The organism is Thioalkalivibrio sp. ALE25, from assembly GCF_000377285.1.
Lineage (GTDB): Bacteria > Pseudomonadota > Gammaproteobacteria > Ectothiorhodospirales > Ectothiorhodospiraceae > Thioalkalivibrio.
The window spans coordinates 31,142-88,335 of the sequence record NZ_KB897931.1; the positions used below are offsets into that span (position 1 = coordinate 31,142).

Below are 57,194 nucleotides of genomic sequence, written 5' to 3' on the forward strand. Positions count from 1 at the left end.
GGGGCTGCGCTCCTACAGGGACATGCCACCGCCATACGAGCAGCCAGCGCGCGGGCCGCCACGGCGTGATCCATTCCATCCCGTCATCCGTCGTCGTCTCGCCTTCTGTAGGAGGCCAGCCCCCTGGCCGATTGGGCATCACCAGAACCCCATCGCTCAGAGGGCTCAGCGCCTACAGGGGAGATTTTTCATGGTCCTGGAGCTCGGCGCGGAGTTGTTCGATTTCGGCCATCAGGGTTTCGTGTTCGACGCGCTTGCGCTGGAGCAGGCGGTAGGCCAAGCGGGCCTTTTCGTGAAGCCCGCTCGGGGTGAGTTTGTACAGATAGGCCGAGCGATTGTCGGAGCGGCGGAAGTTCTGTGCCTTGACCCACCCTCGATCCAGCACGGCCTTGAGGGCGTAGTGCGTCTTGCCGACCGACAGGCCCAGCGCTCGCGCAAGCTGGCGCTGGCTCATGTCCGGTTCGCGCTCCAGCAAGCGGAGCACTGCCAGATGAAGATCCTCGTCAATCAATGAATCATCCTGCCAGCCGGTAGCGTGTGGGAACGGTACGAGACAGCGCGACGCGACCGGGCTTTCGCATGCCCGGCCCGTCACCACTTGGGTTGGGCCTGGCGTTCACGGGGTGAACAATTTCCGGATTCGATCACATCCGGGCGTCACATCGCAACGAGGCGCGGGCGCAAACCGTGAGCGCGCGCCTACCCTTCAAGCTCTGGGATGACGAATCCGCGCACCCGGCGGATCAGTTCGGCTCCGGCCGGCGGCTGCGAGCGTTGCTGACGAACTCCCAGAAAAACGCCGCGAAGAGCCCGAGCATTCCCCCAAGCACCACAGACAGCGCGACGATTAGCGAGCGGCCAGGGCCCACTGGACTGTCAGACTCCCTGGCAACGAAGGTTTCTTCCATCTCGCGGCTCATCGCCTGGATCGTCTCGGCCTTCGATCGTGCATCCACTCGTTGTTTGCGCAACTCGGCAAGCTCCCTCCGGATATCGCTAACGCGCTGCGCCATAATCAGACCGGCTACGTCTTCCCTTTCGTCAAGACGCTCACGCAATTCATCGAGGTCGTCCTGCAAGATGGCAATCTGTTCATCAAGTAGTTCCATGCGGCTGTAATGGGGCCTCAGACTCGCTGCCAGGCTTTCGTCAAAGCGCACACCCAGCCACTCACTCAAGGCCGCAACCACCTGACGATGCAGGTCTGCCACTTGGTTCGCGCGATCGCGCGTACTCTTCGAGGTCAGCGTCAGGCTGTACTCGGAGCCCTCTGCAGTAACACGAACCGCTGGGGCACCTTGCTGCCCGTGATCGAGCGCTGCGCGTTGCTGCGGGATCAATACATCCTCAAGCCTTTCAATCACCTTCCCCCTCGAGACCACATCAACGGTCCCGGGAGAAGCCTCATTGGCCAACTCCGAGTAGACCCCCGGAAGATCGACACCGGACCTGTATTCGTACTCAACCGGCTGCATAAATGCGTACACCGCACCCAAAACAACCGTGAGTACAGCCACACCCAGGATCAACAGCAAACGACGCATCACCACGTCGTACAGGTCATAAAGGCTGATTTCGTCGTCGTAGGGGCGGGCTTGTGGCCCTGCGGAATCCGTCATGAGTACGTTCCTGTGTAGTCAATCATCCAGTAGCAAGCCGCTTACGCGTCTTAGGGGGCCACCCGGAATTCGGCCGCCCCAGGCTTCAGTGCATGGGGGCTCATGCGGCCAGGCGTTCCCGTATCGCCGGAATCGCCACCCTGACAACAACCACCTGCAAGCAACGAGCGCCGGGATTGGACCACGCACCATCCCTACCCGCAAGCCAAACCCGGCAGGCGAACGCTCCTGCCCGCGTAGGGGCGGGCAGGGCTGCGTGGCAAGGGCTGGCTTTGGGGGGCTTCGCGCCGCATCGCGCAGGGGCTACGCTCCTACAGGATGTCCAGGACCCATTGTAGGAGGCCAGCCCCCTGGCCGATGGGCCTGTCCAACACCCAATCGGCCAGAGGGCTGGCCTCCTACAAGGGCGGGGGGCGTGGAAACCGATCAGTCGCTGTTGAAGAGGTCGCGGGTGTAGATTTTGTCGGTCTGGTCGCGGATGTCATCGGTGATGCGGTTGGCGACGATGACGTCGCTGATGCGCTTGAACTCGTCGAGGTCGCGGATGACGCGGGAGCGGTAGAAGTCGTCGTCCGGGAGTTCCGGCTCGTAGACGACGACCTCGATACCCTTGGCCTTGATGCGCTTCATCACGCCCTGGACGGCGGAGGCACGGAAGTTGTCGGAGCCGCTCTTCATCACCAGCCGGTAGACCCCGACCACCCTGGGCTGGCGCTTGATGATCGCATCCGCGATGAAGTCCTTGCGCGTCCGGTTGGCGTCCACAATGGCCTTGATGATGTTGTTGGGCACCTCGTCGTAGTTCGCCAGGAGCTGCTTGGTATCCTTCGGCAGGCAGTAGCCGCCAAAGCCGAACGACGGGTTGTTGTAGTGGCTTCCGATACGCGGGTCCAGACAGACGCCATCGATGATCTGGCGGGTGTCCAGACCGTTGGCCTCGGCGTAGCTGTCCAGCTCGTTGAAATACGCCACACGCATGGCCAAGTAGGTGTTGGCAAACAGCTTGATCGCCTCGGCCTCGGTGGAGTTGGTGAAGAGGATCGGGATGTCCGCGTCCACCGCGCCTTCCGCCAACAGACCCGCGAAGGTCTCGGCGCGGTCGGACTGCTCGCCCACGATGATCCGCGACGGGTGCAGGTTGTCGTACAGCGCCCGGCCCTCCCGCAGGAACTCGGGAGAGAACAGGATGTTGTCGGTCTCCATCTGCGCGCGGATCTCGCGCGTGTAGCCCACCGGCACGGTAGACTTGATGACCATAGTGGCGTGCAGGTTGATCGCCAGCACGTCGCGGATGACGGATTCGACGGTGCTGGTATTGAAGTAGTTGGTCTGCGGGTCGTAGTCCGTAGGCGTGGCGATGATGATGAAATCCGCGCCTTCGTAGGCCGCCTGCTTGTCCAGCGTCGCCTTGAGGTTCAGCTCGCGGTTCTCGAGGAAATCCTGAATCTCCGCATCGATGATCGGGGACTGCCGGCGGTTGATCTGCTCGACCTTCTCCGGCACCACATCCAGCGCGACCACCTCGTGGTGCTGCGCGAGCAGGACGGCGTTGGAAAGCCCGACATAGCCGGTTCCGGCGACTGCGATTTTCATCCCTTGCTTCCTTTCTGTCTGGATCTTTGTGTCTGCGTTTGCGGTTGCCCCGGAACCCGCTGGCGCCGCCTTGGCGGCGAAGCCCCTGCCAGGGTCCGGCTTTGGCAGGGGCTTCGCCTGCGAGCAGGCTCCTACGGGGGGCTGACCCACCGACCGCGATTATTCAGGGCCCGAGGATACTGGGGCGGCGTTAACCATGATGCGATCGGAGGCACGAAAGGCTAACGGCCTGCTTACCCCGCGAACCGTTCTTGCGGCGGGTGGTCGGCTGGGGCGTATTCGTGCACCACTGCGCGGATCGTGTGGCAGGCGCGCTCGGTATCCATCTCGCGGTCGGCCTGGTCCAGCTGGGTCAGGGCCGCCTGCAGGTCCTGTGGCGCGACGCAGTCCTCGCGGGCGCGCATGATCCGGGCATGCGCGGTGGGCTCGACATTGTCGCCGATCAGCAGTTCCTCGTAGAGCTTCTCGCCCGGGCGCAGGCCGGTGAAGACGATCTCGACCCCGTCCTCGGGCATGCCGCCTTCCTTTACCTGGCGCCCGTGCAGGCGGATCATGCGCCGGGCGAGGTCGATGATCCTGACCGGCTCGCCCATGTCCAGTACATAGACCTCGCCACCCTCGGCCATGGCACCGGCCTGGATGACCAGCTCGGCCGCCTCGGGGATGGACATGAAGTAGCGCGTAATCTCCGGGTGGGTCACCGTGACCGGCCCGCCATCGCGGATCTGCTGGTGGAACAGCGGCACCACGGAGCCGGAGGACCCGAGCACGTTGCCGAAGCGCACCATGCTGAAGATCGTACCGCGCCGCTCGCGGGCCCGATCCTGCAGGACCATCTCGGCCAGACGCTTGGTGGCCCCCATCACGTTGGTGGGCCGCACGGCCTTGTCGGTGGAGATCAGGATGAAGCGTTCCACTCCCGCGTTCAGCGCGGCTTCCGCCAGAACGGCGGTGCCAAAGACGTTGTTGCGCACGCCCTCGATCAGGTTCGACTCCACGATCGGCACGTGCTTGTAGGCCGCCGCGTGATAGAGCGTCTGCACGCCGTGTTCTTCCAGCACCGCGGCCACGCGCCGCGCATTGGCCACGGAGCCGAGGACCGCGTGGATCGCCGGGCACCGCTTCAGCTGTGCCGCAAGCTCCTGCATCTCGCGCTCGATGCTGTAGAGCGCGAACTCGTTGCGCTCGAACAGGATCAGCGCGGCCGGCTCCAGGCGGATAATGCGCCGGCAAAGTTCCGACCCGATGGAACCACCCGCCCCGGTCACCATCACCACCCGGCCGCGCACACTGCGGGTGAGCAGCTCCGGGTCCGGGGGAACGGGATCCCGTCCCAGCAGATCGCCGATGTCGACGTCCTCCAGCTGCTCGAGGCTGGCATGCCCGGAGACCACTGCCTCCATCGACGGCACGGTCTGCACGTACACCGGCAGCGGTTCCAGCTGCTCGAGGATGCGGCGGCGCTCCTGGCGCGTCGCGGACGGGATCGCCAGCAGCACGCGGCCGACCCGGAAGCGATTGACCAGACGCGCGAGGTGGGCCGGCTTGTGAACCGGAATTCCGTCGATCGAGCTGCCCTGCAGGCTGCGGTCCTCGTCCACAAACGCGACCACACGGAAGCGGCCTCCGGCCTTGAGCCCGGACAGCAACTGCACACCGGCCTCGCCGGCCCCGAACACGATCACCGGCTCGGCACCCGCCGATGCCTCGATGATGGAGCGATACCAGGTGCGCACAAGGAACCGGCTGCCACCGACGTAGAGGAAGGCCACGATCGCGAAGTTGATCGGCACCGAACGCGGGAAGCCTTCCACCTGCGCCAGGGTTGCCGCGGCCCACAACACCAGCGCCAGGATCACCACACCGGATCCCACGGACCAGATCGTGCGCGACCCCATGAAGCGCACCACCGCCCGGTAAAGCCCCAGCTTCACAAAGAGCGGGATACCCAACAAGACCACCAGCGGGAACAGCCACCAGGTGTCCAGCATGATCGGCGGGAACGGCTCGGCCAGGCGGATCGCGAAGCCGGACCACAGCGCCAGCGGCAGCATCACGACATCCGCCAGCACCATCAGCCAGCGCTTCTGCGAGCGCGGCAGGTTGAGCAACCTTTCCAGGCTCCTGCTCAGCATGAGCTGCAACACCCTTTACGCATTGGCCGCCCGACTCCGATGTCCACAAAGCCACCCGAATACACTACATCAAGCACACAATCCAGAGGCCGCCGCGATCCGTCACGGCCCGCGGAGCATAAGCAACCCCTGATAAAAATGCACCCCGACTGCGTGATACACACTGTGGGAGCCTGCTTGCAGGCGAAGCCCCCGCCCGCGCTGGGAAACCTACCTCGCGCAGGAGCCTCGCCGCCAAGGCGGCCCATACGGGGCTGCCCCAACGCGCGACCATCTCCCTGCTCTGGCAGGGGCTTCGCGGGCAAGCCCGCTCCCACAACGGGACCCTGGGTTCTGTCCACCGTGGGAGCGGCCTTGGCCGCGAAGCCCCTGCCACAGTCGGTTCAGCCCCTCACTCCAACCAGATCGCATCCCACAGCGGATATTGGCCCAGATTACTCACCAGCCCAGCCCGTAGAGGATTAGCCACCACGTAACGCGCGACGGCCTGCAGGTCCTCTTCCCGCCGTAAGGCGCGGTCATGGAAACTCGGCTGCCAAACCCGGCAAGGTCGTCCACTCAACTGCCCGATTCGACGAGTCGCGGAACCCTTCACCTTCTGTACGGTGCGGGACAATTCCCCATCGTCAAGTTGCATCAGCCAATGGACATGGTCGGGCATGACCACGAAGCAGAGTGTAGTCGCCGTCCCTTCCACCTCACGCAACGCCTGAACCACGCAGCGACCGTGATCGAGCGCGCGAAACCAGGCATGCCGATCGGCACATACCGCCGTGACCAGGTAAATCCTTCCGTGCTCGCTGACCCGCCCACGCCGCAACCGGTGGGATCGTGCCTTCCGTGGCATTCGAGCCTCCCGAGATTGTTACCACTCCATAGTTCTGTGGGAGCGGGCTTGCCCGCGAAGCCCCTGCCCGGGTCCGACTTTGGCAGGGGCTTCGCGGCCAAGGCCGCTCCCACGGTGCACACCCACCAAACAAACCGTCTCGCCAGAGTTCGAGCTAGGTGCGTTGTTCAGCCCAATGAGCGAACTGGGTGTACACCTGAAGGGCTGGCGTGACAGCGCCGATGACCCGCTCCAGATCGATCGTGTCGTACGGGTGTGTAAGGACGTTGCGCATCGCGCAGGCGTCCATCAACTGCTCGGCCAGTGTCTCCTCGAGATCAAGACGATCGCGAAGGGTCTCGAACACGTCGCGGCGAGGCGATAGCCATCGCGGCGCAACATCGACAACTTGCGCTGCATCACCTCGGAAGTATCAGGCGGCATCCGAATCCTCTGTCATGTGGCGCTGGAACAGGACGGAATCCGCGTGCAGGAAAAACGCACGGTCCTGCTCCGCATGGAATCGCCCTTCACGCTCCTCGAACAGACATTCGCCATCGCGGAACACCTCGAAGCGGGTGACGGGCGACACACGATCCGAAAGGAGCAGAAGATCGACCGGGTCGGGCTCGAAGATTTCTTCCAGTTCCCGTTGCCACCGTCCCTGCGTCATCAGGTCCGGCATCGCCTGCGGTTCGACGGCCAGATCCACATCCCGCCCGTGCCCTTCCCGGGCTACGGACCCGAACAGGATCACCAGTCGCCAGTGGTGCCGGGCGGCGAGTTCATTGATGCGGCTGATCCGTTCCGGCTGAAGCATGGGAATCACGATTCGAGGCTAAGTCGTATCGTCAGAGTAGCAAAGGCGCGGTCGCTTATCCTCGGCGTTGCCGTGATGAGCCTTGTGGGGGCAGTTTTTTCAGACCAGATCTGTGGCATCTATCCCGTGGGAGCGGCCTTGGCCGCGAAGCTCCTGCCCGGGTCCGACTTTGGCAGGGGCTTCGCGGCCAAGGCCGCTCCCACAAAACAACCCCCACAAATCCACTCCGACCAGACTACTTCCTCCAGCCCAATCCTACAGGTGGGCTCATCAAGCGAGGAGCTGGGCGAGGTCGGCGGGGCCGAGGATGGGGATGTCGAGGGATTCGGCCTTGGTGACCTTGGAGCCGGGGTCGGCGCCGGCGATGACGGCGGTGGTCTTTTTGGAGACGGAGCCGGTGACCTTGGCGCCGCGGGCCTCGAGGGCGGCCTTGGCTTCGTCGCGGGTCATGGTGTCGAAGCTGCCGGTGAGGACGTAGGTGTTGCCGGCCAGCGGGGCCGAGTCGCCCGACTCTGCCGTTTGTGGCCGGGGCGGATCGGGCCAGTGGACGCCGGCGTCGCGCAGGGCCTGGATCACGTCGCGGTTGTGCGGCTCGGCGAAGAAGTTGGCGATGTGCTCGGCGACGATGGGGCCGACGTCCGGGACCTCCTGCAGGGCCTCGGCATCGGCCTGCATGAGGGCGTCGAGATTGCCGTAGTACGTGGCCAGGTTGCGGGCGGTGACCTCGCCCACCTCGCGGATGCCGAGGGCGAAGATGAAGCGCGCAAGCGTCGTCTCGCGCGCCTGTTCCAGGGCGTGGACGAGGTTGGCCGCGAGTTTGGGCCCTACCCGCTCCAGCGCCTCCAGGCGCTCGGCGTCCAGCGCGAACAGGTCGGCCGGGCTTTGCACGATGCCGCCGTCGGCCAGTTGCTCGATGATCTTCTCGCCGAAGCCCTCGATGTCCATCGCGCGGCGCGAGACGAAGTGCTTGAGCGCCTCGCGCCGCTGTGCGGGGCAGACCAGCCCGCCGGTGCAGCGGGCCACGGCCTCGCCCTCCGGGCGTTCGATGTGCGAGTCGCACTCGGGGCAGCTCACGGGCATCTCGATCGCGCGGGTGTCCGCGGGGCGTTCGCCGCCGGCACGGCCGACCACCTCGGGGATCACGTCGCCGGCGCGGCGCACGATCACGCGGTCGCCGATGCGCACATCCTTGCGCGCGATCTCGTCCATGTTGTGCAGGGTGGCGTTGCTGACCATCACGCCGCCCACCAGCACCGGCTCCAGGCGCGCCACCGGCGTCAGCGCGCCGGTGCGGCCGACACGGAACTCGACATTGCGCAGCGTGGTGGTGCGTTCCTCCGCCGGGAACTTGTGGGCGATGGCCCAGCGCGGCGCGCGCGAGACGAAGCCCAGCGCCTGCTGGTCGGCCAGGGCATCCACCTTGTACACGATGCCGTCAATCTCGTAGTCCAGCCCCGCGCGCCGGGCGGCGAGCCGTTCGTAGTAGTCGAGGCAGGCCTCTACACCCTCCAGCACCTCCCGCTCCGGGCAGGCCGGGAAGCCGAGCTCCCGCAACCAGTCCAGCGTGCCGGACTGGGTGTCCGGCAGGGTGCCGCCTTCCACGAAGCCCACGGAGTAGGCGAAAAAGCTGAGCGGCCGGCGCGCGGTCACCTGCGGGTCCAGCTGGCGCAGGCTGCCGGCGGCGGCGTTACGCGGGTTCATGAATCCGCGCTGACCGTCGGCCTCCAGGCCGGCGTTCAGGCGCTCGAAGTCGGCGCGGCGCATGAACACCTCGCCGCGCACCTCCAGCACCTGCGGGGCGTCGTCGGTGAAGCGGTCGCCCAGGTGCAGCGGGATCGGACGCACGGTGCGCACGTTGGCGGTCACGTCCTCGCCGGTCTCGCCGTCTCCGCGGGTGGCGGCCTGGACCAGACGCCCATTCTCGTAGATCAGGCTGATGGCGAGCCCGTCCAGCTTGGGCTCGGCCATATAGGTGACGGCGGCCTGGAGGCGTGCCGGGTCGCCGGTCTGCTTCGCCAGGCGTTCGCGCACGCGGCGGTCGAAGTCGCGGATCTCTTCCGCCTCGAAGCCATTGGCCAGCGACAGCATCGGCAGACGGTGCCGCACCGTGGCGAAGCCCTCGGCCGGCGCGGCCCCGACGCGCTGGGTGGGCGAGTCGGGGGTGACGAGCTCGGGGTGCTCCGCCTCGAGCTGCTCGAGTTCGCGCATCAGCGTGTCGAACTCGGCGTCCGAGACTTCGGGATCGTCGAGTACGTAGTAGCGGTAGTTGTGGTGCTCGATCTGCCGGCGCAGCGCGTCCACGCGCGCCGCGGCAGCCGCCGAATTCTGCCCGGCCCGCGTACCCGACGGGCTCATCGCGTGCTGCGCCGGCGCAGCACGTCCGGGCGGTGGCGGCGCAGCCAGTCGTTCAGGTCCTCGCGCATGTAGGCCAGGGTCTGGTTCGTCGCGGTGGACTGCTGCGCGTCTAGGATGCTGCCGCCCAGGTCGCGCGCCAGCACGTGGGCATGCTCCAGCAGCGCCTCGAAGGCCCGCTGCGGCTCGGCACTGCGGTGCACCTGGGTGAACAGCGTGACGCCGGGGGTCATCATGTCCGCCAGGTCCTCCTCGCGCAGGGTGCCGGGCGGCACCATGTTGGCGGCGGAGAACAGCGGCACACGGTTGTCCGTCTCCGGTTCCTGGAAGTGGTAGATGTCCATCTCGCCGGGGGTCATGCCGGCGCGCTGCATGGCCGCGCCCAGGGCCACGCCGGTGAACGGCTTGTTGCGCGGGGCCACCACGTGCAGCAGCAGGATCTTCTCGTCGGTCGCGCGGCGCTCGGCCTTCGGATTGCGCCCGACCACGCGCGGCTCGGAGACATACTCGCCCAGGGTCTCCATATCCGGTGCCGGCTTCTCGATCAGGTCCGGGTCCACCTCGTGGTCCGGGTGCAGGTGCTCGCCCAGGGTGTCTTCGGCGCGTGCGGGCTTGAGCCGTTCCGGACGCACACGCTCCATGCCGGCGCGCAGGCGGGCGCCCATGCCACCGAGCGCCGCCCGCACACGCTCCACCGGCGCGCTCGCCCGGCCCTTGCGCCGGGTGTGTACCGGGCGGTCCTCCGGCGACGGCTCGAAGGCACCGTGCGGCGGGGGCGGCGTGGGCTCCTCGTCGCTGTCCAGCACCCCGTAGATATCCTGGGCGCGGTCGCCCCGGCGTCCGTAGTCGGGCTCCAGGTCCGGTTCGTCGTTGGCGGTTACGCCCAGATGAGGCTCGTGGCGCTGCTCGCGATTCGCACCGGGGAGGTGCGGCTCCTCGAATGCGGGCTCGCGCGCCCCGCCGGTGCGAACGCTGCCGGTATCCAGCGGATCCCCCCAGCCCGCCTCCGGCTCGGAAACGCTGCCGGGCTCGGCCGGCTCGAACCAGCGCTTCTGCCCCGGCTGCTCACTGGCGCGGATATGCACCGCCTCATCGCCCCAGTCCGCGGCATCGTCCTCCTCGTCGCGCGTTGCCGCGCGCGTGCGCAGGCGATGGCCAAGCCAGATCCCCGCGATCAGGGCAATCCCCAGTATGACCAGACTGATGCGCATCCAATCCACGCAGTACCTCGTTTGATTGCAGTAATGTGCTGCGGTTTTTACCGGGCGCCGGGGGTCCGATGGAACCCGTCGTACTATCCCCCGAAGATTGCCGCGGCCCCTTTGGGGCCTCGCAATGACGGGGCGGTTCGTTCAGGCCTCCGCCAGCTCCACGGCCTCGTCGATATCCACGCTGACCAGCCGCGACACGCCCGGCTCGTGCATGGTAACGCCAATCAGCTGCTCGGCCATGGCCATGGTCGCCTTGTTGTGCGTGATGAAGATGAACTGGATCTGCTCCGACATCTCGCGCAGCAGATCACAGAACCGACCGACGTTGGCCTCGTCCAGCGGGGCGTCCACCTCGTCCAGCATGCAGAAGGGCGCCGGATTCAGCTCGAAAATCGCGAACACCAATGCCGAAGCCGTGAGCGCCTTCTCACCTCCGGACATCAGATGGATGGTGGACAGCCGCTTGCCGGGCGGGCGCGCCATGATGGTGACGCCGGTATCCAGCAAGTCGTCCCCGGTCATCTCCAGGCGCGCCTCGCCACCCCCGAACAGGCGCTGGAACTTGTGCCCCAGCCCGGCATTCACCTGGTCGAAGGTCTGCTTGAACAGCGCGCGCGTCTCGCGGTCGATGCGGTGCATCGCCGCCTCCAGGGTCTCCAGTGCCTCGATCAGGTCGGCGTGCTGTTCTTCCAGGTAGCGCGAGCGTTCCTCCAGGCTACGCGCCTCGTCGATGGCTGCCAGGTTGATCGGCCCCAGCTTTTCGATCTTGCGGTCCAGTTCGCCGATCGCCTGCTCCCAGGCCGGGACGGTGGCGTCCTCCGGTAGCTCGGGCGCAAGGGCCTCGGCGGCAAAGCCGGATTCCTGGAACTGGGTCTTCAGTTGCTCGATCTGCACCGAGCGCTCGCGCAGGTCCAGGCGCAGTTCCTCGCAGGTCGAGCGCTGCGCCTCCACGCGATTGCCGAGCTCGGTGCTGGCACCGGCCAGTTCGCGCAGCCGCGCGTCGCAGGCCTCCAGGTCGGCGCGCGCCCGGGTCAGGCGTGCCTCGGCCTCCTGGCGCTGCTCCGCGGCGGTCTGCAGGTCCGCGCGCCACTGCTCCAGCGGGCCCTGTCGCTCGTGCAGCCCCTGTGCGAGGCGCTCGCGGCGCTGGGCATCGTCCTCGCGCTGGCGCTCCAGGCGTTCGCGCTCGTTGTGTTCGCGCTCCAGGCGGTGGCGCGCCTCCTGTTCGGACATGCGCGCCTGGTTGGCCGCGTCGCGTGCCGCGCGCAGCGCATCCCGGGCCTCGGACTGCGCGGCGCGGGCCGCCTCGACGCGTGCCTCCAGCGCCGCGCGGTCGGCCTCCAGGGTCTCGATGCGCGCCAGCGCCTCGTTGCGCTCGGCCTCCGCGGTCGCGAACTGCTCGCGGGCACGCGCGGCCTCCTCGTCCAGCTCGCCCGCCTCGCGGTCGATGCGTTCCTGCTGCTGCTCGAGCTGCCGGGCCTGGTCGCGCAGGCGCTGCACGCGGCGCTCGCGGTCGTCGATCTGGGCCTGCTGCTCGCGGATCTGCCCGTCCAGCGCCTCGCGCCGGGCGCGGGTGGCCGCGAGGGTCTCGTTGCGCTCTTCCAGCGCGGCTTGCAGGCGGTTCATATCTGTCGCGAGCTCCTCCTGACGCTCCTGCAGCTCGCGCGCCAGACGCACCCGCGCGACCGCGCCGCTGGCCCCGCCCTCCAGCGTGCGATGCGCGACCCAGCCCGGCCCCAGCCAGGTGCCATCCGGGGTGATCACGCTCTCGCCCGGACCCAGCGTCGCCACCCGGGCACGGGCGGTTGCGAGATCGTCCGCGCACTGCACCGTGGCGAGCCAGGCGGTGACCACCGGCGAGCCCTGCACGCGAGCGGCCAGGCTGCCGGCCGGCGCCTGCGCGCCCTGCGGCACCTCGCTATCGACCAGGCGCAGCATGGCGTCGGGCAGATCCGGCGCGGCTTCCGGAGTGGCGGTCACGGCGGCCTCCAGCCAGGCCCCCAGGACCATCTCCACGGCGGTGTCCCAGCCCTCGGCGACCTCCAGCTGCCGCACCAGCGGGCGCGACAGATCCAGCCCGTGTTCGCGCGCCCAGGCGTCGCGCCGGGCGCGGGTCTCCTGCGGGTCGTCCTCGCCGGCGAAGTGCTCGAGGCCTGCCAGACGCCCGGCGACCTCGCGCGCCTCGCGTTCGGTGGCGTGCAGGCGGTCCTGCTCCTCGCGCTGAGCCTGTTCCAGTTCGGCCAGCGCGTTCTGCTGCTGTTCGCGATCGCCCTGCAGGGCCTGCAGCCGCTCGCGCAGGCCGGCCAGTTCCGTATCCAGGCGGTCCGCCTCGGTACCCGGGTGGGTCTGCGGCAGGGCCGAACGCTCCGCCTCGAGGCGCTCGCCGCGCTGGGCGACGCGCTTGAGCAGGTGCTCGGCGTTGTCCATGCGCGAACGCGCGAGCTGCGCGTTCTGGCGCGGCTCCGCCAGCGAGCGTTCCCATTCGGTGAGGGCCTCGCGCGCGGCCTGGTATTCGGTCTCGGCCTCTTCCGCGGCCGCCTCCAGACGCTCGCGCTCGGCCTCGGCGCTGGCGGTAGCCGCCTGGCGTTGCGCGCTCTCCTGCTCGGCCTGCGCGATGCGCGCCTCCACCGCCTGATGCTCGCCGGCGGCGGCCTCGATGCGGCTGTCCAGCTGGCGCAGCTCGGCCTGTTCGCGCGCTAGTTCGTCCTCGGCATGGCGAATGGACTGCTCCAGCCGCGAGACCTCGGCGGCGCGATCGTAGTAGGCACTCTGCGCCTGGGTGGTGGCGGCCTCCAGCTCGAGGCGCTCCTGGCGCGCCTGTTCGGTGCCGGTCTGCGCCTTCTGAGCCTCGGCCTGGGCCTGGGCCAGTGCGGTCTCGGCATCGTTGAGCCGGGTGCGGCTGGCCTCCATCTCGCGTTCCTGCGCCTGCAGGCGCAGGAGGATGGCCTCGGCGCGCTTTTGCCGGCGTTCGGCCGCCAGGGCCTGGTAGCGCTCGGCGGTGGCGGCCTGGCGATTCAGGCGCTCGGCCTGCTTGGCCACCTCGTCGCGCACGTCGTCCAGGCGCTCGAGGTTCTCGCGGGTGTGGCGTACGCGGTTCTCGGTCTCGCGCCGGCGCTCCTTGTATTTGGAGATGCCGGCCGCCTCCTCCAGGTACACGCGCAGCTCCTCCGGCCGCGCCTCGATCAGGCGCGCGATCATGCCCTGCTCGATGATGGCGTAGCTGCGCGGCCCCAGGCCCGTGCCGAGGAACAGGTCTACCACGTCGCGCTTGCGCGCACGCTGGCCGTTGAGGAAGTACTTGGACTGGCCGTCGCGGGTCAGCGCGCGTTTGACGGCGATCTCGCCATAGCCGCTGTACTCGCCGCCCAGGCGGCCGTCGGAGTTGTCGAAGACGAGCTCGATGGAGGCCTGCCCCACCGGCTTGCGGCTGGAGGAGCCGTTGAAGATCACGTCCTCGCTGGAGTCCCCGCGCAGGTGCTTGGCCGAGGACTCGCCCATCACCCAGCGCACGGCGTCGATGGTGTTGGACTTGCCACAGCCGTTCGGCCCGACCACGCCCACCCGATTACCGGGCAGGACGAGGGTGGTCGGGTCCACGAACGACTTGAAGCCGGCCAGCTTGATTCGGGCGAGTCGCACGTTCGGCGCTATCCGCGGTCAGGGAACTCGGGGTTAGAATGGTACACGCTTACACCCTCAGAGTGACCCGCCCCCGAGCACCTGGCACCTGTCCCGCTGTAGGAGCCTGCTAGCAGGCTCCCACAGGGGGCTGTCACACGCAGGGGCCACCCATTCAACGACGAGAGACGTAGATGCCCAGCCAGCCGAGCAAGACCCTGGAGACCTTCGACAATCCGGCGCCGGAGAACGACTTCGCGATCTATATCCGCGTACCGGAATTCACCTGCCTGTGCCCCGCGACCGGACAACCGGACTTCGCCGAGCTGCACATCCAGTATGTGGCGGACAAGAAATGTGTGGAGCTGAAGTCGCTGAAGAACTACATGTGGTCCTACCGGGATGAGGGGGCCTTCCACGAGGCCGTGACCAACCGCATCCTGGCCGATCTGGTGGCGGCGACCGACCCGCGCTACATGCGCCTGACCTCGTACTTCAACGTGCGCGGTGGCGTCTATACCACCGTGGTGGCGGAACACCGCAAGCCCGGCTGGACCCCGCCGGAGCCGGTGCAACTGCCCTCGCCCACGCGCAGCCCGCTCGACATGAACGGCTGAGCTCGCGCGCGATGCACGCCATCGGCATCGACCTCGGCACCTCCGGGATCCGGCTCGTGCTGCTGGACCCGGCGGGCGAGCGCATCCATGCCGCGCAGCGGGCGCTGCCGGCCTCGGTCGGTGGCGATGAGCAGCGCGCGGAGCAGAACCCGGCCCTTTGGTGGTCCCATGTACGCGAGCTCCTGCGCGAGGCCGCTACGCATCTGGACGGCGAGCCGGCGGCAATCGCGGTGGACGGGACCTCGGCCACCCTGCTGCGCCTGGACGCCGATGGACGCCCGACCCACCCGGCATTGATGTACAACGATGCCCGGGCCACCGACATGCTGCCCGTGCTGGCCGGGGTGGCCCCGGCCGCTTCCGCCGTGCACAGCCCCAGTTCCTCGGCCGCGAAGCTGCTGTGGTTGCGTCGCCACGAGGGGCTCTCGGGCGTGCGCCGCGTCCTGCATCAGGCCGACTGGATCGCCGGGCGCCTGCGCGGGCGCTTCGACCACATGGACGAAAACAACGCCCTGAAACTGGGCTACGACGCCCTGTGGGGGGGATGGCCGAACTGGCTGCAGGAGACCCTCGGGACCGACGCCGCCCTGCTGCCGGAGGTGGTCCCCGCCGGCACCGTGCTGGGCCCCCTGGACCCACAGATGGCGGAGGCACTGCACCTGAACCCGGCCTGCCGGGTGGTGGCCGGCACCACCGACAGCATCGCCGGATTTCTCGCCTCCGGTGTCGCCGATGACACCACCGGGGTCACCAGCCTGGGCTCTACGCTGGTGCTCAAGCAGTTGGCGCCGGAGCCGATCTACGCCCCGGAACTGGGCATCTACAGCCACCACTTGCTGGGACGCTGGCTGGTCGGCGGCGCCTCTAACAGCGGCGGCGCCGTACTGCGCCAGTACTTCGACGACGCGGCGCTGGAGCGACTTAGCGACACCATCGACCCGGAGAACGACAGCGGGCTGGACTACCGGCCCCTGCCCCGACCCGGCGAGCGCTTCCCGGTCAACGATCCCGATCTGGAGCCGCGTCTCGCCCCCCGCCCCGATGACGACGCGCGCTTCTTGCAGGGACTGTTCGAGGGGATCGCCCGCATCGAGCGCGACGGCTACCGCCGTCTGACCGAACTGGGCGCCCCGCGCGTGGAACGCGTGGTCTCCCTCGGCGGCGGCGCCCGGAACCCCGTATGGACCCGCATCCGCAGCCGCATCCTCGAATGCCCGGTCACCCCGGCCACGGATGACGACGCGGCGCGCGGAGCCGCCCGCCTCGCGCGCATCGGCGTGGGTCTGGAGCCCGGCTTCACGGACTGACCGTCTCCTGTGCCGACAAGACCCATGTAGGAGGCCAGCCCTCTGGCCGATGGGGGGCATCACCAGCATCCCATCGGCCAGAGGGCTGGCCTCCTACAGGAAATCCGGGGGCAGGGCCTAATGGTGGTGATCGATGCTACATTCCGAAGGGAACACCACAACGAAGGGATACGACATGCACTGGACGCGAGTTCTCGGAATTGCCCTGCTGGTGGGCGGCATCATCCTGCTGGTGATGGGCTACAACGCGACCGAAAGCCTGGGGGAAGAGCTGCACCAGGAATTCATGGGTCGCTACACGGACGAGACGCGCTGGTACCTGATCGCGGGCGGCGTGATGTCCGTCGTCGGACTGGTGCTGACGATCTTCGGGGTGCGCCGCTGACGCTATCGTGCCGGCCCCTTCGCTTCGCCTGACGCCGCTGTTCGCGTTCCTGGCGCCCTTTCGCGGGCTTTCGCGCGTATTCGAACCGGGCCTGCGGGGACTGGTGATCGGCCCGCTGATCATCAATGTCGTGGTGGTGATCGGGCTGGCCACGGCGGCCGGATTCGGCTTCGAGGCGCTGCTGACCGCCTGGCTCCCGGGTGGCTGGGACTGGCTGGCCTGGCTGCTATGGCCGCTGTTCGCCCTGGCGCTGCTGGTGGCCTTCGGGGTTTCGGCGGTGGCCCTGGCCGCGATCATCGCCAGCCCGTTCTCCGGCCCGCTGGCCTACCGCACCGCCCGCGGCCTGGGCCACGAACCGCGCCAGCCGGCGCGCTCGTTTCTCGGCGAGATGGGTCACGCGAGCATCACCGCGCTGCGCAAGACCGGGTACTACGCCCTGCTGTTCATCCCGGTTCTGGTGATCACGGTGATCCCCGGGCTGAACCTGCTGGCCGGACTGGCGTGGTTCCTGTTCGGCAGCTGGGTACTGGCGGTCGAATTCATGGAGGCGCCGCTGGCGAACGACGGACTGGAGTTTGCGGCGGTCCGCCAGACCCTGCGCGCCCACCGGCTGGAGACGCTCAGCTTCGGGGCCGGCACCACGCTGCTGGCGATGGTGCCGGTGGTGAACCTGCTGCTGGTCCCGGCCGCCGTAATCGGCGCAACCCACCTGCGCGTGCGCCTGCCCGACCCCCGGGGCAACGCCTAAGGCATTTTTCACCACAGAGAGCGCGGAGGGCACAGAGAACTGCAAAAGCCGGGTTACAGGAAGTAGGGAAGGACGCTGGAATGAATAACGATGGCCGGGTCCATTCCTCCGGAATCATCGATCTCGGATGCAGACCTTCCGGGGCAAAGCGACTCACCGAAACCCTGCGAGCCCCAGGCCCTCCAGCCCATCATCCCTTCCAACCTTCAAACCTTCCTGTAAACCGCCCTTGCCCTTCTTCGTGCCTTCGTGCGCTTCGTGGTGCCAAACGCCCTTGACCTCGTGAGAGGCGGGATCCGAATCAGCCCAGTAGCGCATCCAGCGGGTTGTCGGTCGGCAGCGGGCGCATGCGGCCCTCGCGGAGTTCCTGGGCGACGCCCTGCAGGGAATGGCGGCGACTGGCGCCCTGGTCGAGCGACAGGAAGAGGTAGCCGCGCGTGGCCTCGCCGCGCCACACGAGACCCATGCGGGATAGCTGCCCGCTGGCCTTGTCCACCAGCTCGAACCATTCGCCGGTCCGCATCCGGCTCGCATCGAAGACCCAGGGGTCGTCGAGATCGGTCAGCAGGTCCGGGTCGTCGTCCTCCAGGCGCGTGGCGCGACGCGCCTGGATGCGTGCCTGCGGGTCGAAGCGCGGCTCATCGGCCGCGGCACGGATACGCTGCAGGTGCGCCTGCCCGAGGTGCTGGACCACCGCCTTGATGCGCGCCTCGTCGGCACCGTGCTCGCGGGCGGTGGCGACGATCTTCTGCACCAGCGGATTGACCTCCTGCGGGGTGACCCCGTTGCAGATCGCCCGCACCACCTCCTGGACCTCGGCGTCCAGGACCTGCACGGCCGCCTCGTCCACGGCCAGCAGGTCTTCCCAGGCCTCGGCGATCTGCTCGGCGGCGCGCTCCGGCAGCTCGGCACCGGTCTCCAGCACGCATACGGTCAGGGTGCGTCGGGCCCGGGCGGCGCGTTCCTTCTCGCACATCGGCTCGGCGAGCGCGCGCGCCCGCGTCTGCCAGTGTGCGTCCTGCTCCGCCAGGGCCGTGTCCCATGCCTCGCGCAGGGCCTGTGCGCCGGCGCGATCAAGGACATCGACCTCCTTCTCCAGGCGTTCGACGCTCTGGCGCATCGCGTCGAGATAGCCTTTGACCAGCGCGGCATCCTCCGCGCCGTTGTCGGGGCTGATGCGCACGCCGCTGTTGATCAGGCTGCCCACCCATTCGCGCAGCGGGTGGGCGGGGTCGTGGAAGAATTCGAGATCGCGGCTGACCACGCGCGCGAGCAGCGGTTGCAGCTTCAGCATGACCGCGCGGAACTCGGGATGGCACTCAAGCTGGCGCGACACCTCGGAGAACACGCCGGCCAGCACACCCGTGATGACCTCCTCCAGGGAGGCCTCGACCGCCGAGCCACCGGCGCTCGCCGCCGGGCCCATGCCCGCCCCGCCGGCGGCCGGCAGCCAGCCGGAGGACGCCGCCCATCGCTGCCAGGCCTCCGGGGCCGCATCCGCCGCGGGCATCGGCGCGCGGGCCGCCACACCCACTCCACCGCCGGCTCCCGCCGGGCCCGCCGCGTCTGCCTCGGTCCCGGGCTGCGGCGTGCCGTCGGGGGCCGGTTCGGCGCTAGCGGCGCCCCAGCTCGCGCGGGCCGCCGGCCGGTCCAGATCGCCATCCGGCTCCTCGGAAACCGGCTCGCGGACCAGGCCGCAGGACTCGACGGTCTCGACCACGAAGGCGAGGGTCGTCGCGGCGGTGCTGCCCAGGCAGCGCACATACCCGCGCATCAGATCCAGGGTCATGTCGGTACGGCCGAACTGGGCCTCGGCGGTCTCGATCAGGCGCTCGTACCAGTTCAGCGGCGACCACGGCGCCCAGCCGGGGTGCTCGAAGCGATCCTCCTCGCGCGCCGCCTGCAGGAAGACGAACCAGGAATAGCGATTGTGCTCGCGGACCAGTCCTTCCAGCTTGTGCCGCAGGGAGCGGCGGGTGGACTGGTAGTCGTCCAGGATCTGCAACCCGGAGTTGTCGCCCGCGTAGCTGGAACCGGAAAATTCGTACTTCGGGGGATAGGTCGTGGCCAGGAAGTCCCGTTCCAGGGCCTCCTCGAACTGGCGGCGCAGCACGAACTGATAGCCCTGAAGCTGGTTGGCCCACTCGCTGCTTTCGGAATCCTTGCCGCCGGCGGTCCAGTCCCGGGCGATCGCCTCCAGGCAGCGGTCCAGGTGGTCCGCCACGCGCGGGACGATCCCGCGCGCCAGTTGCTGGCGCTGCGCATCCGACAAACCGGCCAGTCCCGACCAAAGCTTCGCCGGATCGGCCCCCGGGCCTTCCCGGCCTGTCTGCTCCGTGCCTGCCATTGCTTGGGTGCCCTCGTCTAGCCGCGCGATTGCCCCCGTAAGTTCAACGTGAGGCGCCCCATAGTGTACAGGCGCGGCAAAAGCAGAGCATCCGGGGCAGCTTCCGGCTCAACCCGAGGGAAACACTGATCAACGTGCACGTTCGCGCTCGAGTCGCTTTTGCGTGCGTTTAAAGCGCGGTGACTGCCGTGCAGTCACTCTGCACAAGGGAACCGCAACGCCGCGCCTTGTCTCGGAAAACCTGGGGTACCAACGCGAGTGTGTACCTTGATCAGTGTTCCCCTAGCGCGGTTCAGTCGTCCAGTGGCTGTGCGCCCACCTGCACCATGTCGCCTTCGATGCGCACGGGGAACCGGGTCAGCGGCTCTTCTGCCGGCGGCTCCATGACCTCGCCGGTGCGCAGGCAGAACTGGGCATCGTGCATCGGACAGGTAATGCAGTCGTCGGGGTCGATCTCGCCGTCGGCGATGGGCACATCCTCGTGGGTACAGAGGTTCTCCACCGCGAAGTACTCGCCCCCGAGGTTGAAGATCGCGACCTCGGTATCCGCCGTCTCCACCAGACGATGATCTCCATCCTCGATCGTCCCGACCGGGGCCACGTCAATCCACTGTGTCATTGCGTCTCCATTGAACAATCCGGCTTCCCGGAGCCAGGTATACAGATTCGTTCAGCGGGCGGATGCGCTCAGGGCTGCAGTCGCGGCCGGATCGATCTCGATGCGCCGGCCCTCTTCCGGGTGGTAGGAAAAGCGCCCGACTACGCGCAGGTTCTCGCCCAGGTGGTCGCGGACCGCCGAACCGGGGGTGACCGCCACCCGGTTGATGGCGTCGTCCTCGAGCCAGTAGTGCTCGGGATCGTCGAAGCGGTTCACCACCCCCTCGGTTTCCACCAGCTCGCCGTCGAACGCCGGCGCCGACGCCGCCAGCTGCTCCAGTGTTACCGGCGCCACGCGCTCGCCACCGCAGGCTACCAACAAGGCTGACGCTACCAACCCCAGAATCAGGGCCTTCATCCCCTTCCACACGATCGTTTCTCCCGGCTCCGCTCGCAGCGCGTATTGCGTCCCGACCCGCACAGCCTAACCAAAGGGGCATCCTCCGTGCCGATTCACCCGCGAATAACAGGCTCAAGCGAGACGGTTGGCTGCCGTTACCAACGAATGACGACCCACACACGCACCCGACAGGGACGCTCAAACGCATGAATCCGGCATATCAGAACCGCTCCCGCTCGCCCTCGCGAATGGCCCGGTCCCGGCCGAGCGCCGGCCCTGAGACCACAGGGGCACTGGACTCGCGCGAACGGCGACACCTCGCTCCACGGGAAGACTGGGTGGAGCTGGCGGAGGAGACCCTCAGACTGATCCGGCAACTGCGGGTTTAGGCCCTGCGGCGCGCCGTGCGTTAGCGGGCGTGCTGGGCGAGCCAGCGGTCCAGGGCGTTGCCGAAGGCCTGGCGGTCGCGCGGGCCCAGGGCCGCGGGACCGCCGGTATCCACGCCGCTCCCGCGCAGGGTGTCCATGAAATCGCGCATGCTGAGGCGCTCGCGGATGTTGTCGCGGGTATAGAGCTCGCCGCGCGGATTGAGCGCCTGGCCGCCCTTCTCGATCACCTCCGCGGCCAGCGGGATATCGGCCGTGATGACCAGGTCGCCCGCCGCGAGGCGCCGGACAATCTCGTTGTCGGCCACGTCGAACCCGGCACCCACCTGGATGGAGTCGATCAGCTTGGACGGCGGCGTGCGCATCGGCTGGTTGGCCACCAGGGTCATCGGCGTCCCGGTCCGCTTCGCCGCGCGGAACAGGATTTCCTTGATCACAGCGGGACAGGCGTCCGCATCCACCCAGATCTTCATGGGCCTCCTTCCGGGGCGTTCAATGACGGTTGCGGCACAGGGTATCGGTTCGCGGCGCCTGGCACATTTTTCGCCGCCCGGATTGGCACCCGCACAAGCCACGTGCTATCAGGGACCTGAACAGGAGATACCTGCTCCTGCCTTCAAACAGGGCGTGCGTTCCGGTCGAGCCACGCATCCAACCCGCAAGGAGCATCCCATGGGCATCGAAGTTACCGGCATTCTGGGCCTCGTCTGGCTGCTGATCGTAATTTAGGGAAACACTGATCAATGCACACACTCGCGCTCGAGTCGCTTTTGCGTGGGAACAAGGCGCGGTGACTGCCGTGCAGTCATTCTGCACAAGGGAACCGCAACGCCGTTCGCGCGCAAAAGCGGCCGAGCCCCTGCTGTCAATGGCTTGTGGGGTTGGCACCCCAGGTTCCCCGATCCTGCGTTGCGCCACTTGCGGGTAGAACCACTACCCGCTGCGCACCGCGCCTTGTCTCGGAAAACCTGGGGTGCCAACGCGAGCGTGTGCATTGATCAGTGTTTCCCTAAGCCATCGTGCGCACCGCGCAAAGCCCCGCCGGCCCGGTCGTCAAGTTGCTGTGGATCCTGATCCTGCTGTTCCTGCCGCTTCTGGGACTGATCGCCTGGCTGCTGTTGGGCCCCCGATAGGCGCCCGTCGCGCCCTTCACAGACGGCGCAGAAACTCCGCCAGGTCTACGTCCCGACCCTCCAGTTCGCGTAGCCGCGCAAGCAGCGCTTCCTGGGATCCGAACCGCTCGTGATCAAAGCCCGGGGCATGGGATGTCCGGTGCGGCCCCGGGATACCCGGGTCCGGGTCCGCAGCACGCCAGCCGAAGTCCGGTGGCGGGTCGGACGTCCGCGTATCGGCAGCCGGAACGGCATCCCGCCCCGCAGGGGCCCCCGGGCTCGGCGGATCGGCGGGGCCCAGCGCCTCACCCAACGCGACATCCTCCGCAACCTCGGGGCTGGCCGCCTCTTCCGACGGCGCATCGACCGAAGGCTCAACCCCCTTGATGGCCGGTCGCCCCGTGCGCGCCCGGTACTGCTCGTGCAGGGTGTTCAGGACCTCGGCCAGGGCTTCCGGGTCCGCCACCTCCAGCGCGTTCTCGAAGGCCCGGCGCAACGGGTCCAGGCCCTGGTCGGCATCCACCTCCGGCGGGGGCGTCTCGCCGGCCGGGGAATCCACAGCTTCCTGGACCGCCGTTGTCGGCGGGGCCGTGGCTTGGGATCCGCCATCCCCGGCGGAACCGACAGCGGATCGGGGAGCGGGTGGAGACCCCTCGAGCCGCCCGCGCCAGAAGCGGCTGAAGGCCGCGTCGGGCCCCTGCGGCGGGTCGTCGTCCAGCGCGTTGGCCAGGCGCTGATACGGGCGGACCGACGGATCGCCCTCGGCAAACAGCGCGACCGGATGCTGCAGGGTGACCGCCGTGCGCAGGCTCTCGTCGCGCTGGACGAACCCCAGGAAATCGACCCGCGTATGCAGGTATTTTTCCACCGCGTTGCCGAAGCGCTGGAACACGCTGCGCGCCTCGGCGACGTCCGCGACCATGTTGACGACCACCCGTACATCCAGCGCCTGCCGGCGCAAGGCGAGTTTCAGCAGGGAGAAGGCGTCCGTCAGGGAGGTCGGCTCCGGGGTGAGCACCAGCAGGACCTGATGGCTGGCCGCGAGGAAGTCCAGCGTGGTGTCGCCGATGCCGGCGGCGGTGTCCAGCAACAGGTCGTCGAAATCCGATTCGATGCGCGCCAGCTCCGTGACCAGGCGCTGCTGGTGGGCCTCGGAGAGCTCGGCATATTCGCGGATACCACTGGCGCCCGGGATGATCCGCAGGCCATGGGGCCCTTCCAGGAGGATCTCCTCGATGCCGCATTCCCCGGCCAGCACCTCGGGCAGCCCCCGTTGCGGACGCAGCCCCAGCAGGATGTTGATGTTGGCCAGCCCGGTGTCGCCGTCGAGGATGCACACCCGCCGCCCCCGGCGCGCCAGGGTAATCCCGAGGTTCACCGCGAGGCTGGACTTGCCCACGCCACCCTTGCCACTGGCCACGGCCAGGACCCGTGGCCGCGCCACCGCTGCGGATCGGGGATCCGCCGAGGCACTGCGATCGGACATTGCGGCTCCCTGCATGGCACTCATCGGCATGGATTGAGGAAACCCTGATCGGTAAAGGATGACGGCGAACTCACGGCCGGTCTACCCCGTCCGGTAGCGCGTCCGAATACCGCACAGTATAGTCGGTTATCAAGAGCGGCCCGGCGCGCAGGCGCCACACGGTGCCACCACCGGGTTCGCGGTTCGGGCAACTGAGACGGCGGGTCGGCTACAGCGTCTCCGGGGAACAGCATGGCGAGGGTCAACACGGCAACGGACGCATTACCCAGCCTGCCCCAGGCGCTGATCCCCGTTCTCGATGCCACCCAGGCAGATGAAGCCGATTTCCAGTCCCTCGCCCGCGCCATCCTGCAGGATGCCGGGATGTCCGGCCGCCTGCTGCAGGCCGCCAACTCCCCCTTCTACTACCGCGGCTCGCCCTGCCGCACCATCGACCGCGCCCTGTTCAGCCTGGGCCTGGACACGGTGCGCAGCCTGGCCCTCACCGCGGCGATCCAGCAGCTGTTCGGCGAGTTCGCACCCCGGCATCGCAGCTACCTGCGTGTGATCTGGCGCCGCGCCCTGACCACCGCCAGCCTCGCCCAGGTCCTCGCGACCCTGACCCGCTACCCCCGCCCGGAAGAGGCCTACCTGGCCGGGTTGCTGATCGACATCGGCCGCCTGATCCGGCTTGCCGGAGACGAGGGCCACTACTGGCCCCTGCTGCAGGCGGCGGAGGATGACCCGCACCTGGTGGCCCTGGAACGCGACAGCTTCGGGTGCCACTACGGCGAGCTGGGCGGTGATTGCCTGGAGACCTGGGGCCTCGGCCCTTTCGTGGCCGATGCCGTGCGCTACCACCTGGAGCCGGCCGAACGCGTGCGCGATGCCCACCACCTGGTGAAGCTGGTGAACCTGGCACATGCCATGGCGTGCCTTCCGGCCACCCTCGCGGCCAGCACCGAGGCCACCTGCAACGAAACAGCGCTGGCCGCCGCCGACACGCTGTTCGGCCTGAACGAGGGTCTGGCACGGGCCCTGCGCGAACGGGTGGCCGAAGATGTCCGGCGCATCGCCGGCTCGCTGGAGATCGATCTCGACGCCCCCGCGCCGGGTCCAGAGACGCAGGACGGGCCGGAATCGAACGACCGGGCAGCCGAACGCGCCCTTGGGGCACGGGTACGGGACCTCACCGAACTGGAACGGATCAACGCGGAGATGGCCCGCGCGACCCGCCTGCAGGACCGCTGCCTGGCCGCGCGGCGCACCCTGTTTTTGACCCTGGGCGTGAGCCAGAGCCTGCTGTTTCTGGTCGACGACGACCAGCAGTCGGTCTCCGCCTGGGTAGAGGATGACGAGACACCCGATTTCACCCTGCCGCTGCTGCCCGGGCGCAGCCTGGTCACCGACACCCTGCTGGACCGCGAAATCCTGCGTCACGAGGAGGAAAACGCCGCCGGCCTCCCGGTGATCGACCAGCAGCTGTTCCGCCTGTGCGAGGCGGAACGCCTGTGGAGCTTTCCGCTGCTGGCCGAGGGTCAGCAGCCCGCCGGCGTGCTGATCCTCGGGCTGACGCACGGCCAGGCGGAGGGCCTGGAACCCCGCAGCGACTTCATCCGCTCCCTGACCCGCGAGATCGCACGCGCCCTGACGCAGCCCCGCCCCGAGCCCCGAGACACGGACGCTACCGAACAGCGCATCCGCGAGACCGTGCACGAGGCCGGCAACCCGCTCAGCATCATCCAGAACTACCTGGGCGTGCTGCACCACAAGCTGGGCGCGGAGCACGAGGCCCGCCACGAGCTGGGCCTCATCAAGGACGAGATCGACCGGGTCGGGCGCATCCTGCTGCGCCTGCGCGATCCGGAGGCCGCCGCGACCGGAGAGACCGGACCGGGCTCGCTGAACGCACTGGTGCGCCAGGTCGCGGACATCGTCGACGGATCCCTGTGCCGGACCCGGGGCATCCAGCTCCACCTGGACCTCAGCCCGTCGGACCCGCCGCTGTCCGTGTCGGCGGATCACCTGCGCCAGATCCTGACCAACCTGCTGAAGAACGCCGCGGAGGCGCAGGAGAACGGTGGCGAGATCAGTATCGCCACCCGCGCCCCGACCACGGTCAACGGCCGCCGCGTAGTGCCCTTGTCGGTCACCGACAAGGGACCCGGCCTGCCACCGGCGGTCCAGGCCGCCGCGTTTGCGCCGGTGGCGTCCAGCAAGGGGCCGGGCCATGCCGGCCTCGGGCTCAGCATCGTCAAGCGCCTGACCGAGGAGATCGGTGCGGGCTTCACCTTCACCAGCACAAGCGCCGGGACGCGCTTCGAAATCACCCTGCCCTTGGTCACACAGGGGACAGCGGACGCATCAGGGATGACGCAATCATGACGCCCTGAGGCCTTGATGACCGACCGCGACACGCCGATCGACCCGCAGTCCGTCCGCATCCTGATCGCCGATGACGATCCCGGCCTGCTCGAAAGCCTGCGGGGCCTGCTGAGTCTGGAAGGCTATCCCGTACGCACCGCCCCGGGTGGCGGCGCCGCCATCGAGGCCCTGCGCGAAAAGCACTATGACCTGCTGCTGCTCGATCTCGCCATGCCGGAACTCGACGGTCTCGATGTCCTGCGCTTCATGCAGGCCGCCGGCCTGGAAACCCTGACCGTGGTGGTGAGCGGCAACAGCACCGTGGAGGACGTCGCCGGAGCCCTGCGCGAGGGCGCGCACGACTATCTGAAAAAACCCTACGAACCGGCCGAACTTCTGGCGACCGTACGCAACGCGCTGCAGCACAAGGCGCTGGAAGACGCCAACCGCGCCATGCGCGCGCGTCTGGAGAAATCCGAGCGCCTGCACCGCATGATCGTGAACAACTCGCCCGACATCGTGTTCGTGCTGGATGCGGAACACCGCTTCCGTTTCGTGAACTCGCGCGTCCACGAACTGCTGGGCTATGCCCGTCAGGACCTGCTCGAGTCCTCCATCCTGGACCTGGTCGAACCCGAGGACCGCGACAAGGCCGCGTATTTTTTCGAACAGGCCACCCGCCGCCAGCCCCATATCCGCTCCGTCGAACTCGCCCTGAAACCGGCGCGCCCGTCCCACACCCGGCACTTCTTCGAGGTCGCGGTGTGGCCCAACGGGGCCGGGGACGAAAACGCCGAGGGCCGGCATGAGGCGCTGACCTACGGCACCGCCCGCGACATCACCGAGCGCAAGGAATCCGAGGCCTTCATCAACTTCCAGGCCTACCACGACCTGCTCACTCGCCTGCCCAACCGCGCCCTGTTCCGCGACCGCGTGGATGTGGCTATTTCCCACGCCCATCGCTCCGGCACGCAACTAGCCGTGCTGTTTATCGACCTGAACCGCTTCAAGGTGATCAACGACTCGCTCGGGCACACGGTCGGCGACCGCCTGCTGCAGGGCGTGGCGCAGCGCCTGCAGGGCTGCATCCGCAAGGGGGACACGCTGTCGCGCTTCGGCGGCGACGAGTTCACCCTGCTGATACCGGGTCTGGCCAGCAGCGAGTCCGCCATCCAGGTGGCCGAGAAGATCCTGGAGAGCCTGCAGGCCCCGTTCCAGATCGGCGACCACGAACTGTTCGTCGGCGCCAGCATCGGCATCGCAATCTACCCGGATGCCGGCGACAACCTCGAGGCCCTGATCAAGAACGCGGACATCGCGATGTACCGCGAAAAGAGCACCGGCAAGACCGGGGTGCGCGTGTACAGCCCGGACATGGGCGGCCACCCCCCGCGCCGGCTGCAGCTGGAACAGGACATGCGCCGCGCCCTGGAGCGCGACGAGTTCCATATCCTCTATCAGCCTCAGGTCGACACGGAAACCGGGCAAATGGTCGGCGTCGAGGCGCTGATTCGCTGGGACCACCCGCAACTGGGGCTGCTGGGCCCGGCCGAGTTCATCCCGGTCGCCGAGGACACCCGCCTGATCGTGGATCTCGACCGCCTGACCCTGCGCACCGCCATTCGCGAGGTGCAGCAGCACATGCAGTCGGGCTATCCGGAACTACATTTGGCCGTGAACCTCTCCCCCGTACTGGTGGAGCGCGACGATTTCGTCGAGGACTTCCTGGGCATCCTGGGCGAGGCCGGCTTCCCGCCCGATCTGCTGGAGGTGGAGATCACCGAGAACCTGCTGATGAGCGACACCCCGGACACGGTGCACAAACTGAACCGGCTGGGGGCCGCCGGCGTGCAGATCGCGGTGGACGACTTCGGCACCGGCTACTCGTCCCTCAGCTACCTGCAGAAGCTGCCGATCCATACCCTCAAGATCGATCGCAGCTTCACGCAGACCATCTGCCGCGAGGACGAGGCCTGCATCGTCAACGCGATCATCTCCATGGCGCGCGGCCTGAACATGAATATCGTGGCCGAGGGGGTGGAGACCGACGCCCACCGCGATTACCTGCGCAAGCTGGAGTGTCCGATGATGCAGGGCTTCCTGTTCGGTCAGCCCGCCCCGCTGCACCGCCTGCTGGAGAACGACGCGATCGCGCCCCGGCCCGTAGCCTGTCAGTAGGCCGCGACCACGACCGCCTGCTCGACCTACTCGACCGCGGCCACCTGCGACTCGGTATCCGCCAGGAAGCGGTGCCCCTGGCGCAGGCAGTAGCGCAGCCACTTGTACAGGAACCGGTTGTGCCGCCAGCGACAGACCAGGCCCGGGTGGCCGCTCAGCATCTCCGGGACGGCACCGTCCCCGATGGTCCGGCAGTGCAGCTCCAGCACCTCGGCCTGGCGCGCGTCATGGAACAGGCGCACGCGCATGTCTGGCTGCTCGCGGCGTTCACCCTGATGATCGAACCGGTAGGTGAGGTGCAGCGTGGTGGTATAGCGGGTGCGCTCCAGCACCTCCAGGTACAGATCCAGCGCGCCCGCCACCCGCGAGACCGAACGCACCGGCTGCCGCTCGAGTTCGGGACACAGACGGCGCAGCGCGAGGTAGTTCTCCTCGTACATCTCCATCAGTGCCGCGAAGCTCTCGGGCCTGGGTTCCAGGTGGGACGGGGTCTGACGCTCCAGCAACATGTCGCGCAGTCTAACAGGCCAGGGCGGCTTCGCCGCGAGCGCCAGTAGTGCCAGGCGGGACACCCCCCGGGGTTTTTGGTACCTTCGAATCGACCAACAAGGATCCGCGACCCCATGGACATAAGCGTCGTCACCACCCGGCCCTTTTCCGACCAGAAGCCCGGCACCTCCGGCCTGCGCAAGCGCGTCCGCCAGTTCCGCCAGCCGCACTACCTCGAGAACTACATCCAGAGCATCTTCGACGCCTGTCCCGACCTGAAGGACGGCGAACTGCTCCTGGGTGGCGACGGGCGCTTCCACAACCGCGAGGCGATCCAGCTGATCCTGCGCATGGCCCTGGCCAACGGTGTGAAGAAGGTCGCCGTGGGGCACGCCGGCCTCCTGTCGACCCCGGCCGCATCGCACCTCATCCGCTCGCGCGGGGCGACGGGCGCCCTGATCCTGTCTGCCTCGCACAACCCGGGAGGCCCGGAGGGCGATTTCGGGGTCAAGCTCAACACCGCCAACGGCGGCCCCGCTCCGCCCTCGGTGACCGACGCCATCTTCGAGCAGAGCACCCGCATCCAGCACTACCGCATCGCAAATGGCACCGAGCACGTGGACATCGATCACCTGCACGCCGGACAGCTGGGCGACATGGCCGTCGAGGTGGTCGATCCGGTCGGGACCTATGCCGATTACATGGCCACCCTGTTCGACTTCGAGCGCATCGGCGAACTCCTGCGCTCCGATCACTTCCGCATGCGCTTCGATGCCATGCATGCCGTGACCGGCCCGTATGCCGAGGAGATCCTGGTCAACCGCCTGGGGGCCCCGGCCGAGACCATCCTGCGCGCCGAGCCGCTGGCCGACTTTGGGGGCCGCCACCCGGACCCGAACCTGTCGCACGCGCGGGAGCTGCGCGAGGCCCTGTACGGCCGCGATGCCCCGGATTTTGGCGCCGCCTCGGACGGTGACGGCGACCGCAATATGATCCTCGGCCGGCATTTCTTCGTCACGCCCTCGGACAGCCTCGCGATCATGGCGGCCAACGCCCACCACATCCCGGCATTTGCCGACGGCCTGAAGGGCGTGGCGCGCAGCATGCCTACCAGTCAGGCCGTAGACGTGGTCGCCACAAAGCTGGACCTCCCCTGCTTCGAGACCCCGACCGGCTGGAAATTCTTCGGCAACCTGCTGGACGACGGACGCATCCGGCTGTGCGGCGAGGAAAGTTTCGGCACCAGTTCCGACCACGTGCGCGAAAAGGACGGCCTGTGGGCCGTGCTGTTCTGGCTCAACCTGCTGGCGGCCCGGCGCCAGTCGGTGGAGGAGATCGTGCGCGATCACTGGCGCCAGTACGGACGCCATTACTACACCCGGCACGACTACGAGGCCGTGGAGAGCGACCGCGCCGAACAGGTGATGGCACGCATCCGCGAACAGCTCTCGGTGCTGCCGGGGCAATCCCTGGCCGGCATGCGCGTGGCGCGCGCGGACGACTTCGCCTACCGCGACCCGGTGGACAACAGCCTGACCGAGCACCAGGGCCTGCGCGTGCTGTTCGAGAGCGGTGCCCGCATCGTCTTCCGGCTGTCCGGCACCGGCACCGAGGGCGCCACGCTGCGCCTGTACATCGAGCAGCACGAGACCCATCCGGAACACCTCGATGCCGACCCGCAGGAACTGCTGCGTCCGCTGATCGAGGCCGCCTCCCGGCTCGGCGACATCCCCGGCCTGACCCGCCGCGAGAAACCCGACGTCATCACCTGACCGGGCCCGCGCGGCATGGATATCACCGCCACCCGCATCCGCTGGCGGCACGCCTATGCCTTCGTGCTGGCCGCCACTGCCTCGGCCGTCGGCCTGGGCAACATCTGGAAGTTCCCCTATATCCTGGGCGAGAACGGCGGGGGTGCGTTCCTGCTGGTCTACCTCGCGGCGATTGCCGTAATCGGTATCCCGGTCATGATGGCCGAGGTCATGATCGGCCGGCGCGGGCGCCGGTCACCGGGCTATGCGGCGCTGGCCGTAGCCCGCGAGAGTCGGGCGCACGATGGCTGGCAGATGGTGGGCTGGATCGGGATCCTAGCGTCATTCGTGATCATGGGCTTTTATGTGGTGGTGGCGGGGTGGGTGTTTTCCTACATCCCGCAGGCGGCGGCCGGGGCCTTTTCCCAGGCCGATGGCGAACAGGTACGGGCGGTCTTCGTGGCCACCACCACCTCGGCCAGCGGAATGCTGTCGTGGACGGCCTTCGGGATCGGTGCCACCTTTCTGATCCTCGGCCTGGGGCTGCGCGGCGGCCTGGAACGCGGCGTCAGCGTCCTGATGCCCCTTCTGTTCGCGCTGTTGTTGCTGGCAATGGCCAGCGGCCTGTGGATCGGCGACGTCCGCAGCGCGGCCGCCTTCATGTTTTGGCCCGATTTCGCGGCACTGGAGCCGCGCAGCCTGCTGATCGCCGTCGGTCATGCCTTCTTTACCATGACCCTCGCGGCCGGCGTGCTGATGATGTTCGGGGCCTACCTGCCACAGGAGATCTCGATCGGCGGCACCGCCGCCGGCATCGCAATCGCGGACACCCTGATTGCCCTGACCGCGGGGCTCGCGATCTTTCCCGTTGTATTCGCCTTCGATCTCGATCCCACGGCCGGCCCCGCTCTGATGTTCGAAGCCCTGCCCCTGGCGCTCAGCGCGATCCCGGCCGGCGCGCTCCTGACCGTGCTGTTCTTCGTCATGCTGGGCCTTGCCGCCTTCGGCACGATGATCACCGGCGTTCAGGTCTTCGTGCACCTGCTCCACGAACGTTTCGGGCTTGGGCACTGGTGGGCGTCCCTTACGGCCACGCTGAGCATCGGGGCGTGCAGCCTGATCACCATTTTTTCCTTCAGCGGGGCGGAATGGGCGCAAATCGATATCACGCTACTTGGGCGCGAACTGCCAACGCTTTACCACCTGCTGGAACACACCTCGATCAATATCCTGCTGCCCCTTTCCGGGCTGATGATCGCGGTGTTCGCAGGCTGGGTGGTCCCGGCGCACATCGCGGCGCAGGAGCTGCCGCACCGGCCGCTTGTCCTGGCCACCTGGCGCTGGACCCTGCGTTTCGTGGCCCCCGCCGCACTCCTGCTGCTGTTCTGGCAGCTCTCGTCCTTCGGCAGCCACCTGCCCCGCCTTTAGGGAAATACTGGGGTAACTAACCCAGCAGGGTCTGCAGTCTCTCCACGGCCTCGCGCAGTCGGGTCTCCGACTGGGTATAGGCGATCCGCAGATAGTCGCGCCCGCGGGTCGGGCTGAAATCCGTACCCGGCGTCAGGGCCACGCCGGCCTGGTCGAGAATGCGTGCGCAAAGCGCCTCGGAGTCCGCTCCGTGGGCGGTACAGTCGGCATAGATGTAGAACGCCCCTTCCGGACGGGCCTGGACCGCGAGCCCGAGCCCCGGGAGCGCGTCCAGGAGCACGTCGCGCCGCTGTTCCAGCTCGCGCACCTGCGTCTGCAGCAGTGCCTCGGTCGCCGGGGTGAAGGCCTCCAGTGCCGCCGTCTGGGCCATCGTGGCCGGGGCCACGAACAGGTTCTGCGCCAGGCGGCGCACCGGGTCCACCCAGGTCTCGGGCACCACCATCCAGCCCAGGCGCCAGCCGGTCATCGCGAAGTACTTGGAGAAGGAGTTGATCACCACCACGTCCGGGAAGCCGGCCGCGGCACTGGGCTCGGGGCGGTCAAAGACAATCTGGGCGTAGATCTCGTCCATGATCACCAGCCCGCCGCGTTCGCGCACGACCTCGACGATCGCGGTCAGGCGTTCGCGCGACAGGCAGGTCCCGGTCGGGTTCGCCGGGGAACCCAGCAGCACCGCCCGGGTGTTCGCGTGCCATGCCCCGGCGATGGCCTCGGGCGTCGGCTGGAAGGCATCCTCGGCGTGCACCGGCAGGCCCACGGGCAGCGCGCCACGCGCGGCGACGAACTGCCGGTTGCAGGCGTAGCCCGGGTCTGGCAGCAGGACCTCCTCGCCCGGGTTCACCCCGGCGGCCAGGGCCAGCAGGATCGCCGCCGACGCGCCCGCCGTGATCACGATCCGCTCGGGATCCACATCGGCACCGTGGCGCCGACGGTAGTCGGCGGCCAGTGCCTCGCGCAGCGCGCGGGTCCCGTGGGCGGGGGTGTAGCGCGTATCCCCGGCGGCCAGCGCCGCACGACCGGCGGCAATCACCGGCGGCGGCGTCGGGAAGTCCGGCTCCCCGACCTCCAGATGGATGATATCGCGCCCGTCGCGCTCGGCCTCCTGGGCACGGGCGAGGATGTCCATCACGCGGAACGGCTCGACCACCCTGGCGAATGCCGACAGGTCCGGGTCATGGGCCGGGCTGGCGAAAGGCGCCGAGGTCATCCTCGACTCAGCGGCGCACGTGCCGCATCAGGCGCTTGCGCTTTTGCTGCTGCCGCGGAGTCAGCTTGTTGCGCCGGCCGGCATACGGATTGCGACCGGACCGGAACTCCAGGCGCAGGGGCGTCCCGACCAGCTTGAGGTGCTTGCGGAAGAAGTTTTCCAGGTAGCGCTTGTAGCTGCCCGGCAGAGAATCGGTCTGGTTGCCGTGGACCACGATCACCGGCGGATTCTGCCCGCCCTGATGGGCGTAGCGCAGCTTGATCCGGCGACCGCTGACCATGGGCGGCGCATGCTCCGCCACCGCGGCCTCGAGCAGGCGCGTGAGTTCCGGCGTGGAGACCTTGCGAAAGGCGCTGGCATGCGCCTCGCGCACATCATCCAGCAGGTGCCCGACATTGGTGCCGTGCAACGCGGAGATCAGGCGCATGCGGGCGAAGTCGACAAAGCCCAGGCGGCGGTCCAGCTCGTCCCGGATGCGCTCGCGCGCATGGTCCTCCATGCCGTCCCACTTGTTGACCGCCAGCACCAGCGCGCGCCCTGCCTCGATCACCATGCCCAGCAGGTGCGAATCCTGGTCCGACAGCCCGGACTGGGCATCGACCACCAGGATCACCACGTGGGCGGCCTCGATGGCCTGCAGCGTCTTGATCACGCTGAATTTCTCGATCACCTCGTGCACCCGCGCCCGGCGCCGCACACCGGCGGTATCGATCAGGGTGTAGTCGGTGCCGTCACGCTCGAAGGGTACGAAGATGCTGTCGCGGGTGGTCCCGGCGACATCGGTGGCCACCACGCGCTCGTCACCAAGGATGCGGTTGACCAGGGTGGACTTGCCGACATTGGGCCGCCCGACAATCGCCACGCGGATGCCCGGCCAGTCGTCCAGGGCCGCCTGCTGCGAGGCTTCGTCGAGCCCGTCGCTGGACGCCGCTTCACTGGCCTCAACGCCGCCGGCCTCCAGCGCCGCGCGACGCGCCGCCGCCACGTCCTTGCGCACGCCCTGCATCAGGCCCTGGACGCCCCGCCCGTGGGCGGCCGCGATGGCCGTGATCGAGCCCAGACCCAGCGCGTAGAATTCGGCGCTGACGGAGTCGGCATCCAGGCCGTCGGTCTTGTTCACCACCACCCGGGCCTTCACGCCGGCCGCCCGCAGCTGGTCGGCGATGACCTGGTCCTGCGGCGTCAGGCCATCGCGGGCGTCCACCAGGAACAGCACGTGATCGGCCTCGGCCACCGCGCGCCGAGTCTGCTCGGCCATCGCGCGGTCCATTTCCGCGCCCTCGCCCGACAGGCCGCCGGTGTCCACCACCAGGTAGGGGAAATCGCCCACCTTGCCGATCCCGTACTGGCGATCCCGTGTGAGCCCCGCGACATCGGCCACCAGGGCATCACGCGAGCGCGTGAGCTGATTGAACAGGGTGGACTTCCCGACGTTGGGGCGCCCGACCAGCGCGATCACCGGGATCATCGGTGTTCCCGACCCCCGCGGTACCCAGAGGCGGCTGGCCTAAGCGGGCTCACTCGGCGCCCCGGATCGCGGGGTTCACCGCGGTCAGTTGCCCGTTGTCGGTCACCACGTACAGCGTCCCGTTGACCAGCGTCGGGCGGGTCACCACGGAACCCGAGCTCGCGCGCAGCCGCGCGACGATGCGCCCATCCTCGAGATCGATCCAGTGCAGGTAGCCCTCGTAATCGCCGACGATCGCATGCGGTCCCACCACGACCGGCGCCGTGACCCCGCGCAGGCGCAGCCCGTCCATCTGCCACAGGTCGCCGCCACTGCGCGGCTGCAGGCCCCACACGTGGCTCTCGGCATCGGTCACCACCAGCACGTCGGAGTCGGTGTCCACGTCCGCGCCCTGGTAGGACGAGAAATCGCGGGTCCAGAAGAGCTCGCCGGAATTCAGATCCAGCGCGGCCAGACGGCCCTGATAGCTCGCGGCAATGGCCGCACCGCGATACAGCGGGATATGGCCGTCCACGTCCACCATGCGCTCGACCTCGGTGCGACCACTGGGGATGCCCAGCGTGGTCTCCCACAGGACATTGCCGCGATTAAGCCCCAGCATCAACAGGCGCCCGTTGTCGAAACCGGCCAGCACGCGTCCGGAGGTGATCTGCGGGCGCTGGGCGCCGCGCAGGCTCAGCGAGGGCGTGGTCCGCAGCGCGGTCCACTGGGTCGCGCCCGAGGCGGCGTCCAGCGCATGCAGGCGGCCGTCATTGGTGCGCACGACCACCAGCCCGCCAGCGACGTCCGAGACTGCCAGCACCTCGCTGGACAGCGCGGCGCGCCAGCGTTCCCCGCCCCCTTCCAGGTCCACACCGATCGCATAGCCGTCCAGGGTCCCGACCACCGCGAGGTCTTCGCCAACTCCGACACCGGCCGAGACTCGGGCGTCGTCCAGGCGCACCTGCCAGCGCTGGCTGCCACTCTCCGGATTCAGCCCGGAGACACGTCCACTGGCGTCGGTCATCACCACAAGGTCGTCGGTGATCCCCGGGTAGACCTGCCACAGGAAACGCTCGCCGCCGCTGCCCACCGAGCGCGACCACAGCCGTTCCGGCTGTCCCTCCGCCTCGAACTCCGGCAGTTCGGCCGGGGGCTCGGTGGTATCACGCTGCCACAGCCCGCAGGCGCTGAGGGACAGGATCAGGGCGCCGGCAATCAGCAGACGCATGGCCGGACTTGCAAGGTAAGGCACTGACATCGGGCGACAGATCCTCTAAGGAAACAAGGGTTTATGTACGCACTCGCGTTCGTGTCGCGGGTGCGCGCGAACGACGGGCGGCCCAGGAGTCTGTCGGATTCGGGCGATCGTCGCGAGCGTGGCGGGAGAGCGAGTCCATTTTTTCGGTCTCTCGAGGCGCATAGTGGGCACTATGTAACGAGAGAGAGCGGAAAAAGGGGCCGTTCTCCCACGCGCGCAGCCGATCAGTTCCAAGTCCGACAGACTCCGCCCCCCTCATTCAAACGGAAAGCTCTTCGTATTTCAGGCGCAGATATTCGGGGCTGTGGCCCGCGTCCAGGGCCGCCTCGTAATGTTCCCGGGCGCCCTCGCGATCGCCGCGAGCACGGGCGAGATCGCCCTGCAGCTCGCGCTTCAGGCCGTTGAAGGCCTCACTGCGCACATCCGCGAGGGTGGTCTCGGCGTCGTCCAGACGCTCGGCCAGGATCATCTGGCGCGCGAGACGCAGGGTCAGCACCTCGCGGTAGCCCCGATCGGGGGCCGCGTCGCGCGCGGCCTGCAGGGCGCTGATCGCCGTGTCGTGATCGTCCTGGGCAATGGCGACATCCGCGCGGTAGACCCAGGCCAGCGCACGGTATGGCGTGCCCCGGCCCTGCTCGATGATCGCATCGGCCAGTTCCTGGGCGCGATCGGTCTGCCCGGTCTGGCCGGCCACCTGCAGGGCCTGATACATCTCGGAGGCCGCCTGGGCGCGGGTTTCTTCCCGATCGCTCCACCAGTTCCAGCCGAACAGGCCGGCGACCCCGAGGACCAGGCCAGCCACGATCGCAAGGCCGTTGTCCGCCCACCACTGTTTGATGCGTTCGGCTTTTTCTTCGTCGGTGAGATCGCTCATGCTGTTCCTTGTTCTTGCTGGATCCGCGCTGGCGCGGTTACGACCGCTGCGCCAGCGCTGTACGGAGATGATCGGCCAGTGCGGTACGCTCCACGGCTACCTGCTCGCCTCCCTGCGATCTTAACGGCTTCACCGTCACGGTGCCCGCGGCGTGCTCGTCACTCCCGAGGACCAGGGCGTAGTGGGCGCCGAGGCGATCGGCCCGCTTCATCTGCGACTTGAAGCTGCCGCCGCCACAGTGCTGGACCAGGCGCAAGCCGGGCAGCTCGCCACGCAGCGCCTCGGCCAGTTGCAGCGCCGGCCCCACCAGTTCGTCGCCCCCGACGATCAGGTAGGCATCCGGCCCGGGTGCCGCGGGGGCCTCTTCGCGGGCCTCCAGCAACGCCACCAGGCGTTCCAGGCCCATGGCCATGCCGATGGCCGGGGTCCCGCGCCCGCCCAGCTGTTCGACCAGGCCATCGTACCGGCCCCCGGCGCAGACCGTGCCCTGGGCACCGAGATCGTCGGTGATCCACTCGAACACGGTGTGCGTATAGTAATCGAGCCCGCGCACCAGTCGCGGATTGTGCTCGTAGGGGATGCCCAGCGCATCGAGGTGCGCGCACAGGGCATCGAAATGGGCACGGGAGGCCTCGTCGAGGTCGTCCATCAGGCTGGGGGCGTTGACGACGATCGCACGGGTTTCCGGGTGCTTGCTGTCGAGGATGCGCATCGGGTTGTCGTAGAGCCGACGCTGCGCCTCCTCGTCCAGGGCCTCCCGGTGCTGTTCGAAATAGGCGATCAGATGGTCGCGGTACCGGCGGCGGCTTTCCGGCGTCCCCAGGGTGTTCAGCTCCAGGCGCACGTTGGCCAGCCCCAGCATGCGCCACAGGCGCGCGGTCATCGCCAGCATCTCGGCGTCCACATCCGGCCCCGGCAGACCGAAGACCTCGACCCCGACCTGGTGGAACTGGCGGTACCGCCCCTTCTGCGGCCGCTCGTGGCGGAACATCGGCCCCAGATACCACAGCCGCTGCACCTGGTTGTGCAGCAGCCCGTGCTGGATCCCCGCGCGCACGCAACTGGCCGTGCCCTCGGGGCGCAGGCTCAGGCTGTCGCCGTTGCGGTCATCGAAGGTGTACATCTCCTTCTCGACGATGTCCGTGACATCCCCGATGGAACGCTTGAACAGCTCGGTCGCCTCGACGATCGGCATGCGGATTTCATGGTAGCCGTAGCCCTCCAGGACCTCGCGCAGCGTGTCTTCCAGGTGCTGCCAGACGTGAACGGACTCGGGCAGGATGTCGTGCATCCCGCGGATCGACTTGATCGCTTTCATGATGTCTTTTCTTGTACGTGATGGCCGCGCGGGCAGATCCCGCGTCAGCCTTCCAGGTCGAAGCGCGCGGTGCGGTCGCTCCGGATATGCGGCTCGAGATCGACGGGCGTGCCATCCAGTGTCAGCGAGACCCCCTCGGCGTTGCCGAGGATCACACGGCCTGGCAATTCCAGGCGCAGCGTCTCGCGATCCCCCGAACTGAGGACGCCGGTCAGGACGACCTCGTCAGCGGCGTCGCGGATCTCCACCCAGGAGGTTTCGGAGAACTCCAGCACCAGCTCGGCGCCCCCGGCGGTGTCCGCCGGGGCCGGCGACGTCTCGGCCGGAGCCTCGGCCTCCGGCAGCGAGGCGATCTCGGACGCGACCTCGGGCGTGACCGGTTCCTCCGGCACGGCCACGCGCTCGGTCAGGGACTCGGGCGTGATCGCGAGGGTCTGGCCATCCTCGATGCCAGTGTCAGGGGTACTCTCGCCCGACTCGATGGGCTCGGCTTCGGCGGCCTCGGCCGCCGCGCTATCCTCCGCTCCGCCCTCGGTCGGGAGCGCTTCCGGGGGCGCGGCTTCACCATCCGGCACCACGGCCGGTTCCTCGTCCGTCAGCGCCGGATCCGCAAGGCCCTGTACAGCCTCCCGGGCATCCCCAAGGTTGATAGACGGCAGGCCGAGCGCGCCCGTGCGCTCGTTCCAGGCATAGACCCCGAGCCCCAGCAGGGCCACAAGCAGCAACAGTGCCAGCCAGTAGATCCCGCGGCTGCGGCGGCGCCGGCGTGCCCGCGCCGAGGGGGTCGCGACCGCCTGCAGCTCGGGATCCACCAGCCCGTGCTGTTCGAACGACTGGATCCAGGGTCCCGCGTCCACCCCCAGCTCGCGGGCACAGGAGCGCAGGTACCCGCGTACGTAGGCCGGCGGCATGTGATGAAAGCGATTGGCCTCGAGATCTTCCAGTGTGCCGCGCCCGAGGTGGATCCGACTGGCCAGGGTCGCGGTATCGAGGCCCGCGGCCTCGCGGGCACGGCGCAGACTCGCACCGGGCTCGTTCTCGCCCCCGGGCGTCTCTGCCTCGGCCTCGGCGGGCCGGTCGCGCGTGGTCAGGCCGTGCGCGGCCGAGAACGACGGCTCGGGGTCCGGGTCGCTCCCCTCGGTACGCAGGGGGGCGACGTTGGTGGTCGAATCGTCAACGTCCTCGACCCGCCCCAGGTCCGGTTCCTTGTCGCGCGGATCACTCATCCTTCACGCTCCAGACGCCGCAACTCGGTCATCTCGTCGCTGTCCGGATGCTGACGGCTCAGGCGCTCGGCGCAGGCATTGGCCGCGCGGCTGTTGCCCAGCGCGGTTTCGGCCTGATAGCACAGCAGAAGGGTCTCGGCGCTCTCGATACCCTGGCTGTCCAGCCGCTGCAGGAAGGCGCGGGTCTGCATCGGCCGGCCGTCCTGGTAGGTCAGCCGGGCCATCTCCAGCAGCGCGCGGGGATAGCCGGGATTGATCTCCAGCGCTTGACGGAGCTGGCGCTCCGCCTGCTCGGTATCGCCCGCATCGGCGTGGCAGACGCCGGAGTTCATGTAGGCGATGTCGCGGCGGTCATAATCCGGATTGTCGATGGCGCGCGCGAACAGGGCCTGCGCCTCGTCGAATTCCTCGCGGCTGCACAACAACGCCCCCAGGTTGGTCTGGGCGAAGGGGTTGCCCTCGTCACGGCGCAGGGCCCGGCGGTAATGTTCCTCGGCGCGATCCAGCTGGCCCTTGCGCTCGAGGACCGCGGCCATGCCGATATTGGCCAGGGCATCGCCGGGGTCATAGTCCAGCGCCCGACGCAGGTTGCGTTCGGCCTGTTCGAACTCGCCCTCGCGCAGATACCCGATCCCGAGCTCGGCGTGCACCTCGGCGGCCTCCTCGCGCTCGCCGGACACCGGCCGGTCGGCCGTGGCGGCACAGCCCCCCAGCACCAGCGCCAGCGTCAACGCCGCGGCGAGGCGCCAACCCGCGCGTCCCGTCATGAAGCCCTCCGATCCGTCTGTGGCAATTCGGCGTGCAGGCGGAACATGCGCATCCCGCGATTGGTACGGTCCTCGACCTGGCCCACCAGCTGGCCGCAGGCGGCATCGATGTCATCCCCGCGGGTACGCCGCACGGTGGTGACGTAGCCGGCCTTTTGCAGCCGTCGTTCAAAGGCCAGCACATCGGCCTCCCGCGGGCGGTCGAACGGGGCCCCCGGGAACGGATTGAACGGGATCAGGTTGATCTTGCCGGGAATACCGCGCAACAGTCCGGCGAGCTCGTTGGCATGTTCCGGCTGGTCGTTGACCCCGGCCAGCAGCACGTATTCGAAGGTCACGCCGCTGTGGGCATCGGTCGCCTCCACATAGCGGCGACAGCTGTCCAGCAGCTCGGCGATCGGGTACTTGCGGTTGATCGGCACTAGACGGTCGCGCAGCGCATCATTCGGCGCGTGCAGACTGACGGCCAGCGCGACATCCGTGTGTTCGCTCAGACGATCCAGCGCCGGCACCAGACCGGAAGTGGACAGGGTCACGCGCCGCCGGCTCAGGCCGTAGGCGTTGTCGTCGGTCATGAGCTGGCAGGCCGGCACGACCGCGTCGAAGTTGGCCAGCGGCTCGCCCATCCCCATCAGCACCACGTTGCTCACCGCCCGCTTGCGCCCTTCCGGCGCCGGCAGGCGCTGCATGGCCAGCCACACCTGGCCGATGATCTCGGCGCTGGTCAGGTTGCGGTTAAAACCCTGCTGAGCGGTGGAACAGAAGGTGCAGTCGAGCGCGCAGCCGACCTGGGAGGAGATGCACAGCGTGCCGCGCCCGCCCTCGGGGATGAAGACGGTCTCGATGGCATTGCCGTCGGGGAGCCGCAGCACCCACTTGACGGTGCCGTCGGCGGAGGCCTTTTCCAGCCCGATCTCGGGGACGCGGATCTCGGTCTCGCGCGCCAGGCGCTCGCGCAGCTTGCGCGAGACGTCGGTCATCTGCTCGAAGTCGGTGACCCCGCGCTGATGGATCCACTTGACGAGCTGGGTGGCACGAAAACGCGGTTCACCCCACTGCGCCAGCAGCTCGACAAGCTGTTGGTGGCTGTAGCCCAGCAGATTCAGGGGGGTGGAGGATGCGCTTGCCATATCAGGGACCGGTTGGCTCAAGTCCCCTAGTGTACTGTGCCGAAGGGATGCCTGCCTACGGGGCCCGGTGCACGGTGCAACCGGGCCCCGCAGCACATGCGGTGCGGACCGTCTTAGCGGGTGCGCGGGCAGACGCCGTCGTCACCGAAGAAGAAGGCGATCTCGCGCTCGGCGGTCTCCGGGGCATCGGAGCCGTGCACGGCGTTCTCGTCGATGGAGACGGCGAAATCGGCGCGGATGGTGCCCGGGGCCGCTTCCTTCGGGTTGGTCGCGCCCATGATGTCGCGGTTCTTGGCGATGGCGTCCTCGCCTTCGAGGACCTGAACCAGCACCGGGCCGGAGATCATGAACTCAACCAGATCGTTGAAGAACGGGCGTTCCTTGTGCACGTCGTAGAAGCCTTCGGCCTGTTCGCGGCTCAGGTGCATCATGCGCGCGCCAACGACCTTCAGGCCGGCCTTCTCGAAGCGGCCGATGATGTCGCCGATCGCGTTCTTGGCAACGGCGTCGGGCTTGATGATGGAAAGGGTGCGTTCAACGGCCATGGGGCGGCTCTCCTGCTACTGGGTTTGAAGATCGGTCGCCGGGCCCGCCCTGAAAACGAGAGAACCCGCTGAACAGCGGGTTCCCAACGCAAAATCAACGCGGACACAACGTGCGGCGCGTAGTCTAGCGACCTCCCACGCCCACGGCAATCGACCGCGCCAAGACCTTAGTGCACCGCCAGCGTCGTACCGAAGGTCAAAAGCGACTCACAGGAAGATGGGAAGACTGGAAGGAATCATTATGTGTGGCGATCGGGTGGCTCTTGCCGGGGCGAAGCACCGTTGAATTCTTCCAATCTTCAAACCTTCCTGTGAACCGCTCTTGACCTTCAGGGCGCTGATACGAAACCAGGCTTGGGTCTTCAGTCGTCGACGTCGGCCTCGTCCATCCAGGCGGCCTGGATCGCCTCGAGGATGCGCTCGCCGGAGCGGTTGGGGTCATCGTCGAAGTCCGGCAGGTTCATCACCCACTGGCGCAGGTCCACGAAGTTGATGTTGCGCGGGTCGACGTCCGGGTGTTCGTCGGCCAGCTGCATCGCGATTTCCTGGGTATCGGTCCACTTCATCGCCTTTCCCTCGCTCAGTGGTTCTCGGAGACCTGATTGATGGTGTACTTCGGCAGTTCCACCACGAGGTCCGTGTCCGCGACGATCGCCTGGCAGGACAGCCGCGAGTCCGGCTCCAGGCCCCAGGCCTTGTCGAGCATGTCCTCTTCGTCCTCGGTGGCCTCCTCCAGACTGTCCAGCCCCTCGCGCACGTAGACGTGGCAGGTCGTGCAGGCACAGGACTTCTCGCAGGCGTGTTCGATCTCGATCCCGTTTTTCAGGGCGAGATCGCAGATGCTGATGCCCGGCTCGGCCTCGATGGAGGCCCCCTCCGGGCAGATTTCCTCGTGGGGCAGAAAGATTACCTGGGGCATGGTGTCAGTTCCCTGCGTCGTATTCGCTAACGTTGTGTCCGGCGAGCGCGCGCCGGATGCTGTCATTCATGCGCCGCGCGACAAAGGCCTCGGAGGCCTGCTCCACGCGCTTGCGCGCCGCCTCGATGGCGTCGGGGTCGGCCCCCTTCTCGCGTTCGGCGCGCAGGGCGTCGCGCGCCTGCTCGATGGTCTGGCGTTCCGCGGCCTCGAGGTAGCGGTCACCGTCCGTCTCCAGCGCGGCGTCCAGCGCCTCGAGCACGCGGTCGGCCTCGACCTGTTCCTCGCGCAAGCGCCGCGCCTCCATGTCCTCGCGCGCGGAGGAGGCGGAATCGCGCAGCATCTGCTCGATCTCGGAATCGGTCAGGCCGTAGCTCGGCTTGACCTCGATATGCGCCTCCACACCCTGGGTCTGCTCGCGTGCCGTTACGTTCAGCAGGCCGTCGGCGTCCACCTGGAAGGTCACGCGAATGCGCGCAGCGCCCGCGACCATCGGCGGGATGCCCGACAATGTGAACCGGGCGAGCGAGCGGTTGGCATCGACCACATCGCGTTCGCCCTGCACCACGTGCAGCGACATCGCGGTCTGGCCGTCCTTGAAGGTGGTGAACTCCTGCGCCCGCGTGACCGGGATGGTGGTGTTGCGCGGGACGATGAACTCGACCAGCCCGCCCATCGTCTCCAGCCCCAGCGACAGCGGGATCACGTCCAGCAGCACCAGTTCGGTATCCGGCTTGTTGCCGGCGAGGATGTCCGCCTGTTGCGCGGCCCCGATCGCGACCACGCGGTCCGGGTCGATGCCGGCGTGCGGGGTGCGGCCGAAGAAGCCCTCCACCGCCTCGCGCACTGCCGGCATGCGGGTGGAACCACCCACCAGCACCACCTCGTCGATGGCGCCGGGCTCCAGCCCGGCATCCTCCAGCACCTGCCGGCAGGCGGCCATGGTGCGCTCCAGCAACGGCCGCGCCAGCTCCACCAGGGTGTCGCGATCCAGCTCGCCGGACCAGGTGGAGCCGTCGGCGCGCCTGACCTCGACCGGGGTACGCGCGGCATCGGTCAGGGCCTCCTTGGCCTGGCGGGCGGCCAGCAGCACGCGGCGCAGGCGCTGCGGATCGGTCTCGCCGGCCATGCCGGCCTGGTTCAGCAGCCAGTCGGCGATGGCGCGGTCGATATCGTCGCCGCCCAGGGCGGAATCACCGCCGGTCGCCAGCACCTCGAACACCCCGCGGCGCAGCTGCAGGATGGAGATATCGAAGGTACCGCCGCCCAGGTCATAGACGGCAATGGTGTTCTCTTCGCCCTGGTCCAGTCCGTAGGCGACCGCCGCCGCGGTCGGCTCGCTGATCAGGCGGAAGACATTCAGGCCGGCCAGCTGTGCGGCGTCCCGCGTGGCCTGGCGCTGGGCATCGTCGAAGTACGCGGGCACGGTGATCACCACGCCTTCGAGTTCGTCGCCCAAGGTCTCCTCGGCCCGCTGGCGCAGGGTATGCAGGATCTCCGCGGACACCTCCACCGCCGTCTTGTCGCCCGCGGCGGTCTCGATGCGCGGCACGCTGGACTCGCCGGTCTTCAGCCGGAACGGCAGCTCGCCGGACAGCGTGGCGACGTCCGCCGCGCCGCGCCCGATGAGCCTTTTGACCGAGGCGATGGTGTTGTGCGGGTCATCCGCGGCGTGCTCGGCAGCCGCATGCCCCACGCTCACCGCATCCGCGGCATAGTGCACCACCGACGGCAGGATATGCCGACCCTGTTCGTCGGGCAGTGTGTCCGCCTCGCCGCTGCGCACGGTCGCGACCAGCGAGTGGGTCGTGCCAAGGTCGATCCCGGCCGCGAGATGGCGCTGGTGCGGCGCGGACTCGGCTCCGGGTTCGGTGATCTGCAATAACGCCATCGGGTATTCGGCTCCTTCACACGGGCGCGGCGGGTGCTACTTGCCGCGCGCCAGGTTCTGTCGGGTTCGTTTCGTTTCTTCCAGCAGGCGATCGAAGAAGCGCAGCTCCAGCACCCGGTCCTTGGCATCCGGCGCGGGTGCTTCCGGGTCTTTCAGGGCATCCGCGACCTTCGCCCGCGCCTCGGCGCGGGCCTGCGCCAGCTCGGTCGCGACCGCTTCCAGTCCGGCCGCATCCCCGCTCGCCGCGGTCTCCTCCAGGCGTTCACGCCATTCGATCTGCGCCTGGATGAACTCGATGTCCTGACTGGTATCGCGTTCGGGGTCAAAGGCCACCCCGGTCCGCTCCAGCAGGTGCACCGCCCGGCGGTAGTCGTCGCCCAGGATCGCGTAGGCCTCGTTCACGTCGGCCGCCACCGCCGCCGCCATGCGGCGCGCCTGGTCACCCTGGCGCACGAAGCGGTCCGGGTGCAGTTCCGCCTGCAGGCGACGAAAGCGCTCGTCCAGCTGTTGCCGGTCGACCTCGAAGGCCACCGGCAGGTCAAACTGCTCGAATGGGTCGTTCATTGCGTCCCTTGCGACGGGCTTGCAAAAGAAAAGGGGTGGTACGACAGCCACCGGGGACGTATCCCCGGGCAACCGCCATGCACCACCCCGCGTGCGAGGCTCAGTCAGATGCTGAAGCTTTCACCGCAGCCGCACCGGGCCTTCTCGTTCGGGTTGTTGAACTTGAACCCCTCGTTCAGGCCTTCCTTGCCGAAGTCCAGCTCGGTGCCGTCCAGGTACACGAGGGACTTCGGGTTCACGACCATCTTGACGCCACGATCCTCGAAGACCGTGTCGGTCTCCTCGATATCGTCGGCGAACTCCACCACGTAGGCCATGCCGGAGCAGCCGGTCGTCCTGACGCCCAGCCGAACGCCCACACCCTTACCCCGCTTCTCGAGGAAGTTGTGGATGCGTTCGGCCGCGGGTTCGGTCACTGTAATCGCCATAGAGCCCTCAGGCAGATTTCTTCTCGGCTTCCGCGGCCTGGCCGTGGCGCTCCTGGTAGTTCGACACCGCCGCCTTGATGGCGTCCTCGGCCAGCACGGAGCAGTGGATCTTCACCGGCGGCAGGGCCAGCTCTTCGGCGATCTGGGTGTTCTTGATCTGGCTCGCCTCTTCCAGGGTCTTGCCACGCACCCATTCGGTGAGCAGCGAGCTGGAGGCGATCGCCGAGCCGCAGCCGTAGGTCTTGAACTTGGCGTCCTCGATGATGCCCTCGTCGTTGACCTTGATCTGCAGCTTCATCACGTCGCCGCAGGCCGGGGCGCCGACCATGCCGGTGCCGACCGTGTCGTCGTTCTTGTCGAAGCTGCCGACGTTGCGCGGATTTTCATAGTGGTCCAGAACCTTGTCACTGTACGCCATGACCGTTCTCCTGTTGCGTGTGTACGCGTTGCGTTAGTGGTGTCGAGCGGGCCCCTAGTGGGCCGCCCACTCGACGGTGCTCAGATCGATGCCGTCCTGGTACATCTCCCACAGCGGGGAGAGCTCGCGCAGCTTGGCGACCGCGGCGCGCACGATCTCGACCGTATGGTCGATCTCCTCCACGGTGGTGTAGCGACCGATGGAGAAGCGGATCGAGCTGTGTGCCAGCTCGTCGTCGCGGCCCAGTGCGCGCAGCACGTAGGACGGCTCCAGGCTGGCCGAGGTGCAGGCCGAGCCGGAGGACACCGCGATGTCGCGCAGCGCCATGATCAGGCTTTCGCCCTCCACGAAGTTGAACGACACGTTCAGGTTGTGCGCGACACGCTGTTCCTGGTCACCGTTCAGGTAGACCTCTTCCATGCCGTCGAGACCGGCCCAGAGGCGGTCGCGCAGCATGCGCACGCGCTCCAGCTCGGGACCCATCTCGGCACCGGCGATCGCGAACGCCTCGCCCATGCCGACGATCTGGTGCGGCGCCAGCGTGCCGGAGCGCATGCCGCGCTCGTGGCCACCGCCGTGCATCTGGGCCTCGATACGCACCCGCGGCTTGCGCCGCACGAACAGCGCACCGATGCCCTTCGGACCGTAGGTCTTGTGCGCGGAGAAGCTCATCAGGTCTACCGGCAGCTTCGACAGATCGATGGCGACCTTGCCGGTGGACTGCGCGGCGTCCACATGGAACACGATCCCGCGCTCGCGGCACAGGTTGCCGATCGCCTCGATGTCCTGGATGACTCCGATCTCGTTGTTCACGTGCATCACCGAGACCACGATGGTGTCGTCACGCATCGCGTCTTCCAGCTCCTGCATGTCGACCAGGCCGTTTTCCTTCACGCCCAGGTAGGTGACCTCGAAGCCTTCGCGCTCGAGCTGGCGCGTGGTGTCCAGCACAGCCTTGTGCTCGGTCTTCACCGTGATGATGTGCTTGCCCTTGCGCTGGTAGAAGTGCGCCGCGCCCTTGATCGCCAGGTTGTCGGCCTCGGTCGCACCGGAGGTCCAGATGATCTCCTTCGGATCGGCGCCCACCAGCTGGGCCACCTGGCCCCGGGCGTTCTCGACCGCCTTCTCCGCGTTCCAGCCAAAACTGTGGCTGCGCGAGGCCGGGTTCCCGAACAGCCCGTCCTTGGTCAGGCAGCCCGCCATCTTTTCCGCCACGCGCTCGTCGACCGGCGTGGTGGAGGAATAGTCGAGATAGATCGGCAGTTTCAGGTCACTCATGGGGCGTTAGCTCCTCTCCGCGGCCGCCTCGGCGGCCGCATGGCTTTTGTCGGTCGAGGCCTGCAGGGAGGCGCCGTGCATCACGACCTCCTGCACACCGTCTTTTTCCATTTGTTCGCGGTGGCGCTGCAGCACATCCGCCAGCGAGCGGGTACTGAGAAAGTCGTAGACCTGCTGGCTCAGATCGGTCCACAGGTCGTGCGTCAGGCAGCGCGAATCGGAATTGCAATTGGCCTTGCCACCGCAGCGGGTCACGTCCACCGGCTCGTCCACCGCCACCACGATATCGGCGACGCTGATGCCCTCCGGATCCCGGCTCAGGGCATAGCCTCCGCCCGGACCGCGGCTGCTGTTCACCAGCCCCTTGCGGCGCAGCCTGGAAAAGAGCTGCTCCAGATAGGACAATGAGAGCTTCTGCCGGCGCGCCACCTCGGCCAGGGATACCGGCCCGTTGCGGGTGTGCATCGCCACATCCAGCATGGCGGTCACGGCGTAGCGGCCTTTGGTCGTCAGTTTCATGGTTGAGTGCACTTGTCGGTCATTTGCCGGCAAGCTTAGCAATACCTGACAAAAACGATCAAGTATTCCCCTGCTGTTTACGTTCTTGTTCGCTCGTGGCAGCTCCCGGGACCTCGCATTCGTCCGGCTCCAGGCCCTCCAGATCGCAGGCCTCCAGCGGGCCGGAATCGTCTTCGCCCAGGGCCTCGCCCGGGTCGATCCCGGCGCGCTTGAGCGCCTGGCAGGCCCGCTCCATGCGTTCGTCCAGGTCGTGCACCCGCTGCACGATACGGTGGATCGCGTTGGCCACCGGGTCGGGCATGTCGCGCGACAGGCCGTAGGCATCGAAGCCCATGCGGTCGGCCATCTGCTGGAATCGCGGATCGGGCTCGGGCCGTGGCCCGATGACCCGGGCCGGGATGCCGACCGCGGTCGCATCGGCCGGCACGTCCTTCAGGACCACCGCGTTGGAGCCGATGCGCGCATGGTCGCCAACGTGGATCGGGCCCAACAGCTTGGCACCCGCCCCGATGACCACCTCGTTGCCGAGCGTCGGGTGGCGCTTGCCCCCCTCCCAGGTCGTGCCGCCCAGGGTGACCTGGTGATAGATCGTGCAGTCGTCGCCCACCTCGGCGGTCTCGCCGATCACCACGCCCATGCCGTGGTCGATGAAGAAGCGCCGGCCAATGGTCGCACCGGGATGGATCTCGATGCCGGTGAGCCAGCGGCTGAAGTTGCCGACCACCCGGCCCAGCCAGCGCAGGCGATGCGTCCACAGCCAGTGCGCGAGGCGGTGATACCACAGGGCATGCAGCCCGGGGTACGCGGTCAGCACCTCGAAGGCGTTGCGTGCCGCCGGGTCGCGGTCAAACACGCAGCGAATGTCCTCGCGCATCCTGTCAAACATCGGCCGGCCTCATTCCTGAGTCTTGCACTAAGGTATCACGCGCCCCGCGCGCGCCCTCAGCGGCCCCTTTCCGTGTGCGTCAATATACCGCGCAGCATGCGCACCTCGCTGGCGCTCAGGCCGGCCCGCAGATACAGGTGGCGCAGGCGGCGCATCAGGTGGCGCGGGTTGTCCGGATCGAGCACATCGATGGTGGTCAGGGCCTGCTCGAAATGCCGGAACAGCCCCTCCATCTCCGCCTGGGTCGCGGGCGGGTCCCGCTCCACCCCGGTCGGCTCGGCTCCGGACACGGCGGGTGCTTCGCCATTCAGCGCCGCCATGCGCAGCGCGTAGGTCATAACCTGAACGCTGCCGGCCAGATTCAGGGAGCTGAAATCGGGGACGGTGGGTATCTGCACAAAGGCATTGCAATGATCGAGTTCGGCGTTGGTCAGACCGCTGTGCTCGCGGCCAAAGACCAGGGCCACCGGCCCCTCGGCGGCGTTTCCCAGCGCCTGCCCGGCCGCGACATCGGGGCCCAGGACCGGCACCGAGTGGGTGCGCAGACGGGCGCTGGTCCCCACCACCCAGACACAGTCGCGGATCGCGGCGGCGAGATCCTCGACCACGCGCGCACCCGCCAGCAGATCGTCCGCGCCCGAGGCCAGCGCCGTCGCGTCGGCATGCGGGAACCGCTCCGGCGCTACCAGCACGAGGTCGGTCACCCCCATGGCCTTCATCGCACGTGCGGCGGAACCGATGTTGCCCGGGTGCGTCGTGCCCACCAGCACGACCCGCACCCGACCGAGGCGTTCTTCCATTCCCGGGGCCCTGTATTGAACGGTGCGGGATTGTACACGCGCACGGTCACGACTTCCCAAGAAAGAGCCGCTTGTGTATTGTTCGCGGCCTTCCCGCGGCGCGCCACAGGCGCCCGCCGGACACCCCGCAGAACACCAGGAGACCCCCATGCACCCCATGCTGAACACGGCGGTATCGGCGGCCCGCGAGGCCGGACGCATCACCACCCGCGCCTGGGGCCGGCCGGATCGCATGAATACCCGCGAGAAGGCCCGCAACGACTGGGTTTCGGACGTCGACCTCTCGGCGGAACAGGCGATCGTGCAGACCCTGCGCCGCGCCTACCCCGATCACGCGATCATGGCCGAGGAAGGCGGCGAGCAAAGCGGTGCCGATGCCGATTTCGTCTGGATCATCGACCCGCTGGACGGCACCACCAACTACCTGCGCGAGATCCCGCAGTACGGCATCTCCATCGCGCTGAAGCACAAGGGACGGCTGGAACAGGCGGTGGTCTACGACCCGCTGAAGGAAGAGCTCTTTACCGCCACCCGAGGTGCCGGTGCCTTCCTCAACAGCCGCCGCATCCGGGTCTCCGAGCGCAAGGACCTCAACGGCGCGCTTCTGGGTACCGGCATCCCGTTTCGCGAGGGCCAGGACCTGGAGCGCTACCTCAGCAGCCTGCGCCACCTGATCCCGGGCACGGCCGGCGTGCGCCGCCCGGGCTCGGCCGCGCTGGATCTGGCCTGGGTCGCCTGCGGGCGCTTCGACGGCTTCTGGGAGATGGGCCTCCAGCCCTGGGACATGGCCGCGGGCCTGCTGCTGGTGCAGGAAGCCGGCGGCGTGGTCAGCGACTGGCAGGGCAACCCGGACGTGATGCGCCGCGGCGACGTCGTCGCCGGCAACCCCAAGGTCCTCAAGGCGATGCTCCAGCGCCTGCACAAGGCCGAAAAGGAAGCCTCCGCCCGCTCCGACGCCTGAAGGGCCTGTTGGGTCACCACGAAGCACACGAAGGCACGAAGAAGGTCAGATGCGACTAACAGGAAGGTTAGAAGATCGGAAGGAATTTAGTTTGGATGAATGACCCCGGAAACGGGCAAATCGCCACCAGAAATCGTTCCTTCCAGCCTTCCCTTCTTCCTGTTAACCGCCCTTGACCTTCTCCGTGTCCTCTGTGCGCTCTGTGGTAATACAGCCCTTCAGCGATCGCGCTGCTGCAGCCAGAGGATCAGGCGGGCGTGGTGGTGCGGGTCGGACTCGATGGCGCGCCCCGGGCGCAGGTCGTATTCCGCGAACGCCGCATCCACCGCCTCGCTGGCATCACGCCACTCCGCGCTGAGACGGAAGATCAGGGTCGTCGGCGACGGCCGGTGCACCGCCGGATGGAAGCGCTGCGAGATCATCCCCGGCAGCGGCGGCTCCGGCTCCGAGCGGAAGCCGTCGTCATCGCGGAAGCGTTCCCAGGCCGCCTCCAGCAATGCCAGCGCCGGCCCCTGCTCGCCCTCGCCCGTGGCGGCCTTCCAGTCCCGCAGGCCGCGCGCGACAAAGGCGTAATCATTCAGCGTGGCCGTCCCGGCCTGATCCGCGGGCAGCCCCATCAGCGTGGGCAATTGGTCGGGATCGGAAGCGACCTCCAGCAGCCAGCCGTGCACCGCCGCACCCGCCTCGCGGAAGCGCTCGTCATGCTGCGCCCCCTCCGCAAGGGCGGAGAGCAGCAGGCCATGCGCCCCGGTCAGGACCTTCTCGTCCCGCGGCAGGCCGCGCGCCTCGCGCGCCCGGATCAGCATCTCGCGCCCGGCGTTCACCTGCTCGCGAACCTCCGCCTCGTCCAGGTCAAAGCGCTCCACCAGGGCCTCGACCCCCGCGCCGCGCCGGGGCAGGTAGCCGAGATCGAACACGGAACTCCCCTCCATGCCGAACCAAGCGCGCACCAGGTCCGGGTAGTCATGGTCCGCCAGCGCGGACTCCAGATCCGCCTCGGGCCACAGGTAGGCACCCCCCTCACGCCCTTCCTCGTCGACCGCCGACAGGCTGGAGGCGAACCCGCGGAAACCACCCTCGGCGGTATCTGCCTGCTCGCCGGTCTCGTCCTCGCGCAGGGCCATGTCGCGCTTGACGAAGTCGAGGTTCTCCAGCCCCAGCTCGATCCAGTCTTCGCGACCGAAATGCTCACCGGCCCGTAGATACAAAAGCGCGAGCTGGGCCTGATCCTCCAGCATCACCTCGAAGTGGGGCTCGTTCCAGTCCGGCGACTCGGAATAGCGGAAGAAACCTCCCCCCAGCACGTCGCGCAGACCGGAGTGGGCCATCTCGTCGAGCGTGATTTCCAGGAACTCGCCGACCCAGCCAGGCGCGGTGCCCGCCTGCACGGCCTCCAGCATCGCGTGCAGATACGGCGAATGCGGGAACTTGGTGGAGCTGCCGAACCCGCCCTGCAGGTCGTCGGCCTCGCGCTCCAGGCGACTCCACAACACCTGCGGCAGGCGGCCGGCACGGCTTTCCGACAGGGGCTCCTCGCCCGCACGCAGTTGCTGGGTCAGCTCGTCACTGCCGCGCCGCGCCAGATCGACCAGCCGGTCGTAGTCCGCCTCCAGGCGTTCGGTAATGCCGTCGAGGAACTCGGCGAACTGATCGCGCGGGGCATAGACCACGCCGGTCAGGGCATGCCCCTGGGGCGTAACCACCACGTTGAGCGGCCAGCCCGCGCTCCCGGCGGTGGCGCGCTGAAACTCCAGCAGGTAGCTGTCCAGCGCCCCGTCGACCTCGCGATCGACCTTCACCGGGATGAAATTCTCGTTCAGCCGCTCGGCAATGCCCTCGTCCTGGAAGCTCTCTTCCTGCATGACATGGCAGTAGAAGCAGGAGTAGTAACCGCTGGAGATCAACAGCGGCCGCCGCTCCTCCCTGGCCTGTTCCAGCAGGGCCGGATCCCAGGCCCGCCACTGGACGGGGTCGTCCGTGTGCAGCCGGAGGTAGGGCGAGATGCTGTCGGCCATCTCGGGGTTGGCCTGCGCCACGCCGGGCATCGCGAGGGCTACGACCAGCAGCGAAACAACCAGACCGGCCCGGCGATTTTCCGGCGTTGCAAACATGTGACCCTCCAGCAGCATCTAGAAAAGGTTGCTACCCTTTGGGACGCGAAGACCGGAAAGGTTCATCCCTGCAGCCCAATGGTCTCCGCGGATCGCATCCGGGATCCGGCACTTGTACATGCGCTGTATAAATGTCGTACAATTTATTCATGGCGAGCGCAACGCACATCGAACTTCAAGACGAAGAAGGCCTGTACCCGATCCGGCACGTGTGCGCGGAGACGGGCATTAACGACGTGACGCTGCGCGCCTGGGAGCGTCGCTACGGGCTCATTCGTCCCATGCGCACGCCCAAGGGCCATCGGCTCTACAGCCCCGGCGATATCGCCCGCATCAAGCGGATCATGGAATTGCTGGACCAGGGCATCCCGGTCTCCCAGGTCCACCGGGTTCTGGACGACGAACCCGCAGCCGCCACCCCCCGCCCGGATCCGGACGCGACCGAAGACGCCCCGGACACCACCACAAAGCCCCGGCATCGCGACAGCCCCGGCCCCGGGATCGCACCCCACACCATGGATCCGGTCGCCGAGGCACTGTACGACTCGGTCACGGATCTGGATGCAGGGGAGCTGGATCGCGTCTACGCCCGGCTGGTCATGCGCCACGGCTGGAATGGCGTGCACGAAAGCGCCTTCCTCGAGGTGTACCGCCGCCTGCGCGAGGAATCCCGTCACAATGCCGAGGGCGAGGTCCGCCTGGCGGTGTTCGCCGCCTGGGCCACGGCCGCATTCGCGGACCAGCTGCGCTCGGCCACGCGCGCCTGCGACGACCCGTCCTACCCCTGTCTGGTCCTGGGCGGCGGGCACCAGCAGGTCGGCGGACTGCTGCTGCAGCTTGCCTGCGCCCGCCACGGCCTGAAGACCCTGCCCCTGTTCGACGCCACCAGCCCCGAGGGTCTGGAGACGCTGATGCGCCGTCTGCGTGCCCCGGCGCTGATCATCCATGGTTCCTCGCAGTTGATGCGCAGCCCCGAACTGCCCCGGGTGGAGGCCATCCTCAACCAAGCCGGACCGCCCTGCTACCTTGCCGGCTCGGCCGCGCTGGAGCTTTCCAAGGTCAAGCACGGCCGCACGGTGGAGGTTCTGCCCGGACCGCCGCTGGAGGCCGCCGCACGACTCTCCCGGCACCTGCCCCAGTAGCCGCCGCGCGCGCCTCCCGGCTCAGTGGCCACCACCGCCGCGTCCGTGCGCACCCTCCTGGTTGTGCTCGGCGACCAGCTCGCCCCCGACCACCCGGTTCTGCAGGAGCTGGACCCCGACCGGGATGCCGTGTGGATGGCCGAGGTGGCCCACGAATCCCGCCACGTCCTCTCGCATGCGGCCCGCACCACCCTGTTCCTGTCGGCGATGCGCCACTTCGCCCGGCAGCTCCGCAAGGCAGGCCTGAGCGTTCACTATCGCCATCTCGGGGAGCACCCCGAGCCAACCCTGGGCGAGGCCCTGGACACCGACCTGGAACGGCTCCAGCCGACCCGGGTGATCGTCCTCCAGCCGGGGGAACATCGTGTATGCCGTCAGCTTGAGGCCACCTGCCGCACCCGGGGCGTGCCACTGGAGGTCCGCGAGGATCCCTGCTTCCTGGTATCGCAGACGACCTTCGAGCAATGGGCCGGGACGCGCAAGCAGCTGCGCATGGAGTACTTCTACCGCCAGCAGCGAGCCGCCCTGGGCATCCTGATGAATGGCGACGAACCCGCCGGCGGACAGTGGAACTTTGACGCCGACAACCGCGGACATTTCGGCCGGGACGGGCCCGGCCTGCTGCCGCCCCCCGTCGCCTTCGAACCCGACAAGATCACGCGCGAATGCCGGGATGCCGTCGCCCGGTATCTGCCGGAACTGGCGGGCCAGACGGATGCGTTCGACTGGCCGGTCACCCCGGAACAGGCACAACAGGCCCTGGCCGACTTCATCCAGCACCGCCTGCCCCTGTTCGGCACCTATCAGGACGCGATGTGGACCGACCAGCCGTGGCTCTATCACGCCCGCCTGTCCGCCGCGCTCAACCTGCACCTGATCCATCCGCGCTCGGTGATCGACGCGGCGGAACAGGCCTGGCGCGACGGCCATGCGCCGCTCCCCGCGGTCGAGGGGTTCATCCGGCAGATCCTCGGCTGGCGCGAATACGTGCGCGGGCTGTACTTCCACTTTGGCGAGGCCTGGCACGAATGGAACGCCCTGGAGGCGGAGCAGCCGCTGCCGGCCCTCTACTGGGACGCCGACACCTCCATGCAGTGCCTGCACCAGGCCGTGGGCCAGACCCTGAAACGCGGTTATGCGCACCATATCCAGCGACTAATGGTCACCGGGCTGTTCGCCCAGCTCCTGGGCATGCGCCCGGCCGAGATCCATGCCTGGTATCTGGGTATCTACGTCGATGCCGTGGAGTGGGTGGAACTCCCCAACGTGGTCGGCATGTCGCAGTATGCCGACGGCGGCCGCATGGCCTCCAAGCCGTACGTCGCCACCGGCCGCTACATTCAGCGCATGAGCAACTACTGCCGGCACTGCCCGTTCGACCCGGCCGAGGCCCTCGGCGCGAAGGCCTGTCCGTTCACCACGCTTTACTGGGACTTCCTCGACCGTCACCGCGAGCGGTTCGCCCGCCACCCGCGCACCGCGCTGCAGTGGAAGCACCTCGAGAAGATGGACCCCGAACGCCTGGAGGCCATCCGCGCCCAGGCCCGCCACATCCGCGACACACTCGCGCAGGGAGACCGTATCTGATGCCGCGCCCCGGCCCCACCCTCGTCTGGCTGCGCCGCGACCTGCGCCTGGCCGACCAGCCTGCCCTGCACGCCGCCAGCGAGCGCGGCGGGCCGGTCATCCCGGTGTTCATCCATGCCCCGGAGGACGAGGCGCCCTGGCAACCGGGGGCCGCATCCCGCTGGTGGATGCACCACAGCCTGCAGGCCCTGGACCAGGACCTTTGCAAGAACGGTTCGCGCCTGATCCTGCGCGCCGGCCCCGCCCTTGACACCGTGCGGACCCTGGTACGCGAGACCGGTGCCACTGCCGTCTACTGGAACCGCCTGTACGAGCCCGCCCGGGTCCTGCGCGACCCGGAGATCAAGGCCGGCCTGCGCGCCGATGGCCTCGAAGTCCACAGCTTCAATGCCCACCTGCTGGTCGAGCCCTGGGAGGTCGAAACCGGCCAGGGCCGGCCCTACAAGGTCTTCACCCCATTCTGGAAGGCCTGCCTGCACCGCGGCATTGATCGCGACCCGCTGCCCGCGCCCAACGACCTGCCGCCCCCCGATGCCTGGCCCGCCAGCCTGCGCCCGGAAGACCTCGGACTCCTGCCCGAGATCGACTGGGCCGGGGGCCTGCGCGCCGCCTGGACGCCCGGGGAGGACGCGGCCCACCAGCGGCTGACGCAATTCCTCGACGGCGCGCTGCACGCCTACGCCAGCGAACGCGACCGCCCGGACCATGACGGTACCTCGCGCCTGTCACCGCATCTGCACTTCGGCGAGCTCTCCCCGCGCCAGATCCTGCGCGCCCTGCGCCAAACCGGCCTGCATCCGGACCACGGAGGACCCGAGGCCTTCGTGCGCGAGCTCGGCTGGCGCGACTTCGCCCATCACGTGCTCTATCACTTCCCGCACACCCCGGAACGACCGCTGAACCCGCGCTTCGAGGCCTTCCCCTGGCGCGAGGACGCGGCGGACCTGCGCGCCTGGCAGCAGGGCCGCACTGGGCTCCCGATCGTCGATGCCGCCATGCACCAGTTGTGGGAGACCGGCTGGATGCACAACCGCCTGCGCATGGTGGTCGGCTCCTTCCTGACCAAGAACCTGCGCCTGCACTGGCAGCATGGCGCGCACTGGTTCTGGGACACCCTGGTGGATGCCGACCTCGCCGCCAACACCCTGGGCTGGCAGTGGGCCGGAGGCTGCGGCGCCGATGCCGCGCCCTACTTTCGCGTGTTCAACCCGCAAACCCAGGGCGAACGCCACGACCCCGACGGCGCCTTCGTGCGCCGCTTCGTCCCCGTACTCAAGGACGTCGAAACGCGGTATATTCACGCGCCCGGCGCCGGCGGCGCACGCGGCTATCCGGCCCCCATCGTGGACCTGAAAGCCAGCCGCCAGGCCGCACTCGAGGCCTTCCAGGCCATCAAAGACCACTGATCGAAACAGGCCCCTACCATGAGCTTCTCCGAACAGAACCTGCAGTACCCCAAGGACGTGAGCTACAACTTCAGCCGCTACGACGACACCACCCCGGTACGCGTCACCCACGAGGGCAAGCGCTTCATCGGCCAGCTGCTGAACCACGAGGCTCCCTACCGTATCCGCGTAACCGAGGAGGTCGTCAGCCCGGGCGCCTCGCGCTTCATCCCGGTACGCGAGATCCAGGTCCAGACCCTCGAAGCGGTGGAATATCTGCACAACGGCCACCACGGGCACTGAACCACTGCCGACGGCCGCGCCCGACTCCGGGCGCGGCCGCTCCCCCGGCGTCGACCCGACATCGCTGCACGCAGCGCGCGCGGGACTGCTACTCTCGTAACAGGACCTCCGCCAAAAGGGACGACTGCCATGCACCGCTTACTTGCATCTTTCCTGCTTGGTGCCCTGCTGCTCCCCGGCCTGGCACTCGCCGACAAACCCGGCGATCAGCGTGCCATTGCCGGCATGGACACCGGGCGCATCCTCTGGGACATCACCATCGGCGAACCCGACCGGCTGATCGCCCGCCTGAGCGTGATCCGCGAGACCTACGACGACATGCAGCGCCAGGGCCTGGAGCCGGAGATGGTGTTTGCCTTCCGGGGCGGCGCGGCGGGGCTGATCGCCCGCTCTACCGACCACCTCGATATCGAGGACGTCTCCGCCGTGCGCCATATCCACGAACGGCTGGAGGGCCTGCTGGAACTGGACGGCATCCACATGGA

50 protein-coding genes and 1 pseudogene (1 of these 51 cut by a window edge) are annotated in these 57,194 nt (G+C 68.1%); 15 read left to right on the top strand and 36 right to left on the bottom strand.

What is annotated here, in order from left to right:
* Positions 1-172 precede the first annotated feature (172 nt).
* The 10 genes from C996_RS0107245 to smc all read right to left on the bottom strand — a co-directional run bounded on the left by C996_RS0107245 (position 173) and on the right by smc (position 14,192).
* The gene (locus C996_RS0107245) at positions 173-511 is read right to left on the bottom strand and encodes a MarR family EPS-associated transcriptional regulator (RefSeq protein ID WP_018866789.1); all 339 of its coding nucleotides are present in this window, start codon (positions 509-511) and stop codon (positions 173-175) included.
* 232 nt (positions 512-743) lie between these two features.
* Positions 744-1,619 (bottom strand): Wzz/FepE/Etk N-terminal domain-containing protein, encoded by an 876-nt coding sequence (locus tag C996_RS0107250; protein ID WP_018866790.1) that lies wholly within the window; start codon positions 1,617-1,619, stop codon positions 744-746.
* A 426-nt stretch (positions 1,620-2,045) separates the two neighbouring features.
* A complete protein-coding gene (locus C996_RS0107255) occupies positions 2,046-3,212 on the bottom strand; it encodes a nucleotide sugar dehydrogenase (protein WP_018866791.1) in 1,167 nt (388 codons plus the stop codon).
* A gap of 233 nt (positions 3,213-3,445) precedes the next feature.
* Positions 3,446-5,347 (bottom strand): nucleoside-diphosphate sugar epimerase/dehydratase, encoded by a 1,902-nt coding sequence (locus C996_RS0107260; RefSeq protein ID WP_026279237.1) that lies wholly within the window; start codon positions 5,345-5,347, stop codon positions 3,446-3,448.
* A gap of 391 nt (positions 5,348-5,738) precedes the next feature.
* The gene (locus C996_RS14225) at positions 5,739-6,194 is read right to left on the bottom strand and encodes a transposase (protein WP_081623690.1); all 456 of its coding nucleotides are present in this window, start codon (positions 6,192-6,194) and stop codon (positions 5,739-5,741) included.
* Between the two features lie 154 nt (positions 6,195-6,348).
* Positions 6,349-6,540 carry a HepT-like ribonuclease domain-containing protein gene (locus C996_RS13790; RefSeq protein WP_018866793.1) on the bottom strand — a complete coding sequence of 64 codons (192 nt, stop codon included), beginning with the start codon at positions 6,538-6,540 and terminating at the stop codon, positions 6,349-6,351.
* Positions 6,541-6,606: 66 nt separating this feature from the next.
* The gene (locus C996_RS0107270; protein ID WP_018866794.1) at positions 6,607-6,993 is read right to left on the bottom strand and encodes a nucleotidyltransferase family protein; all 387 of its coding nucleotides are present in this window, start codon (positions 6,991-6,993) and stop codon (positions 6,607-6,609) included.
* Positions 6,994-7,263: 270 nt separating this feature from the next.
* Positions 7,264-9,348 carry an NAD-dependent DNA ligase LigA gene (gene ligA, locus C996_RS0107275; RefSeq protein ID WP_018866795.1) on the bottom strand — a complete coding sequence of 695 codons (2,085 nt, stop codon included), beginning with the start codon at positions 9,346-9,348 and terminating at the stop codon, positions 7,264-7,266.
* Positions 9,345-10,556, bottom strand: coding sequence for a cell division protein ZipA C-terminal FtsZ-binding domain-containing protein (locus C996_RS0107280; protein WP_018866796.1), 1,212 nt, complete (start codon positions 10,554-10,556; stop codon positions 9,345-9,347). Before C996_RS0107280 ends, ligA begins: the two co-directional genes overlap by 4 nt.
* Positions 10,557-10,697: 141 nt before the next feature.
* Complete coding sequence (smc, locus tag C996_RS0107285) at positions 10,698-14,192, bottom strand: chromosome segregation protein SMC (protein WP_018866797.1); 3,495 nt, start codon at positions 14,190-14,192, stop codon at positions 10,698-10,700.
* Between the two features lie 173 nt (positions 14,193-14,365).
* Between smc and queF the strand changes: the two genes are divergently transcribed.
* From queF to cysZ, 4 genes are all read left to right on the top strand, one after another.
* Entirely contained in the window at positions 14,366-14,788 is a 423-nt protein-coding gene (gene queF, locus C996_RS0107290) for a preQ(1) synthase (protein ID WP_018866798.1), read from the top strand.
* Between the two features lie 11 nt (positions 14,789-14,799).
* On the top strand, positions 14,800-16,095 hold the full coding sequence (locus tag C996_RS0107295; protein ID WP_018866799.1) for an FGGY-family carbohydrate kinase: 1,296 nt from the start codon (positions 14,800-14,802) through the stop codon (positions 16,093-16,095).
* Between the two features lie 175 nt (positions 16,096-16,270).
* A complete protein-coding gene (locus C996_RS0107300; protein ID WP_018866800.1) occupies positions 16,271-16,480 on the top strand; it encodes a DUF3185 family protein in 210 nt (69 codons plus the stop codon).
* A 7-nt stretch (positions 16,481-16,487) separates the two neighbouring features.
* On the top strand, positions 16,488-17,228 hold the full coding sequence (gene cysZ, locus C996_RS0107305; protein WP_018866801.1) for a sulfate transporter CysZ: 741 nt from the start codon (positions 16,488-16,490) through the stop codon (positions 17,226-17,228).
* 301 nt (positions 17,229-17,529) lie between these two features.
* Here cysZ and C996_RS0107315 read toward each other — a convergent pair whose 3' ends face one another.
* From C996_RS0107315 to C996_RS0107330, 4 genes are all read right to left on the bottom strand, one after another.
* Positions 17,530-19,500 (bottom strand): DUF1631 family protein, encoded by a 1,971-nt coding sequence (locus tag C996_RS0107315; protein WP_018866803.1) that lies wholly within the window; start codon positions 19,498-19,500, stop codon positions 17,530-17,532.
* A 367-nt stretch (positions 19,501-19,867) separates the two neighbouring features.
* Positions 19,868-20,194, bottom strand: coding sequence for a non-heme iron oxygenase ferredoxin subunit (locus C996_RS0107320; protein ID WP_018866804.1), 327 nt, complete (start codon positions 20,192-20,194; stop codon positions 19,868-19,870).
* 51 nt (positions 20,195-20,245) lie between these two features.
* Positions 20,246-20,590, bottom strand: coding sequence for a hypothetical protein (locus C996_RS0107325; protein WP_018866805.1), 345 nt, complete (start codon positions 20,588-20,590; stop codon positions 20,246-20,248).
* 391 nt (positions 20,591-20,981) lie between these two features.
* Positions 20,982-21,431 carry a YaiI/YqxD family protein gene (locus C996_RS0107330; RefSeq protein ID WP_018866806.1) on the bottom strand — a complete coding sequence of 150 codons (450 nt, stop codon included), beginning with the start codon at positions 21,429-21,431 and terminating at the stop codon, positions 20,982-20,984.
* Between the two features lie 540 nt (positions 21,432-21,971).
* Between C996_RS0107330 and C996_RS14240 the strand changes: the two are divergent.
* Positions 21,972-22,091, top strand: a pseudogene (locus C996_RS14240) (PLDc N-terminal domain-containing protein); the annotation flags it as partial.
* A gap of 16 nt (positions 22,092-22,107) precedes the next feature.
* Here C996_RS14240 and C996_RS0107340 read toward each other — a convergent pair.
* Positions 22,108-23,556: a MinD/ParA family protein gene (locus C996_RS0107340; RefSeq protein WP_018866808.1), complete on the bottom strand. Its 1,449-nt coding sequence runs from the start codon at positions 23,554-23,556 to the stop codon at positions 22,108-22,110.
* 231 nt (positions 23,557-23,787) lie between these two features.
* Between C996_RS0107340 and C996_RS0107345 the strand changes: the two genes are divergently transcribed.
* Both C996_RS0107345 and C996_RS0107350 read left to right on the top strand, forming a co-directional pair.
* Entirely contained in the window at positions 23,788-25,920 is a 2,133-nt protein-coding gene (locus tag C996_RS0107345; protein ID WP_018866809.1) for an HDOD domain-containing protein, read from the top strand.
* Positions 25,921-25,935: 15 nt separating this feature from the next.
* Positions 25,936-28,077: an EAL domain-containing protein gene (locus C996_RS0107350; protein WP_018866810.1), complete on the top strand. Its 2,142-nt coding sequence runs from the start codon at positions 25,936-25,938 to the stop codon at positions 28,075-28,077.
* Between the two features lie 26 nt (positions 28,078-28,103).
* Here the strand turns inward: C996_RS0107350 and C996_RS0107355 are convergent, their stop codons facing one another.
* Positions 28,104-28,586: a DUF1249 domain-containing protein gene (locus C996_RS0107355; RefSeq protein WP_018866811.1), complete on the bottom strand. Its 483-nt coding sequence runs from the start codon at positions 28,584-28,586 to the stop codon at positions 28,104-28,106.
* 114 nt (positions 28,587-28,700) lie between these two features.
* Here C996_RS0107355 and C996_RS0107360 point away from each other — a divergent pair, with 114 nt between their 5' ends.
* Positions 28,701-30,338, top strand: a complete 1,638-nt coding sequence (locus tag C996_RS0107360; RefSeq protein ID WP_018866812.1) for an alpha-D-glucose phosphate-specific phosphoglucomutase — start codon at positions 28,701-28,703, stop codon at positions 30,336-30,338.
* Positions 30,339-30,353: 15 nt separating this feature from the next.
* Entirely contained in the window at positions 30,354-31,745 is a 1,392-nt protein-coding gene (locus C996_RS0107365) for a sodium-dependent transporter (RefSeq protein WP_018866813.1), read from the top strand.
* 16 nt (positions 31,746-31,761) lie between these two features.
* On the opposite strand, the gene C996_RS0107370 is transcribed toward C996_RS0107365, so the two are convergent.
* The 19 genes from C996_RS0107370 to C996_RS0107460 form a co-directional block, all read right to left on the bottom strand.
* On the bottom strand, positions 31,762-32,952 hold the full coding sequence (locus C996_RS0107370; protein ID WP_018866814.1) for an aminotransferase class I/II-fold pyridoxal phosphate-dependent enzyme: 1,191 nt from the start codon (positions 32,950-32,952) through the stop codon (positions 31,762-31,764).
* Positions 32,953-32,959: 7 nt separating this feature from the next.
* Positions 32,960-34,420, bottom strand: a complete 1,461-nt coding sequence (der, locus tag C996_RS0107375; protein ID WP_018866815.1) for a ribosome biogenesis GTPase Der — start codon at positions 34,418-34,420, stop codon at positions 32,960-32,962.
* A 49-nt stretch (positions 34,421-34,469) separates the two neighbouring features.
* Entirely contained in the window at positions 34,470-35,630 is a 1,161-nt protein-coding gene (gene bamB, locus C996_RS0107380) for an outer membrane protein assembly factor BamB (RefSeq protein ID WP_018866816.1), read from the bottom strand.
* A 289-nt stretch (positions 35,631-35,919) separates the two neighbouring features.
* Positions 35,920-36,534 carry a tetratricopeptide repeat protein gene (locus C996_RS0107385; protein WP_018866817.1) on the bottom strand — a complete coding sequence of 205 codons (615 nt, stop codon included), beginning with the start codon at positions 36,532-36,534 and terminating at the stop codon, positions 35,920-35,922.
* A gap of 37 nt (positions 36,535-36,571) precedes the next feature.
* Positions 36,572-37,852 (bottom strand): histidine--tRNA ligase, encoded by a 1,281-nt coding sequence (hisS, locus tag C996_RS0107390; protein WP_018866818.1) that lies wholly within the window; start codon positions 37,850-37,852, stop codon positions 36,572-36,574.
* Positions 37,853-37,896: 44 nt separating this feature from the next.
* Positions 37,897-39,078 (bottom strand): helix-turn-helix domain-containing protein, encoded by a 1,182-nt coding sequence (locus tag C996_RS0107395; protein ID WP_018866819.1) that lies wholly within the window; start codon positions 39,076-39,078, stop codon positions 37,897-37,899.
* Positions 39,075-39,845 (bottom strand): type IV pilus biogenesis/stability protein PilW, encoded by a 771-nt coding sequence (gene pilW, locus C996_RS0107400; protein ID WP_018866820.1) that lies wholly within the window; start codon positions 39,843-39,845, stop codon positions 39,075-39,077. Before pilW ends, C996_RS0107395 begins: the two co-directional genes overlap by 4 nt.
* Positions 39,842-40,975, bottom strand: a complete 1,134-nt coding sequence (locus C996_RS0107405; protein WP_018866821.1) for a bifunctional tRNA (adenosine(37)-C2)-methyltransferase TrmG/ribosomal RNA large subunit methyltransferase RlmN — start codon at positions 40,973-40,975, stop codon at positions 39,842-39,844. The genes pilW and C996_RS0107405 overlap by 4 nt, the downstream gene beginning before the upstream one ends.
* Positions 40,976-41,088: 113 nt before the next feature.
* The gene (gene ndk / locus C996_RS0107410; RefSeq protein ID WP_017942415.1) at positions 41,089-41,520 is read right to left on the bottom strand and encodes a nucleoside-diphosphate kinase; all 432 of its coding nucleotides are present in this window, start codon (positions 41,518-41,520) and stop codon (positions 41,089-41,091) included.
* A gap of 362 nt (positions 41,521-41,882) precedes the next feature.
* The gene (gene iscX / locus C996_RS0107415) at positions 41,883-42,086 is read right to left on the bottom strand and encodes a Fe-S cluster assembly protein IscX (RefSeq protein ID WP_018866822.1); all 204 of its coding nucleotides are present in this window, start codon (positions 42,084-42,086) and stop codon (positions 41,883-41,885) included.
* A gap of 14 nt (positions 42,087-42,100) precedes the next feature.
* Positions 42,101-42,439, bottom strand: coding sequence for an ISC system 2Fe-2S type ferredoxin (gene fdx, locus C996_RS0107420; RefSeq protein ID WP_018866823.1), 339 nt, complete (start codon positions 42,437-42,439; stop codon positions 42,101-42,103).
* 4 nt (positions 42,440-42,443) lie between these two features.
* The gene (hscA, locus tag C996_RS0107425; protein WP_019592974.1) at positions 42,444-44,327 is read right to left on the bottom strand and encodes a Fe-S protein assembly chaperone HscA; all 1,884 of its coding nucleotides are present in this window, start codon (positions 44,325-44,327) and stop codon (positions 42,444-42,446) included.
* Between the two features lie 36 nt (positions 44,328-44,363).
* Positions 44,364-44,891, bottom strand: a complete 528-nt coding sequence (gene hscB, locus C996_RS0107430; protein ID WP_018866825.1) for a Fe-S protein assembly co-chaperone HscB — start codon at positions 44,889-44,891, stop codon at positions 44,364-44,366.
* 104 nt (positions 44,892-44,995) lie between these two features.
* Complete coding sequence (iscA, locus tag C996_RS0107435) at positions 44,996-45,319, bottom strand: iron-sulfur cluster assembly protein IscA (RefSeq protein WP_017942410.1); 324 nt, start codon at positions 45,317-45,319, stop codon at positions 44,996-44,998.
* 7 nt (positions 45,320-45,326) lie between these two features.
* Positions 45,327-45,737 carry a Fe-S cluster assembly scaffold IscU gene (gene iscU, locus C996_RS0107440; RefSeq protein ID WP_018866826.1) on the bottom strand — a complete coding sequence of 137 codons (411 nt, stop codon included), beginning with the start codon at positions 45,735-45,737 and terminating at the stop codon, positions 45,327-45,329.
* 54 nt (positions 45,738-45,791) lie between these two features.
* Complete coding sequence (locus C996_RS0107445) at positions 45,792-47,015, bottom strand: IscS subfamily cysteine desulfurase (RefSeq protein WP_018866827.1); 1,224 nt, start codon at positions 47,013-47,015, stop codon at positions 45,792-45,794.
* A gap of 6 nt (positions 47,016-47,021) precedes the next feature.
* Complete coding sequence (locus tag C996_RS0107450) at positions 47,022-47,534, bottom strand: Rrf2 family transcriptional regulator (RefSeq protein ID WP_018866828.1); 513 nt, start codon at positions 47,532-47,534, stop codon at positions 47,022-47,024.
* A gap of 58 nt (positions 47,535-47,592) precedes the next feature.
* On the bottom strand, positions 47,593-48,420 hold the full coding sequence (gene cysE, locus C996_RS0107455) for a serine O-acetyltransferase (protein WP_196799349.1): 828 nt from the start codon (positions 48,418-48,420) through the stop codon (positions 47,593-47,595).
* A 56-nt stretch (positions 48,421-48,476) separates the two neighbouring features.
* Positions 48,477-49,220: an RNA methyltransferase gene (locus tag C996_RS0107460; protein ID WP_018866830.1), complete on the bottom strand. Its 744-nt coding sequence runs from the start codon at positions 49,218-49,220 to the stop codon at positions 48,477-48,479.
* A gap of 148 nt (positions 49,221-49,368) precedes the next feature.
* On the opposite strand from C996_RS0107460, the gene C996_RS0107465 reads away from it, so the two are divergent.
* Complete coding sequence (locus tag C996_RS0107465) at positions 49,369-50,181, top strand: inositol monophosphatase family protein (protein ID WP_018866831.1); 813 nt, start codon at positions 49,369-49,371, stop codon at positions 50,179-50,181.
* A gap of 218 nt (positions 50,182-50,399) precedes the next feature.
* Here the strand turns inward: C996_RS0107465 and C996_RS0107470 are convergent, their stop codons facing one another.
* The gene (locus tag C996_RS0107470) at positions 50,400-52,310 is read right to left on the bottom strand and encodes a thioredoxin domain-containing protein (RefSeq protein WP_018866832.1); all 1,911 of its coding nucleotides are present in this window, start codon (positions 52,308-52,310) and stop codon (positions 50,400-50,402) included.
* A gap of 113 nt (positions 52,311-52,423) precedes the next feature.
* On the opposite strand from C996_RS0107470, the gene C996_RS0107475 reads away from it, so the two are divergent.
* The 5 genes from C996_RS0107475 to C996_RS0107495 all read left to right on the top strand — a co-directional run.
* A complete protein-coding gene (locus C996_RS0107475; protein WP_018866833.1) occupies positions 52,424-53,434 on the top strand; it encodes a MerR family transcriptional regulator in 1,011 nt (336 codons plus the stop codon).
* A gap of 24 nt (positions 53,435-53,458) precedes the next feature.
* Entirely contained in the window at positions 53,459-55,021 is a 1,563-nt protein-coding gene (locus C996_RS0107480) for a cryptochrome/photolyase family protein (protein WP_018866834.1), read from the top strand.
* A complete protein-coding gene (locus tag C996_RS0107485) occupies positions 55,021-56,427 on the top strand; it encodes a deoxyribodipyrimidine photo-lyase (protein ID WP_018866835.1) in 1,407 nt (468 codons plus the stop codon). The genes C996_RS0107480 and C996_RS0107485 overlap by 1 nt, the downstream gene beginning before the upstream one ends.
* Positions 56,428-56,445: 18 nt before the next feature.
* Positions 56,446-56,709 carry a hypothetical protein gene (locus C996_RS0107490; protein ID WP_018866836.1) on the top strand — a complete coding sequence of 88 codons (264 nt, stop codon included), beginning with the start codon at positions 56,446-56,448 and terminating at the stop codon, positions 56,707-56,709.
* A 129-nt stretch (positions 56,710-56,838) separates the two neighbouring features.
* Positions 56,839-57,194, top strand: partial view of a hypothetical protein gene (locus C996_RS0107495; protein WP_018866837.1) — the 5' portion only. 136 nt of this gene lie beyond the right edge of the window; only the first 356 of its 492 coding nucleotides appear in the window; the start codon lies at positions 56,839-56,841; the stop codon falls past the right edge of the window.

Excerpts from the sequence above, each read along its gene's own strand:
- C996_RS0107250 (WP_018866790.1), bottom strand. The coding sequence starts at position 1,619 with ATGACGGATTCCGCAGGGCCACAAGCCCGCCCCTACGACGACGAAATC.
- C996_RS0107255 (WP_018866791.1), bottom strand. The coding sequence starts at position 3,212 with ATGAAAATCGCAGTCGCCGGAACCGGCTATGTCGGGCTTTCCAACGCC.
- C996_RS0107260 (WP_026279237.1), bottom strand. The coding sequence starts at position 5,347 with ATGCTGAGCAGGAGCCTGGAAAGGTTGCTCAACCTGCCGCGCTCGCAG.
- C996_RS14225 (WP_081623690.1), bottom strand. The coding sequence starts at position 6,194 with ATGCCACGGAAGGCACGATCCCACCGGTTGCGGCGTGGGCGGGTCAGC.
- C996_RS0107270 (WP_018866794.1), bottom strand. The coding sequence starts at position 6,993 with ATGCTTCAGCCGGAACGGATCAGCCGCATCAATGAACTCGCCGCCCGG.
- ligA (WP_018866795.1), bottom strand. The coding sequence starts at position 9,348 with ATGAGCCCGTCGGGTACGCGGGCCGGGCAGAATTCGGCGGCTGCCGCG.
- C996_RS0107280 (WP_018866796.1), bottom strand. The coding sequence starts at position 10,556 with ATGCGCATCAGTCTGGTCATACTGGGGATTGCCCTGATCGCGGGGATC.
- queF (WP_018866798.1), top strand. The coding sequence starts at position 14,366 with ATGCCCAGCCAGCCGAGCAAGACCCTGGAGACCTTCGACAATCCGGCG.
- C996_RS0107295 (WP_018866799.1), top strand. The coding sequence starts at position 14,800 with ATGCACGCCATCGGCATCGACCTCGGCACCTCCGGGATCCGGCTCGTG.
- C996_RS0107300 (WP_018866800.1), top strand. The coding sequence starts at position 16,271 with ATGCACTGGACGCGAGTTCTCGGAATTGCCCTGCTGGTGGGCGGCATC.
- C996_RS0107320 (WP_018866804.1), bottom strand. The coding sequence starts at position 20,194 with ATGACACAGTGGATTGACGTGGCCCCGGTCGGGACGATCGAGGATGGA.
- C996_RS0107325 (WP_018866805.1), bottom strand. The coding sequence starts at position 20,590 with ATGAAGGCCCTGATTCTGGGGTTGGTAGCGTCAGCCTTGTTGGTAGCC.
- C996_RS0107330 (WP_018866806.1), bottom strand. The coding sequence starts at position 21,431 with ATGAAGATCTGGGTGGATGCGGACGCCTGTCCCGCTGTGATCAAGGAA.
- C996_RS0107340 (WP_018866808.1), bottom strand. The coding sequence starts at position 23,556 with ATGTCCGATCGCAGTGCCTCGGCGGATCCCCGATCCGCAGCGGTGGCG.
- C996_RS0107345 (WP_018866809.1), top strand. The coding sequence starts at position 23,788 with ATGGCGAGGGTCAACACGGCAACGGACGCATTACCCAGCCTGCCCCAG.
- C996_RS0107350 (WP_018866810.1), top strand. The coding sequence starts at position 25,936 with ATGACCGACCGCGACACGCCGATCGACCCGCAGTCCGTCCGCATCCTG.
- C996_RS0107355 (WP_018866811.1), bottom strand. The coding sequence starts at position 28,586 with ATGTTGCTGGAGCGTCAGACCCCGTCCCACCTGGAACCCAGGCCCGAG.
- C996_RS0107360 (WP_018866812.1), top strand. The coding sequence starts at position 28,701 with ATGGACATAAGCGTCGTCACCACCCGGCCCTTTTCCGACCAGAAGCCC.
- C996_RS0107365 (WP_018866813.1), top strand. The coding sequence starts at position 30,354 with ATGGATATCACCGCCACCCGCATCCGCTGGCGGCACGCCTATGCCTTC.
- C996_RS0107370 (WP_018866814.1), bottom strand. The coding sequence starts at position 32,952 with ATGACCTCGGCGCCTTTCGCCAGCCCGGCCCATGACCCGGACCTGTCG.
- der (WP_018866815.1), bottom strand. The coding sequence starts at position 34,420 with ATGATCCCGGTGATCGCGCTGGTCGGGCGCCCCAACGTCGGGAAGTCC.
- bamB (WP_018866816.1), bottom strand. The coding sequence starts at position 35,630 with ATGCGTCTGCTGATTGCCGGCGCCCTGATCCTGTCCCTCAGCGCCTGC.
- C996_RS0107385 (WP_018866817.1), bottom strand. The coding sequence starts at position 36,534 with ATGAGCGATCTCACCGACGAAGAAAAAGCCGAACGCATCAAACAGTGG.
- hisS (WP_018866818.1), bottom strand. The coding sequence starts at position 37,852 with ATGAAAGCGATCAAGTCGATCCGCGGGATGCACGACATCCTGCCCGAG.
- C996_RS0107395 (WP_018866819.1), bottom strand. The coding sequence starts at position 39,078 with ATGAGTGATCCGCGCGACAAGGAACCGGACCTGGGGCGGGTCGAGGAC.
- pilW (WP_018866820.1), bottom strand. The coding sequence starts at position 39,845 with ATGACGGGACGCGCGGGTTGGCGCCTCGCCGCGGCGTTGACGCTGGCG.
- C996_RS0107405 (WP_018866821.1), bottom strand. The coding sequence starts at position 40,975 with ATGGCAAGCGCATCCTCCACCCCCCTGAATCTGCTGGGCTACAGCCAC.
- ndk (WP_017942415.1), bottom strand. The coding sequence starts at position 41,520 with ATGGCCGTTGAACGCACCCTTTCCATCATCAAGCCCGACGCCGTTGCC.
- iscX (WP_018866822.1), bottom strand. The coding sequence starts at position 42,086 with ATGAAGTGGACCGATACCCAGGAAATCGCGATGCAGCTGGCCGACGAA.
- fdx (WP_018866823.1), bottom strand. The coding sequence starts at position 42,439 with ATGCCCCAGGTAATCTTTCTGCCCCACGAGGAAATCTGCCCGGAGGGG.
- hscA (WP_019592974.1), bottom strand. The coding sequence starts at position 44,327 with ATGGCGTTATTGCAGATCACCGAACCCGGAGCCGAGTCCGCGCCGCAC.
- hscB (WP_018866825.1), bottom strand. The coding sequence starts at position 44,891 with ATGAACGACCCATTCGAGCAGTTTGACCTGCCGGTGGCCTTCGAGGTC.
- iscA (WP_017942410.1), bottom strand. The coding sequence starts at position 45,319 with ATGGCGATTACAGTGACCGAACCCGCGGCCGAACGCATCCACAACTTC.
- iscU (WP_018866826.1), bottom strand. The coding sequence starts at position 45,737 with ATGGCGTACAGTGACAAGGTTCTGGACCACTATGAAAATCCGCGCAAC.
- C996_RS0107445 (WP_018866827.1), bottom strand. The coding sequence starts at position 47,015 with ATGAGTGACCTGAAACTGCCGATCTATCTCGACTATTCCTCCACCACG.
- C996_RS0107450 (WP_018866828.1), bottom strand. The coding sequence starts at position 47,534 with ATGAAACTGACGACCAAAGGCCGCTACGCCGTGACCGCCATGCTGGAT.
- cysE (WP_196799349.1), bottom strand. The coding sequence starts at position 48,420 with ATGTTTGACAGGATGCGCGAGGACATTCGCTGCGTGTTTGACCGCGAC.
- C996_RS0107460 (WP_018866830.1), bottom strand. The coding sequence starts at position 49,220 with ATGGAAGAACGCCTCGGTCGGGTGCGGGTCGTGCTGGTGGGCACGACG.
- C996_RS0107465 (WP_018866831.1), top strand. The coding sequence starts at position 49,369 with ATGCACCCCATGCTGAACACGGCGGTATCGGCGGCCCGCGAGGCCGGA.
- C996_RS0107470 (WP_018866832.1), bottom strand. The coding sequence starts at position 52,310 with ATGCTGCTGGAGGGTCACATGTTTGCAACGCCGGAAAATCGCCGGGCC.
- C996_RS0107475 (WP_018866833.1), top strand. The coding sequence starts at position 52,424 with ATGTCGTACAATTTATTCATGGCGAGCGCAACGCACATCGAACTTCAA.
- C996_RS0107485 (WP_018866835.1), top strand. The coding sequence starts at position 55,021 with ATGCCGCGCCCCGGCCCCACCCTCGTCTGGCTGCGCCGCGACCTGCGC.
- C996_RS0107490 (WP_018866836.1), top strand. The coding sequence starts at position 56,446 with ATGAGCTTCTCCGAACAGAACCTGCAGTACCCCAAGGACGTGAGCTAC.